Here is a 57,671-nt window from a genome sequence, read left to right as displayed (position 1 = left end):
TCATTCCTTTTCCTCGTTCCAGTAAGGAAATAGGGGTAGGCCTATTGTTGGCAGAGACAGAATATATTTGACCCTTATTTTGTTGGGAGGTTTTTCTTAGCCTCTCCTGTACACGTTCAGGATGTTGTATATCCAATACTTTTTCCAACATATCATTTAATTCCACCATTTCGGTATCAGGTTCTTCACTTGATTGTTGTGTCAATTTCATCAGGCCTTCTAATCTGTCTACTTCCGATTTATTTAATATGGATTGCTGATTAATGGTATTCTGCTTTGGCAATTGCTCTGAAGTCGTACTATTTTGGTTCAGTATGGCATTTAAAGAGCTTAGCCGCTCATATACTTTCGCTTCATTTGGGTCTTTGTACTGTGGACTTTGGTAAGCGTCCCGTACTTGTTCAAAACTGCCATTTGAACCAAGTAGCCGCTGATCATAGCTCCTATAAATATTAGCGGTATCCTTTTGGTAATAGGGATCGTTCCTTATCTGTTCTAATCGCTTCAGGCTGTCAATCCTTGCCTGATCGTAATAACTCATTTTGTCCATCTGCTTATCTTTGATATTCGCATTTGGCAATTCAATTTTAAGACCTCCAGTTTGCACATTATCCTTATTTAACTCGTTACCTTTCCCGCCCCCAAGAAACCAAAAGGCAAGGGTCACGAACGGCAAGACCAATATTGGCACCATCAAAAGAAACCTCTGTTCTCTTTTTTCCTTACTCACATTTTTCATGTTATCAATTTTTATTTTTAAATACTAAGGCTTATAAAGCCCGTTACTTTGTATATATAATTCCAATTGCTCCATACTATCTATTAAACCCGGACGATTATCAATTAGCCATTGCCATTGTTCGGGCGCAAAGCGCATGAGGCTATCCCTTTTGTGGTAATAGTCTTTTACGGCGTGAACAATAATGCTATCCGTATTTTGACCTAAAGGCCTACTATCTTCCTGAAGTTTTGGGATCATTATGGTAGATGGAGCTGCCATAGTCCGTTTGCTTTTCTTATTCAGCCCACCAACTATAAGGTACATGCAGAAACTTCCAAAAAGGGCAATAATAAAGATCAACCATCTCTTTTGGGCTGCTATGCTTAGGTGATCTGTTTTTCTTTTCATAAATCCCGCCCATTTTCCCTGTACTTTCCTTATTGCCGAAGCAATATTTCCAGCAACCTTTTCGCTTGCCTTTGGCATATCTTTAATTCTCTTTTTCATATGCATTTCTTTTATTATGCTAGTAGGGGCAAGACCTTTAGGCAATCACCCTCAAATACTTTGTTCATGTATACACACGTTATTGCCTATTTCTCACACTTATGTCTCTGTTGTCCAAAATCCTCCACCTCTCTATCAGGAAACCGTGTGCATTGTTTTCACTTCTGCTCACATTGCGCAGATAACCCTCAGTTACCAGATTACGTATTACGATACTTGATGGTCGGGTAAGCTCCTGCTTTGCAAAACATCTGAAGTAAAAAGGATACTGGTTAATATTTAACTGGATACTATCAATAGCGATGGTTTGGTTTACATTACCGCTAATGATGTTGGAATAATAATTCCCTTCTTTTAGATTGTCATACTGGAGCTTTGCCGTTCCATCGGCCAGATAAAGAGCTTTGGTCAGGTTTACTTGGATGGCCTTGTCATCAGGAGAAAGCGAAAAGAAAAATTGGTGGAAAGATTTGATATGATCTTTCGCTTCAATAGGAATATTGTCTTTTCGGTCAGTTGCGTAAGCTTCTAAGGCTTTGCCATTAACAAGAACATATATCCTGTCCTGTGTAGCACGCGCTAGCTTAAAACTATTATAACTGATGAAAGCACTGGCAAACAAACTGCCTAATATAACTATTACACTAACTAGACGTACATATTGGAATGCAGTCTCTATATTTCGCATTTTCTTAAACATATCTCACTATTTCGATCTCACTAATACTTATCAAGAATTGCCTTTTCCACTTAATTTATCTTTCATATAGCCGGTACCATATCCTAGGCCTCTTCCTAAAGTACCAGCAACACCATTACCCGAAGCCTGACCAGACCGGCCCTCATTATAGTTTTTGCCCATGTTGGCAATATTGTTCGCTCCACTAGCCATTCGATTGGAAGTAGCTTGCACAACACCGGGAGTTGCGGCTGTTAAACTGGTAATTTTTTGTAACATGGCTCCGCCACCGCCCGAATTGACTATGAAACTCGCAACAGAGGGTACAGTGAAATAACCTACAATACCTATAATCATGAAGATGAGGTAGCCGGTATCTGCGGCGCTAAAAAAGGTATCACCTGTATCTCTGATCTGAGCAAGATCAAGCTTGATCATATTCTCTTGTATCTTACCGATGATGGCACCAAAAATATTAGCTACGGGCAACCATAAGAAAACATTAAGGTATCTGGCCAGCCAAGAAGAAAGGGTATGCTGTAGCCCGTCAAAAACAGCCAGGCCAAAGACCAATGGTCCAAGGATGGATAGCACTACCAATTGAAATGTCCGAAGGGTATTGATGCATAAGGCAGCGGCCTGGAATAAGACTTTTAAAACTTCACTCATCCATTCCTTTACTGAATTTCTAAAGTTATAGCTCATCTTTGCCAAGGCAAAACGAACGTTATTGCCAATGGTTTGATACCATCTTTCCTTCTCGGGATCTTCACCTCCATGCGTATACTTATACCAGGCGTCCCGGTTTCCTTCTTGTGTTTCACCAACGTACATCTGCCATATCGGACTGTCCTTAATGGCTTCCTGTTTTTGTTTGAGCAATACTTCAATAGCCTTGTCGCTATCTTTTACCATAGCTGCCGTTCCGGTTACCGTAGGTTTCATCGTCGCGTTGATCAGTCCCAAAACGGAAGGGAATATTCCAACACAAAAACCAAGTACGAAAGGTCGGAACAAAGGGTAGAAATCTATAGGTTCCGCTAAAGAAAGGTGCCGCCATACTCTTGAAGCGATGTACCATAAAGCGGCAAAACCCGCAAGCCCACGACCAACATCTGTAAGCTTTGAACATAGGGGCATCATTTCATCATATAGTTCTTCCAGCACAGAGTGCATACTGCTGATGTTCTCTGCCACGCCTTGGGCCATTCCAGTTATAGGCAAAATCATTGCCACCACCACCAAATAGGTGATCCTTTCCCATATTCGCCTCATTGCTTATTTTTTTTTGTCGTAAAGAGATTTAACCCCGTTAATATCCGTCTGTTCTTTTGCTCGTTGTAATGCCATTATATTGCCCTGGGAATTAAAATGACGTAGGAAGTTCAGCTTGTCTTCCATGTCTGCAAAAATTTTGTCTATGGCATCCAAGCGTTCATCATCACTCATTCGCAACTTATTGGCCGTGATCACCGTAGCCAGTTCATCTAAGTTTTTAAGACTGCTTTTAAATAGATTGTCATAAACCCGTTCCATGTATGTGATTTCGTCGGGATTGAACCAGTTCATTCCCTTAAATCGCTTAAAGGCTGCCTTATACTCTTTTACTAACATGACCTGGTAATTAATAATTGCCGAGACTTTGTGGTACTTTTTTACCGCAGGGCTAACCTCCATCAAACCATCTAAAAAAACCTGATGTATCTTGAAATTCCCTTCGCTAATATCTTTAACGGTATTATATCCGGTGAAGATGATGTCGTAACCCTTTTTAAGATTACTGAGGATACTTTTTAGCTGGGCCAGCTTTTCAATGTTAAGTCCAAGTTGTATGGCTTCATTGCTTTGACTAAAGGCTTTGGGTACGGTCAGACTGCTCAATAAAAGCCAGACCCATATGATTTTCATTTTCATGGTTCTAATCTTCAATAATTCCAAAATAGTTTCTCATGCGTTTTATCTCCAGTGTTTCCCTGTATCGTGAATTGGCAAGTTGTTTGGCTTCGCTGGTAAAACCGGTCAAGAATAAGTGTAGTTTTCGGGTTTCTTCGTTGAGATTGTCAATCCTTTCTATCCTTTCGTCATCCTTTAATGAAACCTGTCCATCACCAATAAGCATGGCCAATTCATCCAACAGAATGGCCGCATGGTCAATCACCCGATCAAATACCCGCTTAAGATATAACAGCTCCTCTTCCTTCATCATTCCAGACTGCCTGAGTGTCCTCATAGCATCATGGCTAAGCTTGACCAATTCAATTTGTCTGGAAATTGTTTCGGCAATTTTTGAATACTTTTTAATTTGAGGGCTTACCGTAACCAGGTCATTAAAATACTTTTTGTGGAGATTGAACTCACCGCCTTTAAGATCACCAATCAGATCAAGGCCGCCATTCACAATCTTATAGCCAGCCTTTACATAATCCCCGTATACTTTTAATGCAGCAATCTGTTCGATCAAATATTTTTTTTGTGTTTTGTTCTGCCTGAACCACTCGTCAAAGTTTTGGGCATAGCTTCCCAATCCCAGCAGGATTAAAAAGCAAATGGTAATTGTCTTCTTCATAGTCCTTTTCTCTTGTTTTTAGTTTTATTGATATTTAGTATTTTGCTCAATAGCTGTTCTTTACTTGGAAACTTTTGACCTCCAGCTATGGAAATTGACTTGAAGGTTTGTTTGCCTTTAACCATTAGCCCCTCCACTTCTGCATCCCTTATCTTAAGACCATCATCAGTATGGTCTACTCGAAGCTTTACTACAGGCATGTTTTCAAACCTTTTATCTGATAAGACCGTTTGAAGGATTAAGGGAAAAGGATAATACTCTTGCTCATGCGCCTGCATCACTGTTACCTGCATCGCAGGCAGTAATTCACCACTATTGGTAAGGTTGACTAGAAAGTGGCCCTTATATCCTTTGTCTTCCAGCATTTTGCAAAATGCCTCCATGTCCTTGTCTAAATACTTGTCCATATTTTAATTTTTTATGCCGTACAGGTCTTTCACCATTTTGATCTCACTTTCAGATTTTGCCCGGTTAAGACTTAACAGAGCATTTTCTGTATTGAACTTGCGCAGGTCCTTAAGGTTCAAATCCACTTGATTATCAACGTTGGAAATTATTTCCATTCGTTTGGCGTCGCTCATCTGTGTTGCAAAGGAATTGATCACAATGGCCAACTGGTCAATGTTCTGCACAGTTTCATTTAATATCCCCTCATATACTCGCCCCATGTAGGTGACCTCATCAGCAGTAAAATTTTTATCTTTCTTTACCATCTGCCATGCCCTTTTATATTCTTCGACCAATTGGACCTGCTTGCCCGTTATGTTCCTGATCTGCTGGTAATAGGTAATAAGCGTTTTCACTTTGTGCAGTTCGTCAAAATAATCCTTGTAGATATTCTTCTGTCGCTCTACCCAATCCCCAATTTCTTCAAGTTTTAGTTTGGACATAATGTTCTCAATAGTTTTTTGCGCATTCTGCAGCCAAATCACTTTGTTCTGCTCCCGCTGTATCTTCAGGTCGATGGCCCTTAGTACCTTTTTTACCGTTGCGGTAATGACTTCTGCTTGCGCCCTGCAAGACAAGCTTGATCCTATAATAAGCCCACATGCCAAAAACATAATGCACACATACCTTTTCATATCACCTCCTTTTTGTTATAAGCCATTACCTTGTCTTATCTCTTCAGCCAATACTGCAATGCCTTTCTGTATACTGCCAAACCTTTCTGCATACTCCATCACCTTTACCTTTTCTGTTTGTTCGGTGGTGTAGGCCAGATATTCTTCTAAGCTTACTTCAGTGCGGTAAACTTTGCTATAGGTTCCACCTAGGCTGATGAAAACTTCTTTGTATTTTTTTGAAGGATCATTGGCCTTATTGACCGACAGCACCAATGCCTTCTCTTTCTCGGTAAGACCAAGTAATTCCTGTATCGCATCAAACTTGTTCTGATATTTGCTTTGATCCAACAGAATTTTACAATCTGAGTTATTGATGATGGCCTGCTTTACAATAGGCGATGAAATAATATCTTCTACCTCTTGGGTGACCACCATTGCCTCACCAAAAAATTTCCTCACTGTTTTGAATAGATACTTGATGTACTCCGCAAAACCTTCTTTCATTAGCGCTTTCCACGCTTCCTCAATCAGTATCATCTTACGAATGCCTTTAAGCTTTCGCATCTTATTGATGAAAACCTCCATAATTATGATGGTACAAACTGGAAATAAAATTGGATGTTCCTTTATCGCATCCAATTCAAAGATGACCAGGGGCTGCTGCAACAGGTCTAAATTCTTTGTGGCATTGAGTAGGTAATCAAATTCTCCACCTTTGTAGTACGGACGAAGTACATAAAGGAGGTTGTTCATGTCGAAATCCTTTTCCTTTACATTTTCAAGTTTGAGCGCCTCTACAAAATCTTCCTTTAAAAATTCATAAAAGGTATTGAAAGAGGGAAACAGATCCTGGTACCTGTCCAATTTTTCAAAATAGAGCTGTATGGCGTTGGAAAGAGCTACATATTCAGAACGTTTATAGGTTTCATCGTCCTTTTTCCAAAGGGCCAAAATCAACGTTTTGATGCTCTCTTTTTTTTCAGTGTCCAAACTATCACCTTCACCAATAAAAAATGGATTAAAGCGTATCGGGTTTTCTTCCGAGTAGGTGAAGTAGTAGCCGTTCACCATATCACATAATCCCTTATAGCTATGACCTACATCAACAATAACAATGTGGCATCCTTGTTCGTAATAGCTACGACATAGGTGGTTAGTGAAAAAAGATTTTCCAGATCCACTAGGTCCTAATAGGAAGCGATTTCTATTGGTAATGAAACCTAGTTTTACCGGCTCATCACTAATGTCAACATGCAATGGCTTACCTGTCATTCTATCACCCAATCTTAAACCAATAGGGCTGATGGACGTACGATACCCTGTTTCCAAGTTTAGGAAGCAGGTGGCCTGCTCTGCAAAAGTGTCGAACGTATCATTGATCGGGAAATCTGCGCCATTTCCGGGAATACCCGCCCAAAAGAGCTGCGGGGCACCTGCTGTTTCTTCCTTAGCTACAGCATCCATTTGAGCAAAGGCTGAGCTGATGATATTTTTCAGCTCTTTCAACTGGTTCTTGTCTTCGTTCCATATCGTAACATTGAAATGTGCCTTGATCGGCAACCGCTGTTCACCAATTGCTTCGTTCAGAAAGTCATTTGTGGCATCGCGGGCAATCAGGTTTTCTCTGCTATAGCCGGAAAGAGATTGCAGGCGTAATCGCTTACTTTCCAATTTTTGAATGGTTTTGGCCGCATCTTCTATAATGATATACTGGTTGTAGATATGACTACAGGGAAGTAACTGCCCCATTACCGAGGCAAAGCCAACGCTGAACTTGGTACGGTCGGAACTATATTTGTCGTAATTGATCCGTGAACCACAAAGTGAAGGAAGATCTGCGGCATCAGCCAAGGTGTAAACCTGTACATGATTATTGCCTACTTCTATGCCATCATCAAACTTAATATCCTTTAATACAGGGATATGGTCACTTTCAGCAAGGCTGCAGTATTTTTCGATCAATCCGACCTTGCGGCCTTTACTATACAGATCATCAGCCTTAAGGCGCTTCATCTTTACATAACCACTATCTACCAGTATGCGGCTGAATTGTGAAGTTTTATCTAAAAAATCTTGCAAAAGTTGTGGTTTAATAGTCTGTTCGGGAACAAGTGTTGGCCTGATCAGGCTGCAGAACATACTACTGGCAGTTTTTCTTCCTTGAGGTTTTTTGGTCAGCATAAGATAGCAGGAGTGGTCCAGGTAGGGGCGTTCGTTAAAGAAGCGATCACTGCTCCTGGTTAAAAAACTTTCTTCCTCGGAAGATTGTCCCTGACCGGCCTGATATTTTTTATCAATGAACCAATCTTGCTTATGGAGCACACAATATTTCGGCAAAACTTTGATAGCTTTTACCCAGGTCTGGTGAAAGGCCTCGTAATCCTGATTGCTAAGGGTAAAAATCTCGGGCAAATCAACTTTATATACAACAGTTATATCCCCTTGCTTACTTAGTATACAATCATTTTCAATTCCCATTAAAGGGAGTAAGTCTTCCATTCGCTTTTCCATACACACTATTCTATCTTCACGCTTTGCGTCTGTTATCAATTCAGGCTGCTTATTTATAGGCCTTTACTTCTTCTTTTTTTGGGCACCTGTTTTTTATTTTCACCCTGCTTAACAGTTTGAACTTTTCCCAATCGTTGATTATTCTCTTTGATTATGTTTGGCAATCCCGTTTCACTCCACGGCACTACCCTTGCTTTCATATTGGCCACAATAGGGTTTTTCATAAGAAACTCATTTACATCAAGTTCATAAATCTGTGCAATACGAACAGGATCAAGTTTACTCTCTACCGGCACTTCAACCACCACAATATCTTTAGGTAATTCGGTTATGGATTGGTGATCTATCGTTTCTGCAGCATGTGTTTTGGGGTTGTAGTAAAACCAATAATGCTCTGGCATAAGGAAAGGCACAGTCTGCATTTCCGAAAACTTTATACCCATTGTTGTGAAATCATCTTTTGGACGTAATGTTCCTAGTGTCAAATCCGTATAGAAAGTATGATCAAGTATTTCTATCGTGGGCAGGTGGCCAGCCATTCGTTTGGCATATAATTCCTGATCTACGATCACTTCAAAATCACTCTTTCCTGTTACCTGTTCAATAGGCTTATTGTACTTCAGTGCCATTCCTTCAGGGTCCAGAATGGTAAATGGTGGAATTGTTATCGTTTTGATATCAGGATGTCCGTATCTGTCGCTACCAGGTACATTCTTGACAATGGGATCATATAACAACGAATACCCCGTATCGTTATATTGGAGCATTTCAAATGAAATCACATTAGCCTTGTTTGATAGATCCCGAAACTCTTCTTTCATCACATCAATCAAAAATGCATTACCCTCCATCATTATTCCCGGAAGCTTCCGCTCCATTTCCTTATTTTCCATTGTTTCCTCTTTTTGTTTTCTGTCTCCATTTTGTTCTTGTTCTTGGGAATATAAGTCACCATAAATGTGCTCCCACAACAAGGTTTTTTCTAAGGGAATGGTTTGGGCATGGTGCATCTCTTTTATGGGAACATGTACATAAGGGGAGGTATTATAATCCAAACCTAATAGTTCGGCACAACCTACAGGATCAATATTAGCCAAAGAAGGCATCATAATTCCGATCACGTCCATTCCCTTTGGCAGCTCAGTTAGGCTTTCAGGAATATCAATAACATTCTTCGATACCTGATCATAGTAGGCTGCGAGTTGATTTTTATCTGCATATTGTACTTCAAGAGAAGAAAAGTCGATCACTTTCACGTATAGGGGGGCATTCAAGGGTATCATTTTTCTTGCTTTAATATCTACTTCATATACTGTCCCCAATATTTCCAACCTCGGTAATCTCCTTTCCATAAAATAATACTTTAGATCATTTCAGTGAACCTACCTCATCAACACAATGGTAGACTTTGTCTTTGTGATTGTGTATACCGGCAATTTGCTTTGCGTACCTGTTATTTCTTAGTATGTTTCTTAATTTTTGAATTAGGATAATAGAGGTTACGGCCACTGCTCTTGATTATTTTCGGTATACCTCGTTTGGCCATCTCCTTCATCATGCCGTGTTCGCCATATTTATTGCTCAATGCATAAACTTTCATCACTACCACAACACCAGCCACCAAAATAATGGCTACACATACAATGGAATTGATACCGCTGATGTACATGATGGCAAACAAGATGAGCAGGCCAACTACACCGGCACCCAGGTACCATATATACTGTGCTTTTAGCCCTTTGAACTCAATACTTTTGTTGATCCCTTTATTGATCTGATAGACACTGTTCTCCATAACTCAAATGCTTTTTCGTTTTTTTCTTTCCTTCTGATCCGTTGTATTCACCATATTGGCACTAGATATTTTTGTCCTATGCTCTTTAATTATATCGGCAAGCGCCTGGCCACTTGGAAGTTTTACGAATGCGATGTGGTCAGAACCCGATGTTTTTAACCCTTCCACCTCGTGAGGAAATGCCGCATTTTTTACTACGCTATCAAAGTATATCCCATATTCCTCACCTTGCTTGATCACTTCCTTGAAATTGATCAGGTTCCACTTGTTGGCTACCTCACGGTAACTGTTCCTTAAATCATCTACATAAAAATCAAAACCGCCTATTTTAATAACCGGTAGATCGGCATTATCACCTAATCTGACGCTGTTGTTGTCTTTATAAAATAGGTCCATACCTTCCGGGTCAGTTGCCCATAATGGTCTTATCCAAATATATCTAGCCTCATCTGGCAGGGGTTCCATCCATTTTCCATCGTAAATACGCCTGCTGCTAATATCAAGGATAAACTCAAAATGATCCTCAAACCGCATCATCTCCAATGCATAGATCTTGTTGATCTCATTTTCCTTTTCGATTAGCATCGAATGATAGGCATCTACATAGAACTCGATATTCTCTATCACTATCACGGGCAGTTTCCTTGTAAATATTTCTGAACTTATATTCTGTTTCTTTGTCATAAACTATATTCTAATTCGCCTTTGCTTTTTTACCTTGTTCCCACTTTCCATTTCAGTGACTATGGATATGGTCTTGCTATCCTGTGGCGTATCCAGTTTAACTATCTTGGTTTCTTTTTCATCCTGTAGTTCGCCCTCCAGTTTCATTTGGTTCTTTTGTATGTTAATATTGATCTCCCTTTCCAGGCTTACAGCTTTCTTTTTCAGACGAGATAGCATCTGTTCTTTTTCAAAAGGTTTATCTATAACTTTTCTCATCATCTTAATATCCTTTTCCAAGCCGACCATCTCTTTGCTGTGCCTTTCCAAAAGTTGGCCTACCTGATCAATGGCATTGAGAAAATACCTTGCTGCAAGTTTGGGGTTATCTATATTAGGATAGCCATTGTTATAGGTGTAATGGATACCGTCTTTTCCTCTTGTGGCATAGAAGGCGTTTGGTACTGTGCCTATAAACATTGTGGTCAAAGCGTGCTGAAAAAGTTCAAACCCATATAAACTCCCAATTTTAACAAGCTTAAGGCTAGGCATGGGCTGTCGATGCAGTTTAATAATATGATGGCCAATAGCCTCTGCATCGGCAGTATTCAACCCATCTAACTTTATTGGGTTTATCTTCACGCCATCTTTTCCAAGTTTCAAGTGTTTATGGTAGTGTTTGGCATCTGCCTTAAGGCATACAACTTGTCGGCTAATCTTTTCGATGCGCTGCTCCATTTCCTCCAATTTCAGCCTGTCGGAAAATTGAGCTTTGAAATGGGCCTTTCTTAGATTTTCTAACGCCGCAATTTGTTTGTCCAATTTTGCCTTTTCTAATAAAGTGGTGTCCCCAGAAAGGATGGCGATATATTCCGAAAAGCTCATACCACTCTTTTCATCCATAGCCCCTTCGTCAATACTCCGAATATGGAGTTCATTGTTTTTCATTTGGCTAATGAATTGTTGCTTGTTTTTCAGTAGGTTGAACTTATAGTTGTCAAGTGATTGTTCAGTAGCATAAATGTATTTGGTAACCCTATTGTTCATGTACTTTTTGGCTACCCAATTGCCTTGCCTTGCGCCTCTGCCGTTCCGTTGATCTAAGTCAGAAGGTCTCCAGGGTATGTCAAGATCATGTTGTGAAACAACCATGTTCTGTACATTGGCTCCTGTGCCCAACATTTCTGTACTTCCTGCCAAAATCCTGATTTTGCCGGAATTGATCTGCTTAAAAAGATCTGTTTTCTTTAAGCCCTGCCAATCATGAATAAACGCGATCTCATTATCTGGTATACCAAAATCGCTTACCAATTTGTCTTTTAAAGCCTGGTAAACATTGAAGCCGGATGTATTCGGTGTACCTATATCGCAGAATACCAATTGTGTGCCCTTAAAGGCTTGGGTATCCTTATATATTTTTGACACATTCCTAGCGCATACATTGATCTTGTTGTTCGGATGATCTTCAAAACTTTCATCTATCAAGCGCATATCTACGGCCATTTTTTTTGCATAGTTGGTGGCGATCAGCATTTTGGCATGCTCTTCATCCTTGCTCAATTGTGGCCTACCGATTAAAGTAGCATCACCGGTCTTGGCAAATTCCATAAGTTTCTTTGTGAACTCTTGCTGTGATGGCGTAGGGGGTATGTTTACCAATTGCTCATCTATTGAAGGTTTATCAAGCTTAATGTGCTGTGCCGTCTTATAGTCGGTAATCTCGTTATAGAAAAGCGCTAGTTCAGGCACCTTGATAAAGTGCCTGAAACGTTCCTTGGCAATAATCTCATTGGTCACCGAAAACTCAAAGTCAGTTGTCTTTTTAGCAAATACGGCTGCCCAACCGTCAAAGTTGGAAATGCCCTGCCGTTCCATTTCTTTTGGACGCAGGTACTTGAAAATTAAATATAGTTCGGTAAGGCTGTTGCTTATTGGTGTGCCTGACAAAAAGGTAGCACACAGATCACTATCAAACTTTTGCTGAAGCGTTCGTACAGCAAATAACAGGTTCAGCGCTTTTTGGCTGCCTTCTATATTACCAAGACCAGCCACTCTGCTATGCCGGGTCGTAAAGGTCAGGTTCTTAAACTTATGGCTCTCGTCAACAAAGAGATGGTCAATGCCCATGCTTACAAAATCAATACCCTCATCTTTTTTTTCTTCAATCAGTCTTTCAACATATTTTAATTTACCGACAAGGTTTTTCTTACGGATTTCCAGCCCCTTTAGCATTTGTTTGGAGGTCTCACCAGTCAGTTCCTTGGCCGTGTCCATATCGAGTTCCACATTTTCCAGCTCAATACTAAATATCCTTTGCTGTACCTCTGGGGCCTGCGGGATCTTACCGAACTGATCATGGGTGAGGATAACACAATCAAAATTGTTGTTCTTGATCTCATGGAACAAGCGTAATCTTTTTTCAGGTGTATAGTCTTTTTCATTGGGTGCTAAGATGCGGGCATTGGGATAGGCCAACCTGTAGGTGTCCCTGATCTGCGTAACATTGCCCTTTAATGCAATGATAACGGGCTTTTGACAGATACACAATCGTTTTAGTTCCTGTGATGCCAAGATCATGGTGAGCGTTTTACCCAGACCCACTTCATGGTCTATGAGTGCCCCACGGTTCTGCACAATGCGCCAAACGGCATTATATTGTGAAGTATATAGGTCTTCAATGCCCACATTTTTCCTGCTGAAGCCCGGAAACTTCTGATGACTGCCATTGTATTCTCTTAAGCGATAGCAATTGAAAGTATCGTTGTATAAATTTTCTAACGAGGTCTTATCACTTATGGGCAAATTTTGAAGCCATTCCTCAAAACCCTGGCGGAGACTTTCTATTTTCTGGTGGGCAAGTTGGGTAGCATCCGCATCGGGATAACGTTTGGTCACGCCATCAGCCTTTACCTCATAGGTAAAAAATGGGGCAGTATTCTCCAATGCATGTTCCATCAAACTTTCGCCATACATATTTTTGCCACTCTTTGGACGTATGGCATACTCTTGTTTGATCTTTACGTTACTGACCTGCGTATCAACCTTAAACTTATCAAGGGTAGAAAAGTAAACAACCTTTGTATCCACTTCAAACACTGCACTGGCATAGCGTGAATAATATTCGGAAGGTATCCAGCGTTCGCCGAAATTGAAATCCAGTAGGGCAAAGGGTATACGTTCCGGCTGAACACTTTTAATGGCTTCCAGGCTTTCCTGTAGATAAGGATTGTCATTGGAATTACTGGCCATGCGTTTGGCCATATGCAGCTTTTCCACCACATTTCCGCTTAAATAATGATCTGCCGTAATCCAATTGCCCGTTGTCGGCTCCAGATAGATGTGGCCCTTCAATGCATTCACTACCTGATCTTCGTTCTTTTCAAGAAAAGTGGCCATTGTCTTGATAGATACCTTCCCCATATCGTTAAGGCTACGTGCAAGCGCTTCCAGGGGATCATCTGTTCGGAATTGTTGTGCCTTTTGCTTCAAATTTTCCAACAGCACATCTGCTTTTACAAAGGCATTATTGCTCCTGCGTTCCATAGAACCTAACATCAATATCCCATAGGCCATATCCTTACGTATCAATGAGGTATTCTGTGGCGTATTCAGTTGGCCATAGGAAGTAACAAAATGATCATAGCTATTATTTAACTGTAGCCTAAGCACTTCTTGATCTGTAGGTGAAGCCTCCAACATCAGATATTGATCTCGTAGGGCAATATAATCCTGATAGAAATTAGACCGACCCTGACGAGGCAACTCCTGAAAAATAGCACGGTCAGCATCTGTTTCCAGACTGTCGAGCAGGCCAATTTTTCCATTTACCTGAAACAGCATTCCCGCTTTATAATAAGCCTTTATTCCATAGACGAACACTTGTGCATTCCTGTCCAGGTCAAACATCTTCTTAAAGTCGCCATCACCTGTATAAATGTACTGGTGGTCAAATTCCTTCAAAGAAGTAGAAAGATGTTTCAGTTCTTTGTCCAACTGATCGGCATTGAGCCATATGGCAGGAAATTCAATATCATTTACATTCGCATGGAGTTTATACAGGTAACGGTTCTTTTGGTGAGACCTGGCGGTAAGCAGTACAATACTCTCATGCAGGGGCCTATCCGTGGTGCTTATGGTGCTGATCATCCTTGCACTGTTGCGCTGGACCATCTTGGCATCCATTTCGGAAATATAGTCCAGTGCACGACTTACACTTTCCGCAGGCATGGCATCGAATAGTCCCAATTGCAGGTTAGCATGATCTTTTGCCTGGCTTTGTGGCATAGGCAAGTATTCAAACTGCTTTTTCGCTTCCCTGATTATATCATCACTAAACTTTAGTTGTTTAAAGGCCCTAACATTCAGGTATTCATCAAAATCGGTTTGCAGATTGCGCTGAAAATTCGTAGCAATGTCAGCTATTGGTCCATGCTGCCAATATTCTCTTGCAGGTTTGCCGTATTGGTCCTTACCGTCCTTAATGGAATTGCCTACGCTAATTCGGTTTTCAAGTGCGTCTACATATTTGTTGATGCAGTAGCTTCCTATTTCGTTATGCTTTTCCTCTGTTTCCACAAGCAGGTACTCATCTTTGCTGATCCCTTTTTTGTTCACATTTTTTTGGACAATGAGCAGGTGTGTTGCTGCCTGCGTGTTTCCCGTATCGCTCATCAGGTTATCGGGCATTACCGTTAACGATACAAAATCTGCCTGTTTGAAAAGATGTTCCCGCGCTTCTTCATTGGACGGGCTGTTGAGAAATGCAGAAGTGGTCAAATAGGCCATCAAACCTCCATCTGCAAGCTTATCAAGCCCTTTGGCAAAGAAGTAATTGTGTATTCTGCCAGATATTTTTTTATCCGGGTAGGTGGGATCGTAGACCGAAAAATTGCCAAAAGGAATATTACTTACCACCAGGTCATAATTGCCGTTTTCGTTATGACTGGTCTCTTCAAGTCCTTTTCCTAATACCTCAGTTGGTACCTCGGTTTCACCTAAAATCGTGGCAAGTATCCGACTGGTCAACAAGTCTTTTTCCACTGCCTTTATTTCCTTCAGTTCGGAAAAAGTTTTCACTGCCTCGGTAATGAAAATACCAGCACCAGCAGAAGGTTCATATAGGCGTTTGGGTTGTATGCCATGTTCTGAAAGTACCTGGTATAAAGTTTCTGGAACAACTTGTGGCGTGTAAAAGGAACTCAATACACTTTCCTTGATCGATGCTACTACTTCCTTGTATTCTTGTTGGTTAAAATGATACTTTAAAAGTTCATGTAGGCTTAGTATTTCCTTATGTAATTTCAGGTCGCCTTGAGCCGCCCCTTGCTTGATCCATTCCTCCTTTGGCGCATCGGGATACAATATGGCTTTAATTCCCCCAAAACCGGCATAGCCCATTAACGCCTCACGATCAGCCTGGCTCAATTGTGATCCCTTTTCATGCGTTAGGGCTATGCCGATGGCTTTGAGGTTGCCCCTTAGTTTATGTAATGCTGAATATCCCATCTCACTTATTTTCCTACTGCACTTATTCACTTACTCAACGTAAGAGGTAATCATGTACTTCCGCAATAATCATGTATCTTAAAAAACGATTGTCTTCTGTATTTTCATTAAACTCATAGGTCTCAAAAATGCTGGCGCATGCCTCTACCAAATTCACTGTTTCATAGGTGAGTACGCCCGCTTCCTTAAACTTTTGGTATTGGTCTTTAAATTCAACTTCCAATATTTCTTGCAGGTAATTGAATTTTGAAGGGCGTAGATCTTCCGTCAGTGTATTAAGACACAACTCTTCAATCACATAGCCCGGCTTACCTTCTTCCAGTAGTTGTAAAACCATTGGCATAACCATGCTTACCTTGTCTTCAATAAATTTGGTAATACTGGTGTCGCCCTGAAGTTTCAGCAGTAGGTCGGGATTGTTGTTGACCAAATAGGCGCGTAGTTTTTCTGTCAGTACTTTTTGCATGGCTTTAAGACTAAATGCCAAAGAATGATTTGATGATAGTGGTAACAACCACCAAAAAAATACAACTGCCAAACCATGCGGCAGCTACCTTTGAAGTATCCTGGTCGCCAGAGTTCCATTTTTGGTACACCTTTACTGCACCTATAAGGCCAACCACCGCACCAATGGCATACATCAGATCGGTACCTGCAGAAAAATAACTCCTTACCTGCCTATTGGCCTCGTTAATACCGGCATCACCACTGGCAGTCTGCGCTTTGGCCAGCGCAGCAGCTATCATCATCATCAGGAATAATCCAGCTCTTTTACAGGTCTTGCCTGTCTTCCATACACACATTTTCATACACACGATTATTTATCAATTACACTTTTAAAAACTTTCCCAGGCCTCCCCGTTGGGAGAGGCGGGAAAGTGTCCACGTTTCACGCCATCCTTATGACTTCTATAGCTCTACAGCACGGGCGGTACGTGGTAATTCGTTTGTTTGTTTTTTGGACAGTCTGCTGGTGGCCCCCTTCCTGCAATCCAATGCAGGAAGGGACCAGCAGGCGCTCTGCACGCCACCTCACCATAACCCATCTACCTCATGCTCACTCATCGTTACCACACCTCTCTTCTCCAGCTCTGTCTGTATGCGGTTATTGATACCTGCCCGGAAAGCGGGCGTATTCAATTCGGGATACTCGCCAAGGTTGCCGCTCAAAAGGGCGCAGAGCTGCTCTTTATTGTCCTCTATCTCAATACTCACCGTCAGTTTTTGTATGAGCTCATCTGCCTTTTCAAACAATTCATCTGTAATGATCGCATCAACTTCTTCCATGCTTGGATCATACTCTTCAATACCATTTTGTTCGTTAAAATCTTTTCTTTGCGACTTTTTTGCAAAGCGATAGAACAAATACAGATAGTAGCACAGACATAATCCGCTTATGGTAAAAACATACTGGGTCCAGGTAATTTCTCTGATCATAATTCCACTTTTTTCTGTTTGACCTAATGGCCCTTTTTATAGGGGCCGATAATAAATTATAGGACAAAAGAACCATGATTGGGAAGCGATTAAAAGGACAAGATTAGTTGTACCTTTTTTGTACCCTTTGTAGAGGATTGATAATTAGCAGGATAACAATTGAAGAAAAAAAATAGGCTTTTACTTTTGGAGTATGCGGGTAGGGGTAGGGCAAAAAAAAACCAGACTTATTTTAGCCTGGCTCTTTAGATTAAATTTTGAGAAGATCAAAATAACTTTATTACATCCACATTGTTCTTTCCACCTCCGCCTCTAACCTGTTCAATTTTGATGCGCAACTGTTCTACTTCTTCTTCAGAAGCATTTTCATCAGTTATACCTAGGGCTATTATTTTTGTTAGTGCCTTTTTATAGTCATTGACAATATAGTCGCAAATCTCTAGAATGTCACCCTCCACCGCCTGCATTGTTATTGCGTTTTGGGCTGCAATATAAATTCGGTGAACAAGATGATATTTCTCATTTTCTACAGCCGCATCAAAAACATCCTGAATATATTTTGGCAATATCAGCAGATTATCATAAATAGCTTGGGTTATCGGCTCTAAAATGCCAATATTACCCTTTAAAAATGAACCCAATCTACCAATGTTGATACTTTCTATGCCATCATGAAAAAATGTCCTATCTGCTTTTCTCAGTAAAAAAGGCTTGTCTGCAATGTCATAGATAAGTTGAAACCTTATATAATAAGGATCTTCATCTTCACCCATAAAATTGGTATTCAACAAATGGCTCAGAACGAGGTAGGGAAATAGATTTGAATAAAAAGTGTTTTCTATATCTTCTTCATTTTGTACCCTTACTATACCAACTTTGTTAATAAATAAATTTACGTCCATTGGCCCACTATGTGTTTTGATTATTGGAGCATCTTTAAGTAGCTCATTAAATAGAAGGTTGTACATTTCTATATCTATTGACCCTAATCGTTTAATGAAATCACCAACTACAAGTTCTCCGTAGGGCAAATATTCACAGTCTGAAAGCAGCTTTTTATATCCTTCAGCAAAATTTAAATTCAACAAAGGCAAATAATTCTTCAATAGGTAACTGGTTGCAAATGCTGCCAGAAGTTCGGGCTGTTTAACCACTAGAACCCATTTAAAATCAGTTACTATCCGACGTTCTAAGTAACCGGCTAAGATCAACTTGTCGATTTTTTTTTCATTGATACGCTGCAGGGCTTTTTCTTCAGCTATAATTCCCAAGTTATGGGCAATCAACTTTAAAGAATGGCTTTCAATTTCAGCTACAGTATCAAAGAATGCCCCAACAAGCAATAGGAAATCAGATACTGGCTGTTCGGCCAATTGATAATTCTTTCTGAAAACGTCCAAAAACTCAATGGAAGGAACTGCCTTGAATATACCATAATGATTATCGGGCATGGCCTTAGCTTCATTTCCCAAAAGCATACGCCAAATGTGCGGTAACCGATATATGTCAGAATATACTGCTCCCCAGGCAAATGTTATGTTATAATTCTTTATGCTGATATTATTTGCCCTATGGAACTCTTCTGTGGAAAATGCACCAAGTTCAATCTCTTTAAAGGTATTTCCAAAGAAAGTATTCATTTTCCGGTCTTCATTGCCCTTTAGAAGTACATAGTTAGCTTTGTCGGCAGAAATGATGATATTATTCCCATCCATTCTAAAAATGTCTACCAGTTCTGATATATCGGCCATAATTACTGGATCAATATTATACCTCAAATGATCAAAGATGATGGTAACCTTTTTCTCCTTGCTTTGGTCAAAATTCAATAATAACCATTCCTTAAGTTTAATCTCGTCAATTGGGAATTTTAATTCACTATGAATACTGTTGGTTAACTTTCTGAATATAGAATAGTTAAAATCAAGACAATTTACGTAAAGAACTGCTTCTTCATTTTTTAAGGCTTCGAGATAGTATTGATATAAGAGATTGGTTTTACCAATGTATGCATCACCACTCAACACCACAAATTGGTGATCTCTAACTAATTTTCTTAATATTGGCAATATTTCTCTTTCTATGCAGAAATCATTTATGATAGGTTTCCTCATATTATCGGCCTTACCGATCATGTCATTAAATGCCGTATCAGTTATTTTGTTGAACAACTTGAAAAGTATGCGCTGGTCATTCTCTATGAGTGTAATTACAGATTGCTTAAACTCATTTTTGGCCAGGCTTGCAGCCTGTTGAAGTCGTTTGCTAAAGAAATTACCATCCAAATACTGTTCCTTGATCTCATCCTTGGTATAGGTGTCATAAATCCTGAAATCCACTCCATTGGTAATTATAGTTACCGGGGTAATATCATCGGTCAATCTAGCATAGGAAATACCCTGATCACGATCCTCGTCCGATAATACTGAACCTGGCTTTTTTAGCTCGAGCATTACCAGAGGCCTTCCATCAATACACAAGAGCAGGTCATAAATGCCTTGTCTCGTCTTGTTATTTTTACCACCTGCTTCAATTGTCTCCCTGTTCCTTCCAAATTTAACGGTAAAAGATTGCTGGGTTTTAATTTGGGAGGGTTGAAGTGTAGGCATTATAGTCCTTAATGCATGGCTAAGGTGCTGTTCAAATTCATTTTCGTTCATTTTGCGCGCTTTAGATACTTATCTATAAGTATAACCTATTTTGGCAAATTTTTAAACGTTTTTTGTACAAAAGTTAAAAAAAAGAAAATGCAAACTCTAAATTTTCCTAAAAAAGAATGAACAGATCTTGATTTAAATAACTGTTTAAAGTCTGGTTGGTAGGCTAATTATGCTGAAATAATTTCTTATGCGCCTTCCTTTTGCATTTCTAAGTAGTTCTTTAGTTCCACTAAGCGGTCATACAATGGGCGGGTAAGGTGGTTTATTGGCTGGCCTTTTAGCCCTGCGAAATGACTGTCCAAAAACAATTGTAAATCTGAAATGATATGTGAGGGGTTTAATTGTATCGGTTGTTTCGGTAGTTCAACCGTTCTAAAATAATCTTCAAGTTCTTCTATGCTCATCGTATCTCTAAAGTATTAAATTTATTTATTTTCCGTCAGGTAATAACACGTTAAGGACCAAGTTAATTATAGCTGGTCTCCATATGAACAAAAGCATACCTGTTAAAAAATAGAATAAAACAAATTCTTATTCGCATTTCCCTAAACCCATTTTTTAAGTCAGATATATGAAAACTGTCATGCAGATGCTTTTCTTTCACTTGGTCGTGTCAAAATATGTTAGCTTATCCATGTGAGAGTAGGTAATTGAGCCAATTATTTTTTAGCGAGGTCAATTTTTGCTAAAAAAAACTTTGGATATTGAAATTCATTTAAATTTATATAGCGTTTATTCGCTTTCTAATTTAGAGTTAACTCGAATTTTCTCCAGAAATTAAAAATAGACTAAAATAAATCGAACTCGCTCAACTCATCCAAGTATGGCAATTACAGAAATAGGCAAACTCAAAGAACTAGACTTTAATAAACAATTGGCGTTTGCTTATCTAACCTGTGAGCGGCTTTACCCAAACTATAATTACTTCTCAAAGAATTATGACTTTGGTGATCCTATTGTATTAAGAACGGCAATAGACTACATCTCCGGCAATTTTTTCAATCAAAAAATTGATAAAGCGAAAAATGATTTCTTAATAGAAAAAATAGATACGTGCATACCTGAGCCCGCAGACTATGAGACAATACTGGCTTCTTCTGCTTTAGATGCTTGCACTGTAATAACTGAAACGCTAGGCTTTCTGAACGACAAAAAAAAATCAAGGCTTGAAGATATTTCAACAATGGCTACCGATTCTGTTGATATGTATATTCAGGAAATAGAGGATCTTGATTTTAACAGGGACAAAGATTTTCAAAAAAAAATAGACTCTCATCCATTAATGAAAAAGGAAATTTCTATACAAAAAGGTATAGTCGATTTTTTGATTGCCAGTATGAGTTTTGATCTCGATGATATTCGAGTCTTGCTCAATCTTCAAGAAAACAATAACAAAGGCAGCCTAAATCTATAAGTCCCCTTTGTTTATAAAATTATTGCTTTTTTTTCATCCAAACTGTATCAACAATCCGGCTTGCTGCAATACTGTCTATTTCACCTCTAAAAATGTAATAATCTTTTGTAACACGTAATATTTCGACATTGGTTTTGTGAGCCTTCAAGTAAAGAAAGGTCTTCCTTTGGAATCACTTGACTACTTTTTAAAAAGCTAAGCGTCAGCATACAAGGACTTAACCACTTTATTTTCCAAAAAGTAGTATCGCCAGTTTGAAGGTTAATCTCCTTTTGGATCAAATCATTTCTAAATATTACGAAAGATTTGGAATAAATTCGGAAAGCTGCCACTCCAGTTGCCGAACCGGATGATTTAGTCTACTGTAAAAAATTGTCCACTTTACCATCCCTATTTACTGATGCAGTAATTTATAGTGGGTCCATCTAGTTCCTTTCCATTTGTTTAATAGTCATTAAGATATGTTCTAATGTACTTTGCTCATCATCGCTAATTTTTACTACCCCCAATTTTGGATGATTGTCTAACTGCGGTTCTTTAATTAATGCTAATTCTAATGCTTTTTGAGCATATTCCTTTGCTGCTTCATTCTTATTTAGTTTTATAGATATTTTTGCCAAAACAGAATAATATCTAAATATGTCATCATTAAGGGATAATGACCCACCATTTTCTTTAAACTCATCTACAAGAAGACTATACATCTCCGAGAACTTACTAGATTGTTCTGTTTTTACAATAGTTTCCGCCAGCTTTATATCACCAATGCCGCTTGACCCACCTCTCCCGTTTTTTCGATAAAAAGAAACACTTTGACGGTAATTTAATTCCGACTCAATGTATTTTTTTTCAGTAAAATAGTAATCTCCTAATTGTTCATAGGCAAACATTACGTGAGAGATTTCATTGGGGTATTCGCTAATTACCCGTCCCATTAATTTACATCCTTCAATTTGCTTATCTTGATCTTTAGAATCAAGAAGGTAACTTGCTTTTATTCTAAGGTACTGCGCTTTGTTATAAGGGTCTCTTGACCTCTTTAACTTGCTCTCAAATAACATTTGGGTTTCGACATCCCAGTCGTCACCTCTAAACCATTCTTTTTCTCTCATATTTTTTATTTTTGTGGACCTATGTAATCTTTTCTTTGAACATCCATCTTCTGCACTACAGTTTTTGATACTACTGTTTTTGTCCCAGTTATCACTACTGCCTTTTGCCCATTTTGTTGTGACACTTCATTTTGAGCCCTGAGTTGTTTAGAATCGGATAGTTTTTTTGTATCTTTTACTTCAACAGTTGCCCCATTTTCTATTATTGCATCAGGTATTGTGGTAACCTGTTTGCCAGTTTTAGGATCAGTGACAGTTATAGGAGTAGTATTCTTTTTTAGTCCTTCTTCGGTCAAAACTTTCTTTTCAGATAGGCCCCCTTTTTCAGCATTCAATTTTAACTGTTCTGCCTTTGATAGCGCAACTCCCGCGCCTTTAACTTTAACCGGCACAGGAGCCATTGATTGTTTAAGAGTTTCCAGCCTCGGTTTATCTTCTTTTAAATCACTACTCATGCTTTTACCAGACACGAACTCAACAATAGGAGTTAATGGGTTCAAATTGTTATTAATCCATCTTACCCCATCCATAAATGACTCCTTGTCAAAGGTAAACCAACAACATGCCTGTCCTTCATTTCCTAACTTATCGCTATAAGTAATCGGATTATTATACATTGAAGCGTAAGGAGAAATACTTTCATAGCCATCTGTTACTGGATCGATCTGCCACCATCTACCAACTTGACCATCCAATTCTCTAAACTGAGCATCATAAATTTCGATCTGGAGATCATTTTCCTTCTCAATACCATTATACTTGAGTTTATTTTCTGGATTTCCGATTGCTAGCGCCTTAGAAGATATCCCCACCATCGTCAGCCCAAACGGATAATAATGCGTTTCCTCCAAAATAGCACCTCTCACATGGGTCACCTGCAAATTATCAAAGAACACATCGATATTCGGTGTCTCATTACTGACGTAAATATACAGATATCCATTCTTATCCACAGGCATACCAGTTTTTGTATGCGTGGTATAGCTGTCATCGCTTCCCACGATCTGTGAACCTGAACTGGATGATACCAGCTTAAATTGCTCATCAAATAGTACCCAATTCACAAATGCTTTTGGCTTGCCCGATACTGGTGTTTGTGAACCCAGGAACGAACTGGTTCCCGCATTTAATATACTTCCGCCTTGCAGCGCTCCGGCAGTAGCACCGTGCCCTCCAGCCAGCGAACCTACGCTGGTAGTTAGCGCCGTCAATAGATCGGCAAGGGGATCTACGGGCGTTCCCGGGCTGGCACCATTCTTTTTATACCAGCTATTCACGGTCAAACTGAACTGATCGCCTGCCATTACTTTCAGCACTATTGCCGGTCCTATTTTATTGCCGGAACCATTGACTTTGGCTACGGCGGCATTGCCGGCTGGCGTATTTGCTGGATAATCTACGGGCAGTGTAGTAATGCGGGTAGCAGGAAGATTGCTGTAGAATGCTTCTTCCGTGGTTGCAGTGGCCGTTTCCATGGTTGCCGCCGGGTACATATCTGTTTGTTCTTCTTCGGTTAATACCATCCTTACATTGCCAAGATGGTCTTTTTCAAAGTAATCATACTGGAACGTATTGTCTGATGCACGGTACCTTATACGGCCTTCTTCCTGTGTAATGAACTGTAAGGTGTCGTTTTGATAGACCGAAGCACCTACATAAAGGGTTGTTGTTGTCCTGACCGGGCTTACGGTACTGTCTTCTGTTATTTTCTTTAATTTATTGCCCCAGGCATCATAAGTATAGCGGATATTTCCCTTACCCAAGACATGAATAACCGCCGTTAGGTTCAAATGATTGTAAGTAATACTGCTGATCGCTTTATTATTATCGAGTGACAGGTTACCATTATCGTCATAGCCATAGTCAACGGTCGTATTGTTATTAATTTCTTTAAAGTCTCCCAGTTGAGTATTAGCATCATTGGCCTTGTCTGTCACATAACTCAGTTTATTACTACTGGACTCATATCCATATACCAGGCTATCAAGAATGGCTGAAGAGGCCAGTTTGAGACCATGTTGCGTCATGTTCAGGATATTGCCGTTTCTATCATAACTCATGCTGCTTACACTAAAATCCACCAGCGCAGTTTTATTAAAAGAAGCAGAGGTGTATTGATTGAAGTCGGCCTTCAGCAACCGGTTGACCGCATCATAACTAAAATCATATTTACGTTTCTCTCCGTCTCCTTTGCTTTTCCAGACCATGCCTGCAATATTCCCGTTGTATTGCGCATTGGAATAGGACTGGTTACCAACAATACCATTATTGGTTTTATCATAACCAAGGTCAAAGCCAAAATAATTATTACTATGCTCATCCTTAGCATATCTCCTGTTCATTCCCAGCATCCAGCCACGAATATTATAATCATAGGAAAGACTGTCAAGCCCTGCGCCACTGTTATACGCAGGAGCCAGTTTTTTCTTCTTTAACTGACCGAGCGCATCATACTCATTTAACAATAACTGCTTCTCCACACCGCCTTTCCAGGAGCCATCAAAATAACTATACGGTTTCTTTTTTACTGTAGATAATCTCCCAAGGTCATCATATTCCATTGCCGTCCTCACAAAATCAATCCGGTCAACAGTCAGGTCTTTAATACTGGACACTGTTTGCAATAATACCTTACCGGAAAAATCGTACTGCGTGGTGGTCATGTCTTTTGCGCCGGTAATATTATCACTGATTGTTTGAATGACCCTTTGCCGGTCATCATAATAGGTGATCCCGTAGAGATATGTGCCAGTCCCAAGTACTTTTGTCTTTGTACCTGTTATCATTCCCACCGTTGCAAAACTTTGTGTGACAGCCTGTGCATAGGGATAACTGTTTGATGGTGTTAATAAATGATCTCCGTAATCATTACTTTTTGAAGCAGAAAACGGATTGCCATTAACCGATAACCAATCATAATCATCATAAAATGTCCTCGTCAACTCCTCTGTGGTATAAGAACCCAGGTTTGGATATGCTGTGCTTGAAGCGGCTGCCGAGGCATGATAGGCAAGGTTATTATAATTTGTATTATCTGTTATCAGTCCTGTAACCACAGGCCTATTCAATTCATCATATTGCATATACATCCATTGATGAGCAGCGCGCATATTGGCATCCTGGCTCATCACCAGCCGGTCTCTTGCATCGTAGACCATCCATGTTTCACCGGCACCGGGCACTTTTTTACGGATCATCTTATTATGCAAATCATATTCATACCGGAAGCATTGCTCATTCAAAATGGCATTGCTCAATGCAGTCATAGACCAGCTATTTTCCAACAATAACTGGACACCTTGCGGCTGTACGACAGCCCTTAATCTCGCTATATCATCATACAGGTAATAAGTACATAACCATCCCTGGTACCCAGCACCTGTGCCTGCATCGGCAGTTGCGGTCAATTGAACTTTTTTTAAAATAAGACTGCCATTCTTGTCTTTAAACTCAACCACCTGTTTACCATGTTCGTCAACAATCACACTCTTATTCAATTTGCCAGGAGAATAAAAACCTGGACTTGAATAGGCTCCAAAGTCATTAACCACATCGGTAACATTCCATATCCGAATGCTATCGGTAGTCGTGTTCAGCCAATAATTTGTGTGTACACCACGGGATGTCCCTACCCAATTATTACCCGGGCTCATTTCCTTTACAGACCGGTTCAAAGGAGATCCATCAAATTCCGTTTTTCCGTAATAATAAGTTTCACCAGGATACTGCGCTTTACTAAAAACCGAATCCTGTTGAAAAGGATTTAGTTTAAACAGCCCGTCAGTGATTGAAGTATTACCTCCTGTATTGTTAGCGCCAAAAGGTAAATATTTATACTGTTCCCTATCAAATTGATCATACAAGTTTGGCGATACCAGATCAGTAGCTGCGCCTCCGGTTATCAGGGAACCCTGCCTGATGACTGTTTGAATAGGTCTGCCCAGTCCATCCAGGTATTGCGTGGTTTGTCTTACATCCTGCATGCCTTTTAGCAGTAATTGATTGGGATCTGTCATTGGTGCCAACGCATCGTAGGTGCGGACATAGTTGATGGGTGCCGTGCCACTATAGGCTGCAGGCATAGGTTGCTGTGCCAGCAAGGGTTGAACACCGGGTACCGACCCAACAATGATACAGTATAAACAAAATTTGAAAAAGGATCTTTTCATAGCAGATTGTTTTTAGTTGCCCGTCAGCAACGCTACTTTTTTTCTTTTATACAATAGGAATTTGTCTATGCCCAATACTGGCAAGTATAGTGGATCACGGGTATATTCGATCCGCTGCAACCGCGGTTGCAAAGAATCCGGTTGGCCTTGGGCACGCACGGCAGAGCTAAGTTCATTCAAATGCACATTGATTGCATAGATGCTATCTCTTTGCCCATTTCTCAACTGCAGGGTATCACGCATACGTTGGGTGAGCGCTTGTGCCGCAGCATCAGGACTACCCGTCTGCGCAATTGCGTGGTAGCTACAGCTGATACAAATCACTAACATGAAAAAAAACTGTTTCATAATATTTTACGCTTTACATTTCAATAGGACATCCAAAGGGATTACGTTCAGTCCAGGTATAGGTTGAATAGGTATTGTTGCTAAACTTATATGCATATACATGCACATATTTTTGTGTTGCCGGATCAAAATAACAATCGATCTCCACCTCAACACCTGTTTCACAAACGCCTCCCACACATTTTTTGTTATTGCCTGAACAGTTGCCACTATTGCACACAGAAGGGAGTGGGCATGCCGTAGTGTTATACCCATTGCTCACCCAACGGAGCTCATTATAAGTGCTACTACAGGTTTCCAGGTCACGTTCTTCTTTTTCCTGGTAACCGGTGTTTTCACTGCTTCCATTCACTACGCAGCGCAGGTTACCAGTAGCTGTCCAGCTAGCAGGCTTGGGGCAAACGCTACAGTTTTGATCCACAACAACCCAACGAAGTTCGTTGTAGGTAGAGCTACAGGGATTAAGGTCTTTTTGTTCCCTTTCTCTATCCCCGGTATTTACTCCGCTTACTGCTTTACAACGGATCGCAGTAACCGTGTTCTGCCAATCAGCAGGAGCAGGACAACTGCCACTTACCCCATCCGATACCCATCGGGTTGTGTTGTAGGTGGCGCTATATGGATTATTGTCCCTCTCCTGGTGTTCCTGTATATTGGAAAAGTAAGCTTCGTCTGCGGGGCAGGTTTGACAGCGGGTGGAACCGGTGGATTGCCAAAGAACAGTTGTATTGACTACACAATCCTCCGGTTGACCTGCATAATTATAACAGATCCGCTTAATAACATTTCTGTCAGCGTCTTTTATTAGGTTCAACCGACCGGCGCCATCGTACTGGTAATAGGCAATTTGGTTATTCATATCGCACTGGCTTGTCATGCCCACCAATGGATCATAGGTAAAAGTAACGGCCTGTGCATTTTTAGGATAAAGCCGGAGCTCATCAATAGATCCAGTACCCGAAATAGTTACAGAACTGGAACCGGTTATCTCATGCGTATAAAGCGTCCAACCTCCCTTGTTGGTCGATGCCGTACCGCTACCGCTATTAACAGTAGATGTTCCGCTTGCATTTTTTTTCCAATAGGAAACGATATAAATACTTCCGGTTGACAGACCCGATAACGTAATATTACCATTCGGGAGACTATAGTATTTATTTCCGGTGGGGCTTAAATTATCGTTGGATGCTGTTCCAGTAAAATTCCAGCGGCCTTTTGCATCTGCTTCAAAGGACGTATATGCTACAGCTCCGGTATCTGCATTGATGAATTTGGCGATAGCATAATTGTGATTATAATCCCATAAAAAACACAACGAATCGCCAGCAGAGGTTTTGTAGGCAATAATGTTACCAAGTGTATCATAAGCCTTATAGATAAGTTCTGCTCGTAGAGAATTACCAAACACCGAAGTAAATACCTGCGCAGGTTGTATGGTAAGGTTGTTCCATTTTTTATAGGTCACCTGTTTTTTGGATAATTCCGCATTACTATTGGTCACATTAATACTCTTTTCTTCTAGCACAGGTGTAACCATATTGGCCGTAACCATTTCATTGTAGACATTGGGTGGATTACCTGATGCAGCGGCCAGATCGAACGAGTATTTATTCTCTTTTCTTTCCAGTTGATTTTTACTGTTTAGAGTTTCCGTGGTTGTTGGATAAGCATAAGAAGGATTGTTATAATAAAAGTTTGAAGAAACAATACTCGAATCTGTGCCAGCAGGGTTAAAATTAATTTCTTCTGTTTTAGACAAATAAGTTATTGCTGAAATAGTAAAATATTGCTTTATGGAGAAAACACCGGGATAGGTCTTATCCTCTCCCACAGTAAAATGTAATAATGTCTCGGGCTTTGTCATACTGATCTGCATATTGGGGATCACCGTTTGGTTACTCGCGCAACTATCCCCATCAAGAAAACACCATTGTCCAAAAGGAGTAGTATAATAATTTTTAGTTTTGTGGACATTGATGTAGCTGGTAGTTCCCATATCATATTTCTGATCTGCCTGTTCGAGCAATTGTCCCTGGAAACTTCCCGCATTGCCTACAACCCCTACACTTATCCCTACATCTCCGGCCCCTCCAGAATATTTATAAATCGTCCTTCCATTTGATTTATCGGTGCTACTGGTTTCAACTACCTGCCGATAACCAATTGCATTGTCCAGGCCATTTCCAAAAGGTGGCGTAGAGGAAGAAGAAAATACATTATAACCACATTCCTCCACTCCATTTAATTCATTTACGGTATAAGTCTGGTATAAACTATAGTACTCTTTCTCAAAGTCCTGTAGTATAATTGAACTTTTAGCCGTATCATTTATCCAGTTGTAAGAGTAATATTTCGAAAAGGCCAACTCACCGGGAGCTATATAACTTTTTATTGATTTTAATCTTAATCCCCCGATAAGTATTTTATTTGAAGTAACAGAAGTGATCACCGGCTTTTTCCAATGAATATTGATATAACCATGATCGGTAGAGACTGGCCGGTTTATTTTTAATTTGTAATAAGTAGCCCGGGGCAGTTGGTTTAAAAAACTGAATGAGCCACTGCTGGTGTTTATATTAAAAAATGATTGATCATCTGCATCGTTCATAATATAGCCTGTAATGTCCTCATCCACATTGGTGTTGTAGAACTGCCAGTCCGTACTTATATCTGCTGCTCCTGAATCAAGATAGAATCTTGTGTATGCAATGTTTGCACCTATTGAAGCTTCTAATGCCACGCTGGTATCTTTGTTTTGATAAGTGACTACATCTTCTGTTCTCCAGTCTGCATGTGGCTCATATTCGAATGCTGAACTTCCGCCGGTCGGATAGACGATCTTATTAAGTGTTCCTGATTGCATATAGGCGAAATCAGGATTCCGGTCGGCTCCGTAGGTTTTACCGAACAAAGGAATGGGTGGGATCAATCCGGTATTAGCGGTTTTCCCATTATAGTAACCCCAGTGATCCTGTGCAAACGAGAAAGTCGCTGGTAAGTTATAGGTTTCATTGTAATAAAACTGATGTGGGGGCAGGCTATCTTCTCTAACACTGAGTAATTTAAGACGTGGTGCCGATGGATAAGAAAAATAATTATAGGATAATTGCCAGGTCCTTTTTAATGTCGATCCAAAATATTCTTTTACATATTCCAGCGCATTACCGGCATCCATACCCAAATGTTTTAGATCAAGCCTTGGAGAAGATGAATAAGTAAACTCAATTTTAATGTTATTGTTAGATGTGATCCGTTTTATGCGCACTCCTATAATCCTTTCAAAGCGGGTACATTTACGATCAAGATAACCCAAGTCAGTACAGGCATTGGCAAGTTGTTTTTTATATTCCGTCTCCGAATAATTTTTGGCAATCTCATACGTGTAATTTTCGTATTCATAAACGATACTTCTATTATCTACACCCTCTACCTTCGAGAGATACCAGGCCGTTGTGACACAAACATCATTTTCACGGGGACTTTCTACGCCTGCCGAGCAGGTTGTATAAATACTATCACATCCTTCCAGTACGGTGAAATAATACTTGCTTCCTTTATCATCGGTAATCCTGAACCCGGTTCCTCCATATTGTTCAATTTTAAAATTCGGGTTGGCCGGTATCAGGCGGGGAACGCCGGTTCTATCATAAACAAATTTCCCTGAATAGCCAGCAAACTTATAGTAATAAATATCTTTTTCCAGGTCACGGTTATTATTAACCAGATCCTTGGCAAATAAATAATCGGCAGTGGTTCCCGACTCCAACGGCAGTGTAAGAGTTGGGTTAAAAGTATTTGATGGAAAATAGGGAGGATTATTCAATTCGTCGGGTAACCCGAGTACCGACCTTGTAATTGCCCCACCAGCAGATAGGGACCAACCCAGCCCCACATTCGTAGCCACCTGATCCACCCGTACTCCACTCGCATCATAATCGAGGGAAATACTACTGCTGATACTTCCATTATTTAATGCGGATAAGGGAACCGAGATCTGTGGTAGACCAGAAAAAAGAGCTGTTGGCACGTTTCCGTATTTTCCTATCGCCGTTGCTTCTGGCGAAGGAGGAATAATCTTCGGGTAGTCAACGGGGCTATTGGTTTGACTAAAAGAAACGGTTGCCTGCAAAAATGCAAGTAGCAATAATGTAAAGAGTTTTCTCATATTTTGGTCTATGATGGCTTGTGAAAAAAATCTAAAACTGATATCCTATCCTGAAAACAATTGGCTGTGTCCGTGGTACTTGGTCGTAACTCAGCATGTCCCAAAGCAATTGCAGCTTTGTTTTCTTAAACAACTTTGTCTTCAATGAAATTACCTTGCTCACACCGATCAGTCCACTCTGCTGCCAGGCGCTATGCTGCTGCAATTGTGCGATGCTGTTGAAGGCTGCTTTATAGTTCTGCTCATAACCGCCACTTAACCAAAAACTGCCTTTTATCTTCCAGTCGATGAACGAGCGCAAACCGAGGCCTTGATGTGATACGCGCAGGTGGTTCCAGCCTGAACCCAGCCCAAGTTTATAGCTGGCCCCGATGCCAATGATGGAGCGGTCGTTAAGTTTATACCCAAGCGATAGCCCGAGATCTGTGGTTACGGGGAAAAAGTTAGTTGCCTTTTGCGATTGCATATTGGTTCCATATTCCAGCCGTTGCAGAAAGCTTTTCTTTTTCTGATCGTTGGGCCTAAATCCTTCGGGTAGTATATCGTCGCTACTATTACCGCCCATTTTACTGAGTTTGTTCTTCAACTGGCTGAGCTGCGATTGGGCGGATTGCATGTTTTGCTGAAACTGTGCCTGTGCATTGGAACCACCAGCGGCGATCTGTTGCTGGATCAGTCCGTTTACCTGGGCACGGGTTTGTAGTCCGGCAAGGCTGGCGGCCGAGGGAGGGTTATCTGGATCGGGCAAGCGGAATAAACTTGCCAGTTCGCTATGCTTGCGCATGAATTTCTGGAAGAGATTTGTTTTACTTAAAAGCTCGATCGCTTTTTTCTCCGCTTTTTTATGATCCTTTAATAAGGCTTTGAATTCATTCAATTGCTCACTGTAGTAATAGACCTGTTTGTTGATCTTTTTTAGTTCCTTGGCAAAGCCAAATTGAGTGAGCTGATCTTTGAGGTATTGCCTGCGCTCTTTTAAGTATTTCTTGATGGCTTCGGCTTGTTGGAATTTGTCTTTAAGGCCATCCATTTTTTCGGTGGCCTGCTTGAGTTTTTCCTTAGCATTTTTCGCAGCTGATAACAATTGAGGGTTCTGCTCCAAAAATTTCAGTGAGGAAGCAAGCGTATCCAAAGAGGGGATATACTGTTTTGCACCAGTAAGATTTTTGTTCAGCTTCTCTTTGGCCGGTCCAAATATTTCGTTGGCCTTGAGGGTATCTATCTTTTGCAGCTTCCGCCTCATGCGGTCTTCCTGCTTTTGTAATTGTTGTAATGCTTTTGTTGTTTGTTTGTCCAGTTTCTTTTCTAACCTGTCGGCAGTGGAACTGAGCTGGTCAACATATTGGAGGGATACCCTGGTTGTACTGCTATCCTGACTAAAGGCGATAAAGCTTGCAGCAATAAATGCGAGGCATAATAAAGCATGGCGGCTCCTCATGTACAGTAAGCGTTGGTGGTGATGTTCGTTTGGTAAATAAAACTGCTCTATTTATTTGACACGACAAATAAATTATTCCACAATTTTTATCTGTTTTACATTTATTAAGTGCAAACTCTTAAATAATGCACTTAAAATGCGTAAACGCCAATTTGACACCCGTGTTTACACGGGTGAAGCATCAAAAGAAGCAGTCTTTTAGCGTGGACGATTTGGAGATGCTCATGCCGATTTTTTATTGCAAATTTCCAATAGATGATTAATTTTTCTACATTGGTTTTAACGTTTCTCGAAAAGTACAAGTGATTTATAGATTTTAGGTTGCCTATCCCATAGGCCATGCTATGTTCTTTGTTATGCGTATTCATTTTTAAGGAATGGTATCATACGTTTAACTTAAACTCTATAATAATGAAATTACAACAAGAACTCTATTCGCCCAGTCTCCTGGACGACAACCTTCCAACTGGCAAAACACTCATTTACTCACCTAAATATGGATTACAGGAAGTAGAATTCACCATAATTGATGGGCTGGCCATATTGGAAGGTGATATCGTTTTGGGAACGCTCGAAGAAATCGAAAAACGGAATGATGTAGTTAGCCAACTTAGCACTGACAAAAGACGGAACATAAGGGCAATACGTGCCATGGGATTTGCTAATAGATTATGGCCGGGTGGAATTGTCTACTACAAGATAGATCCGGCACTGCCCAATCCTTCACGTGTCAATGAAGCAATAGGACATTGGAAAGGGAAAACGGCACTTATTTTTATTGATATGGAAAAAGACCCCAGCAGGGCTGCCAAGAATTTTATCTTGTTCAAGGTTGCCGTAGGCTGCCATTCAATGATAGGCATGGTTGGTGGACGACAAATTATTGGCCTGGACGAAGGCTGTGGTATTGGACAGGTTATCCATGAAATTGGCCACGCCGTTGGGCTTTGGCACGAGCAATCTAGGCACGACCGCGATGATTACGTTGACTACTTTCCCCAAAATGTAATAGATGGAATGCAGCGCAATTTCCTGAAAGCCGACCTTACGGGCTTTGATCTGGGGCCTTATGATTATTATTCGATTATGCACTATGGAGAGCTGTTTTTTTCTAAAGATGACATATTGAAAACGTTGCAGCCCAAGCAAAAAGGAGTAGAAATAGGTCAACGCATTGAGCTGAGCAGATTAGACGTACTGGCAATTAATTCCATGTACCCAGAACCTTTAACCGATCTGTGTATTATAAGGGGCGATAACAATGGCATAAAACCCCCTGAAGATTTTACCAGGATAGAGGTTGATCTGAGAAGGGGAAGCGGGGGGGATTATGTTTACCTATGCTTTGCCAAAAGGGATAGTGATGCTAATGCCATTACCGATATCAGGGTAGTATCAGACAAAGAAGCAAAAGACTTGGCGAATAAGGGTTATGCCAAGCATGAAGTAAAATACGATTTATTTATCTGCTATAAGAAAGCCCCAAAAACGCAAAGGATCGTAAAGATAATGAACGTCGATGTGCTGATTGGCAAAGCTTCTGAACCCAATTATCAAAAGGGCTTTATTAAGGTTGATAAAAATTTGAACGAGGGGAATGGCGGTAATTATATATATCTTTCCTATCAATTGGACGTTAAGGTACCTATTACCGATATCAAATTGGTAGAAGGAGTTATTCCAGAGGGCTACCATAAACTTCATATCAATCTCCATCCAGTTAGTGAGAAAACACGATACCTCTGCTTTAAAAAGGATTTTGACGCCAAACCAATCTTTAGCTTGGTCAAATATTTCCAGTTGGACCCGAATGATGGTCTACCACCTAGTGTAAACGGACATTCTAATAGGTGCGAAACCATGTTCAGGGAGGAACCCGATTATGCAAGAAGCTATTTGTATTTTAGTGTTGACAGATTAGAAAAAGGTACTGATTGCATTTATGATATTTATGTTTCCAATGACAGTCAACGTGAACCCGGACAATTTTTTGAGCCGGTTAAAGATATAAATGCCAAAACAAGATCAATGTTCCTTTATTGCAAGAAAGAAATGTTCGTTTAAAATAATTGCTTAACGGGCTACCATTTGGTAGCCTGTACTATTATGTTCATCAGAATTAAACATTTGCTTTTGCATACTTTTTTTGTTGTTAGGAATTTCTGATATTGTCGATCTATGACTGTTGATAATATAGAAGACCTAAGTTCCCAGTATGCCGATTTCGATTTCAATAAGGCATCTTTGTTTGAAACACCTATTGGAAAAGAAACCTTACAGCACCAATTGAACTTTCTTCTCAAGAAAGTAGATGGTTCTACCGCTTCTGCCAAATATATTATGGAGGTTCACAAAGCCATTGAAAACCTTGCCAGTAGCTTTTTCGATATAGACATGACCATCAAGCTCATTGAGTTCGCCCATCCAAAGATCAAGTCCTTCAAAATGACGAGGGTTGATCGGGGCGAATATCTCCAATACCATTTTGAAAACTATTATTTCAGGTTGCCAAAGATCAAGGATCAGGCCCTACAGTTGCTTAACGTGGTCTTCAGGATGGGGCACAAACAATCACCTACCCTTGAAAAGCATGTGTTAAAGAATGAGAAGGTGATACAGGGAAATTTTACAGCTTTCATACTATACTTAGAGGACGCTTTTAAAAGCATAATTGATCTTAGGCATACCATAGCACATAGGGCCAATGTATCAGGCTCTGATATTGCCATGATCACTTCGTATCAGTTTACAGCATATGATAAGGAAATATACGAACTCAATGTAAAATCGCTGGTTTCAAAAACAATTAAGTTGAAGTTTAACCAGGGACGCATCAAGCAATGTATTATTGCCTTACTGTTGATGTTGGAAGCCGATTATAATCAGGTCAAGGCATCGTTAGGCTAACTCCTTACAATTTTACCCTATTTAGTTCGACTGCTTTCTGAAGGCTATTACGGTTTGTACCAATAAAAAGGAGATGCACAAACGCAGCAATAGACTGACCAGGTGGCTACCAAAATTGAGGTGTACGTTCGGGTATTGCCTGTAATCGAATATGTTACTTAACGAGTGGGCAGGGTTAAACAGTTGGGGAATGGCAAAGGCAAATTTTCCAAGATTATCAACGTAGCCATTTAGCGTACCGCCGTTAAGGTGGAATAGGTGCAGGGAAAAACTGGCCACAATAAACAGATAGCCCACAAGTGTAATGGCAACTGCCAAATAAATAGGGCGGAACCAATCGGTACCGAATTTGTTGGAAAGGTTAAAGGTAAGCAGCAGGCGCTCCTGATGATAGAAAGGTTTGGTTGCCTGCAATTCTTTTAACTGGTACTTATGCTCCAATGCCCTGAAATGTGCGGTAAGGCCTTTATCGCTCGATTTTTCTGCCGCCTTGCGCATTTGCTTGAAAATATCGTGGAGCTGGTTGTTTCTTGTGTTGGTCAGGATAGTGTTTCGGGCATATTCTGCTTCAAGTATGTTAAGGTTGCGTTCGTCGAACCACTTTACCGCAGAGAATTTCAGATCACTTATGTTGCTGTGCACAATGTCTACGCTGGTGTGCCTGTTCAGGTCAGAAATAGAAAGATCTGCTGCGCCAAGGTTACTGTTTGTTACCTTGAATTTCGCCGGAAATATTGGCTTATAGTTTGAAAAAATGATATTGCCATAGTTGATCAGCCTATCAATTTCCACATTGATTATACCGGTAAAATCTATATTTAGGGTACCCCCTTGCAAAGTTCCCATGAGTTTCAAATTATGTGCTTTCGATCCATTAATATTCAGCATACCCTTGTTGACCGGTGAAAGAATTATGCTCAGCAGTTCTAACTTTGTGTTGATTTCAATATTAAGACTGTATTCTATAATATTATTATCGAAAAAAACCTTTGGAAAAAAATTGGGTGTTCCATTTCCCTTTTGCAAGATCTTGTCTGTTGAAGTAGGTGATATACCGGCTATAAGCCCCTCTTTTTTAAAGATATTATTAGAAATGATGTAATGTCCGTTAAATAACTGACTGATTTTAATGTTGCAGCTATCTATAACATTTGAGTGGATCTCTATTCTTCCATCTGGTTCTTCGAAATTCACCTTTTCAGAAAGTTGAAAATCAGTGATGGTGTTGCCTGATATTAAAATCTCTCCGCAATCAATCTCCTTCACATCTAAAAGATCAATTGTATTGTGTGAAATCAATGTGTTTTTTAAAACCTTTGCTTCACGGATGGTCAGTGTGTTTATTTTGCATTTAACGATGCGTAGAAAGTCTGTTTGACGTAAGACCATGCCCAATACGTCTATTTCGCTCTCCTCAATCCAGACCGATCCCTTTACCTCTCCAGCAATTCCCAATAGACCTTTTATTTTACATCTGCTAAAATACAAGCTCGGGACAATATGGGTGATGTCAAATTTATGTTGCTCGTCTCTAATATCTATATTCAGAGATGTTAGATCTTTTTCGAAAACACAATCTATAAAAGATAACTTGTTGGCAACAAAGACGGGCTTAAGAATAACACTGTTCCTGAACAGACAATTTATAAAAATCAGATTTGAAAACTCTGCCCCCTCCATGTTAAAGAAACTGGTGTCGTCAAATATACGGTCAGCAAATTCCAGCGTTCCATTTGCTTCAAAGTACTTTGACTTGGTTTGTTCAGGCGTAATTAATGTCCGGTTACTTTCCATATGTTTTTTAGGCGGCCCTTACTGAAGTCTTTTGGGCTTGGTGGTTAATTTGTGTTGTTTGGTGGTTCTGTTTACCTGTTAGCTAAATCTACAAAAAAGAACCTTATTATGATAAAACCGTACTTAATTAGATTGCTTCCTAAAGGCAATAACGGCCTGGACTAACAAGTAGGCAATAGCAAAACGCTGCAGTATATCGATAAAGTGAATAACGAAACTGAAACGGATCTGGCTGTATTGAACAGGATCGAATATCGCCCCCAAAATATGCGTGGGATTAAATAGTTGTGGCAGCACAAAAATATAGTTTGCCAAGTTCTTTATTAATGTCAAAAGGGAATTCCCAAAGCCCCGTCCAGCAGGAAAAGAAAAACTGGCAATGATCAGTATGTAGCTTATGAGTGTTGCTGCAATGGCCAGCAGAATTGGTTTGGTCCAGTTTGCACCAAAGTCATTTGTCCTGTTTAGGCTTAGCAGCATTCGCTCCCTGTTAAATGCGGAAACAGTTTCTTTAAGTATACGGTATCTTAACCGGTTCTCCATACTCCTGAAATGCACTGTCATTTCTTTTTCTTCGCTCTTTTGCGCTGCATTTTTTAGCTGTTTGTATACTTCGTGGTCGTAATTTATTTTTTTGTCATTTTTATAAAAACCTGGGTATCTTTCTATATTTTCTCTAAAGGGTGTATAATCAGAATGACTGTTAAGTAATTTTTCACTAAACCATGTTACCGATGAAAATTGAATTTCACTCAGATTGCTGTGTCTTATTTCCATTTCAGTACCCCTGCTGAAATCACACAAAGAAAAATGGGTTTTTCCTAAATTACTGTATAAAATAGAAAAAGTTGATTTTTCCAATGGAGCATAATTTGAAAATTTTATATTCCCATAATTCAATAGCTCTTTAATGATCACATTCTTGGACAACAACAAATCTACAATTAACGTTCCACCTTGGTGAACGCCAGATATAGTAAGCCGTTCACATGACAATTGGGGAATGGTAATGGCCCCCTTACTAGAAGGCGCAATTTTTAAAGAGAAGCGCTCAAATGGCAACGGTGAGCTTATATCAAGAGTGGTTTCAACTACATTGTCTTCAAAAAAGAATTTTGGCCGGAAGATTTCTTTGTAATGTGCCTGGTATAAATTTTCTCTTTCCCTTTTAGAAACCGAATGCCTGAAAAACATTTTATAGCAATTAATTTCTGATTTGCCTTTGACTGTGTTGTTCTTCAGGAAATAATACCCTTTATAATATGGACTAATCGAAAAATAAAAATGTTGTACGGTATTGGCTCCGATATAATATCTGCCGGTATCACTTTTACCAACTTCTAATCCTGAAGTATAAAAGTATTTTATGTCATTTCTTGACATATTGACCAAATTGCAGATGAGACCCTCTATATCAAACATATCTACCTTATTTTCATTAATATTTAGGTAAAGGCCTATCTCACTGCGTTGTATAAATAATTCTGAAATGTTGCATTGTAATATAAAAACCGATTTTTCAGTCTTTAGCCGTTCTATGGAGAGTGTGTTTATTTGGGTGCCCATTATTTCAATATTTGAAACCATTTTTCCACCTATCTGCAGTTCATCTGCTATGGTGCATTTATTGAAATGTATATTTGGGCTGGTCGTTCTGAAAAACGGATAACTATCGGTAAAATTCAACTCTCTAAGTCTTACACTCTGCTTGAAAGTGCAACCTATAAATACAATACCCTGGCTAAATTCGCGTCTTTCCAGTAAAAAGTCTTTTTCGAAGACGCAGTTTTTAAACACTAGATAAGTATATGCATGTTCACTTTCACTGAAAACGGTGCTTTCTTGAAAAGTAAAACCGACAAACTGAGGAACAAACACCTGCGAATTGGCCAAGGCCTCTTCCACATTCTCCCGCAAATCAATTTTTTTTTCCATTTTATTCATATCATTTATCCCATGCCTTTATAGTAAATAAACTATTAGCGTAACAAATTCCATTTCTTGTTCATTATCTTGATCGGTGGTTAAATCAGTATAGTAGTTTAATGGGTTAATACTAAATTCTTGCTTTAAGCTAAATCTACAAAAAAATAAATCCATTGCAAATGGGGGGTAAGCCCCCTTCAATAGTCCCTTATCTTCTTTATCATCTCTTCCAGTGCGGCAATGGCAATTTCCTTGTCGCGGGTTTCGGTGTCGTAGCTCTTGGTGCGTACGCTCTGCCAGCTTATGTCTTTTTTCTTTTGGGTAGACAGGTAGGGGACAATGGCCTTGAACACCGCATTGAGCGAACGGGCCACCACTACCTTGGCCTCGTCTGCGGCACGCAGTACCACGGCTATCTGATCGGCACTGAGCGAACATACCACCTTGAAGTTGTGCAGCTCCGTCTGTTTTTCGTTCAACGGTTTTATCCCTTCCATCTTCTGTTCCAGGTACTGCATTTCATTCTCCATGTATTCGCACAGGTATTCCTTTAGCCCTGGGTAGTGCGGATCGTAGATCATCTTCCTGCTTACCCTTTTCTGCTGCATGTCCTTGTACTCCAAACGCAGCCAGCCCAGCTTTTCTTCTTTCGTAGCCAAATGCTCCAGCACCATATCTACCTGTTTGGTAAAGTAGGCTATGCTGGCCTTGTTGTTCAGGTTGCGGAATATGAGCATTTCCCGCATCAGAGCTTCGGAGGCATGGTGGGTAGGCAGGTCATCTACCAGTTTCCTGTGGTACTGCGCCTCACGTATGGTCATGTCCTGCTGTTTGTCTATGCGCTCAATAAAAAGGATGAGCGCACCATGTACCACATTGAGCAGGCTGTTATGGCTGGTGTTGAACATTTCCTGTTGCAGTGCTTCCCATTTTTCCATAATCTGCCTCTTGATCTTGATGAGCCGTACCTGTGGTACCCGAAGCTCACGGTTTAGGTAGCTGGCAAAATGCTGCTCGAAGAAAAGCAGCAGGCCTTCCAGTTTGTTCAGCATAAAAACCAGCAGGTCGTTAAGGCCTGTTGCCTCTATATGGGGGTGGCTGCGGTTCTGGTGTACCCTGTTCATCATCACTATGAGCATATCGTGGTACTTGTTCACCAACAGCGCAAGCTTGCTGCTCTTGCGTTCGGCAAAGAACAATTCCTTGAGCTGGTTCTCTACCCGTTCTATTTCCTGGGTAATAAGGGCCGACATGACTTCCGTCTCTTGCCTGCTAATTGCACCCGGATATACCAGTGCCGGGTTAAGGTCATAGGCACATAGCTTGTCCAGCCAGTCGTAAACGTAGATTTTCTCCATAGGGGTACAGTTCTAATTGGTTCATCTATGGCATTGGCCCCACATATACCCCAATGACAAAAAAAGCGCAGCAAGATAAATTGCCTGCTGTTGTATAGGATAAGATAAAGGGAGGTAGAAGGACAAGAAGCCTTTACGCCCCATAAGTTCGTTCGCAGTTAATTTAGTTGTTGCCGCCGGGATGCCCCTTTCGTTCATCTGTAGGTTGTATGATCCCAAACCACAATTAAATATATAAAACCGTTACCTGCAATGCAAAACATATACAGCCCAATAGCAACGCTTGGCATCATCTTTAACATTTTTATTTTTTTTTCTTAAAGATGAAATATGCAAATCTGACAGTTGAAGCACATATCGTACAAGTTTATACGGGTAGATACACTTTATACCTGCGGGTGTAAACACCCTATATTTTTTTTATAGCGAGATACATAAATAGCGGACAACCTACCAACATCAGTTCAATGCTATATGATCATCATTGTTTTGTCTTTGAACGGGTGAAAGAGAAATAAGGGTTTACCCGCTATCTTTTTGTATGGCTTCATTCTGTCAGGTTTACGTTCACATTTCCTTTCACTACGTTAGCATTAACTACAGTGTTGTCTGCATAAGGTTGTTTGATTTTAACAAACATCATCTTAACTTGTATCAGATAAACGGAGCAAGATTTATACTTCAGATTTGTGACCAGTAGATAGGAGAAGATATAAGCATCATACGCTTTTATGATAGGCTGCACCACCAACAGCAGTAGGACGAACCCAACTATAAACCAAAAAGTTTGCTATGCGGATAAGGAACATCTTCATCGGTGTAATCTCCATTCTATTTATTGTACTCTGGGTATATGCGGGACTGAGCAAGCTCACCGACTACGGTACCTTTAAATTCCAGTTGGGGCGTTCTCCCTACCTGCAGAACCTTGCCGGGCCTATTGCCATAACGTTGCCCATTGCAGAACTGGCAACGGCCGTCTTGTTGATCTTTGACAGGACAAGGCTATTAGGTCTTTACCTGTCTTTCTTTGCCATGCTCATGTTTACCGGATATATCTATGCCATGTTGTACCACAGCTATTTTGTACCCTGTAGTTGTGGCGGCATATTGAGCCAGCTCAGTTGGCAGCAGCACCTGGTGTTTAATATTGTATTTACCTTATTGGCCCTGTTTGGTATAGTACTCTATATACTTAACGGAAGGCTAAATAGGGGCAGGCCACTACTCCACCAGACGGCAGCCCACATGGCACGACAGTAGCATTTGAAAATGATTATTTATAAACCTTGGTCCAGCACATGAAAAAGCATCTGTTACTTATCGTTGTTCTCATACTTTTGGCCGCAGGTATATTGTATGCCCTTAATAAAACCAATGGGGCGCCCAACAGGGAGAAGAACGGATTTGTACGCCAGTTTAATGGCACAACGGCCACCTTGCTTAAAGAGGTAAATTTTGGTTGGAGCTTTAGGGAGCTTTGTGGGCAGCAGGGCGATAGTCTTTTCCTGATGGGGCCAGATCCCGCAAAGGTATTTATGACCACTACCCGACTGGACAGGCTCGATACCATCTTCCTTGACATACCGATCATTACTCGTCTTGGCCCGGCATTTAATGCTACAGTAAGATATCCCTATCTCTATCTTATTTCAAGTAATGCTCGAAGGCTGATCAAGGCAGATCTACGCACCGGAAAAACGGAGATAACGGTATTGCCATTTAAGGGTGTTTTCCACAACAATGTTATGTTGGACAGCAACCGCTGGGTTATCCGTTATATTGATGACCAGACACGGAATGCCTCATTTAAATTGATGGATGCCAAAGGAAATATTCTGACAACAGAAAACAATATATCTAAGCCATTGGCCGATGCAGGCTTTTTATATGGAGGCAGGCTAAATTATGACGGTAAAAGTGGTCAATTGATTTTTGCCCATTATTACACCAGTCTATTGACAAGTTTTGATACGGCAATAAAACTGAAGTATGAAGGGCATACCATTGATACCAACCATACTGTAAAAACGGAGGTCACAGATACCAAAACGGGTGTGACCCTAAAGAAGCCACCCGTTTCCTTAATTGGTCATACCATTATTCATGATGGTGTTTTATATGTGCGTTCTACTTTAATGGCTGATAATGAGGAAAACCAAAAGTTTGAAAAAAATACCGTAATTGATAAATATGACGTAAAGGATGGTCGGTATTTGGGCAGCTTTTATATGGCTTCTCTAAAGGGAAAAGATGTACTGCAATATTATTTTATTGCACCCGACAAAATATTGGGACTGAGTAATGATAAAGTTGGCCTATTCAATTACCAGCCCTAAGCTTCTTTGCAAAGCTATGTACAGGTGAAACCGCAACCTGTATATAGTAGTTGATGCGGCAATTTGCTCTAAATCAAAAATTATCTATCATGAAAAGAATGAAATTAAGTCTGTTGGCCATAGCTGCCTTCATGTTTACTGCAGGTATTACCCTTGCCCAACAGGGAAGTAAAACTATTGACGACTGTTGGTCAAATCCGCTTGCAATTGGAGTAACTCCTCCGAATGTTGATCAACAGTCTGAATGTCCTGGTAACACTCAGGAATGTTGCTATAAACTGGAACCTTCCGAACAAAATCCAAATGAGAATGAATTGGTGACATACTATAGGATTTTTACTGGAAGATAGTATAACCAGACAAAAAAGGATTGTTGTAGAAATCACCTCAACAATCCTTTTCTTTATTTTTGTTTTTTTCGAATGACTATCATATCTATTTCACGATCTTCAAGTTTAAAAATCAAGCCTACCTTTGCAAGTTCTTTTTTTACTATTTCAAAATCGCTTTGATCAACTTTTAAATCCAAATCAACGGGCAAATGGTAGTTCGTTTCATTAATTATTGGATACTTAACAGAATGACCTATTGAATAAGTCAACCACCAAAACATAAATTCATCTATTGAACTATTAACCACTTTAATACCTATTTTATTTTTATCTATATCTATGTACGGTTTTAACCCAGTTGTTTTAAAAAGAATATCATTCCCATTAGAAGTCAAGGTCCAACATTTTACTTTCCTTTTCTCTCTTATACCTTCAATCCCATATTTTAGGATAAAATACCTATTAACATCATCTAACATATATTTTTTGAAAGTAAATCGGTCAGTTTTGGGTAATATAAGTTCGTAAGAAAAAGATATTGTTCTATTTTGACCTTCTTTCTTGCAGTCAGAATTAAGGATGCAATTATCTTCCTCCCAATAAATTCTCGAAAAATCGTATTTTAAATAAAAATCATTGTTGAAATTATTGGATGTTGGAGGCCAAAAATCCAATAACGCTACCTGGTATAAGCGTACTACAGGTGCATTGATTATTTTTATGAATATATTTTCACTGCCGCTTATTTTAGAAGGATGCCAATAAACAGGTCCAGAAACCCCATCCAATTGATTTGTCATAAATGAGCTGGCTTCAATATTTTCAGGTTTAAATTCATAACCTTGATAAGCGCCGAATAATAAAGGTTTCTTAAGATCAACATTTATAATATCTTTTTTAATTTTTAAGTTTTTTATCGTACTGCTTAAAGCTTCATTAATATGATCAACAGTTATCCCTTCAGTATTAGTAGTTGCTAAGAATTTCCCATTTCTGTCAATCCAAACTTCATGAGGTAAAAGTCTGTAAGGAAAGATTTTATTTAGTGATGTAAGAGTAATAAAAGGCAATTGCATAGGACGAAGCGATGGATTGCTTTTCAGTACCGATTGGATCAGTTCTTTTTTTTCGTAGGTAATGGGCAGGATCACAATTTCATCTTTGAACTGTTTTTGCAGACTGTCCAATTTGGGCAAAGCACTAATACAGGGTACACACCAGGTCGCCCAAAAATCCAAGATCACCAGTTTACCCCTAAAGTCGCTCAGTTTGGCGCTGGTCTTGTTCCAGTTAATGATGTCCTTAAATTCAATATCGGGTACCTGATCACCAATTTTAAGGGCCTTGGTGGTATCGGGCCTGTTGGTTTGTGCACAAGCCAGTTTGCTGTAGCAGATACCTAGTATCATGAACAGCATGATGCTGACGACGGATTTCAATTTTTCATTTCCTTTCTATGGTTTGTGTTTAATAAATGCAGGGGCGGGTTGATGTTTCCCACCCGCTGCAACCTCTGATTAAATGATGAGCATGCGTTAACCAGGTCTTGATGGCTCCCTTTTAAACAGGGAACAAATTGCTTCTTTTGTTTTCACTGCGTAGGGGCAGGACCACTATTCCTTACCCCCTGTATGCAGTGAGGTTTACTACACGAGATAGTGCTACTAATGTGCCCTGTCATCCAACTTAGGGGGCATGCCGTATTTAGTAGTTTGTTTTTAGTTGTTACATTGGTAAGCTGCGTAGGGGCAGGGAACAAGCCCCCACCCTGTTGCAGTAACCTCCAAAATTTAACATTGAGAACGCTGTTTCTTTTTTTCTTTTCATCTGCTTATTTCTTCTTTTTCTAAGTATGGTTCTCCCGCATTTTACCCTGCGGTATGACGTGAACCATAATAGATTTCTCACTGCGTTCGAAATGACAGCATGGGGATTAGTGCCAATGCGCAGACCTGCCGAAAGCAGGTTCCACGCAGCTCATTCGGCACATTCCAAAACATCAACCTACTATTTATTCATAACCAGGGTTCTGCTTTAAATTGGGGTTGCGCTGTATATCGGTAAACAGAATGGGGTACAATGCCGCATAGCTCTGCCAGGTGGTAGGCTTTTCGGCCAGCATCACCGCCTCCAAACGTCCCGTACGTTTAAGGTCGAACCAACGGTGCATCCCTTCGGTAAACAGATCCACCTGTCTTTCCCTCATCACCACATCCATAGCTGCCGTTTGGTTGGCGGGAGCAGGTAGGGGTACGGTAAGGTTGCCATGTTTTAAGCGGATCAGGTTTACATCGTCAATGCAGCCCTGAAAATCGTTGCGCATGCTTTTACATTCCGCACGGATCAGGTACATTTCGGCCAAACGCATTACGGTGTACCACTCGGTACTGGTTACAGCGGTACTGGTAAACTTTAAAGGCGTAGAAACCAGAACGCCGCTAATGGTCTGTGTACGCAGCCAAGTGGTCTTTCTGGCATCGCCCGTTTCAAAAGCATTGGTAAGAAAACTGGTGGCTACATAGGTAGGTGTGGTGGTGTAGATAAAGTTGGCGGCAACGGTGTTGGCTTCTGTTGCATTATTGGCAAACTGCCAAATGGCCTCGTTATTGTTCTTTACAAAAATTCCAGTAGGACCATTTAATAGACTGTATTGCCCACTGGTAATAACGGCATTGGCCTGTATTTCGGCATTTGCATAATCCTTTTGGTAAAGGTAGGCCCTGGCTAATAGCGCCGTAGCTACCCATTTGTTAGCCCGGCTGCGCTCCCCACCCGTAAAGCTATAATCGTTACCCAATACCGCTTGGGCTTCTTTCAAGTCGGTAATGATCTGAGCATATACCATTGCAGCTGGTGTTCTGGCAATGCTGCTGTTCACCTGTACATTGGTATTTAACACCAAGGGTACGTCCCCATATAAATTCACCAAATAAAAATGGCAAAAGGCACGGATAAGTTTGGCTTCTCCTATATAATAACTTCTTACAGGCTCTGTAACACCAGTGCTATTGGATAAACCTTCAATCACATTATTTGCTGTATAAATAACAGTGTAAATAACAGCCCAAGGTAAAGTCGTATCAGAAGGCTGTAAAGTATTATTGGTATAATTATTTCCAATTCCAGCATACGGCTTGATCTCGTCACTTATAATTGGGTTATAAATGGTTATTGCATTGATTAATCCACCAGCTCGTGTTTGCCTATACATGCCCAAAGTTGCAGCATTTGCAGAAGCATTGTTATCGAACACTTGTGAACTCAATAACTGAGTTTTAATTTCATCAACCTCGATAAATTTCTTACAACCTCCTAAATACAAAATAAGAAATGCTGCAGCTATGCCTTTGTTGATGTATATATTATAATATTTTAACTTTTTCATTTTAAATAGAGATTAAAAATTATAAGGAAGCTTGCAAGCCGAATGAGAACATTTTTAGCGGCGGAACTTGGGCTCCCAAACCTGTAGTTTCTGGATCATAGCCAATATATTTGGTAATTGTCCATAAATTTTGTCCTTGAGCAACTATTCTAAAATTGCTTAAACCAGCTTTATTTATCCATTTATTTGGAAGCGAATAGCTTAATGCTAGGTTTTTTAATCGAAGAAATGAAGCATCAGAAAAAACCTCAGTGGAATTAACAAAGTTCACATAAGAAGAATTTGTACCAGCAAGAGGTTTTGGCAAAAAGCTTTGATCACCTGGCTGTTTCCAATAATCTAGATGTGTCTCCCAAACATTTAAAAGCGTGCCAAATGAATTAGCATTTTGGTTATTGTATAAATTATAATCTTTTTTATTAACATACTGGAAAAAGACATCCAGCTGCAAACCTTTAAACCTAATACTATTATTAATTCCTCCATACCATTTTGGATCTCTATTTCCAGCTAATACATAATCTCCACCTTGATTATTATAACTAGAGCGGGCTTGTAAACCTGTCACTCCATTAATATCTTCAATTTGGCTAAGACCAGTTGCAGGATCTACGCCTAAAAATTGATATCTTAATACTGAGTTTAAAGATTTACCAACAACATAGGTATTTGCATAGCTAGTCAGTTCAATATTAGGAAAACTGACTAATTTATTCTTTGGAATAGTTAAGTTAAAGGAGGTATTCCAGCCGAAGTCCTTTTTTTTGATATTTTGTGTATTCAGTTCAAACTCCCAACCACTATTCTGTACCTCAGCAGGCAAGTTTGCAGTATAGCCCGAAAAACCAGTAGTAGAAGGTAACGGATAAATAACAAGTTGATTGTTAGAACGATTTCTATACCATGCGCTGTTTAATAAAATACGATCTTTCAAGAACCCCAATTCAAGGGCAAACTCTAATTTCTTATTGACCTCCCATTGAAAAGCTGAATTGGCCAATTGTGAAGGAATAATTGTTTTGGATCCTCCATAATCACTACTACTATTATAAAGACTTAAATAACCATAGTCTCCAATACCGTCACTACCTGTGCTACCATAACTTCCTCGTAATTTACCAAAGGAAAACCAATCCAACTTATCTTTCAACAAGGCCTCATTCTTGAATAACCACGCTATACCTATACTACCAAAATTGCCATATTTTTTGCCAGTACCAAACCGACTACTACCATCTTTTCTAAAGGAAGCATTTACAATATATTTATCTAGCCAATTGTAATTAACACGACCAAAGATTGATATAAAATTGTATTGACTTTGGCTATATTCTATAGTGCCAACAGTACCACCAGCGGGACTTTCTAACAATAATTCATTAATATAACTAAATACTGGGATAGACATTCTCTTCTGGTTATTCGCTTGGATCGTATTACCTATTAATAATTCGAACTTTCCTTTTGAAATGGAAGTTGTAAAATTCAATTGAGGCTCTATATTAAATATGTCTTGATGACTTTCACCAAATGCACTAGATCCTAGAAGTGTAATGGCAGGATTTATACTTGAGGCAGGATTGGGCCTTATGATCTCATTATCTAATCTGTTATATCCAAAACTACTTTTAATCTCTAATCCAGGGATAATAAGATAAGCAATCTTTAAATTAGCATTCAGATTTTTGTTTTGACTTTTCCAATATGCGCTACCAACAGCTACTACATTGTTTAAGTTAGCTGTCCAATTGTAGTTTCCATTATTGTCGAAAATTGGGTAATTGGGTATGGATGTAGCAATCGCTGCTACTGTATTAGACAAACTATTTTTTAATCGGTTGTTGTCTTGAGAATAAAAACCAATAAAATCTATACTCAATTTTTCATTAATGGATTTATGGGAAATATTAAAATGAACGCCACCTCTTTTGTAACGGTCACTTTCTGAGAATACTGTACTTTCTTGGTGGTAGTTACCAGAGATTAAAAAGCGTGTTTTAGCACTTCCTCCACCTACGGAGCCATTGGCATCCCACTGTTGGGTGGTATTACCCATATACCATTCCTGTAGGTTGTTGTCAGTGTTTTGATCCCATACCAATAAATCGGGTGCTGTGGTTGCCGTAGGAAGAATACCGCTATTGGCAAAGGCATCCCGCCGTAGCTGCAGGTATTGTGAAGTACTTAAAGGTTTAGCCGTACGGGTTACCGATCCATACCCGTTGTTCAGGTTCACCTCAAACTTGGTCTTGCCTGCCTGTCCTTTTTTGGTGGTGATGAGTATGACCCCATTGGCGGCACGGCTTCCATAAATGGCGGTAGCATCGGCATCTTTTAGTACACTTATACTTTCAATATCACCTGGGTTTATACTATTCAATGGGCTAGAACTTGAAAAAGTAGTTAGAAGTCCAACCAAGGCATCAGAAGGAAATGGAACCCCATCCACAACATATAAAGGAACATTGCTTGCTGCAATGGAATTTCTACCTCTTATCTGTACACTCATTCCAGAACCTGGAAGACCATTGGATTGGTTTACAGTAACACCTGCAATACGACCAGCGAGAGCCTGCATTGGATTGGTGATGGGCTGATTACCTATAATTTGTGCCGATACTGTACCAACATTACCCGTGTTCAAACGTTGGGTGGTGGTACCATAGCCAATGATTTGTACCTTATCCAACAAACCCACGGCCTCTTTTAGCATGAGGTTTAGGTTGGTTTTATTGGCTACGGGTATTTCTATGGTTTCGTAACCTATAGAAGAAAAAATCAGGGTGCCGTTTTCGGGTACCCGTATGGTGTATCTGCCCTGTCCATCGGTTATGGTGGTGGTGCTGCTGTTCTTTACCATTACCGTTACGCCAGCTATGGGCTGTCCGTTGGCATCGGTTACCTGCCCGGTCATGATCAGCTCTTTTATAAAACTGCCAACACGGTCCAACAAAGTGGTTTCCTTGCGCTTAATGACAATGGTCTTATCTATAATTTGGTATGCGAGTGGTTGGCCCGCAAAACATTTGTTCAGTGCTTCGGTAATTTCGGCGTTCTTTAGCGTAAGGCTTACCTTTTGGGTAGGGGCAAGCACTTCATCGTCGTAAAAGAACTGGTAGCCGCTCTGTTTTTCGATCTGGCCCAGCACCTCTATAATGGGTGCCTGTTTAACGGTAAGTGTAATCTGCTGCGCATGTACATGGGCATTTACCTTTAGAAAGGTCAGTACAATTATGATCACCGTTAGCTTCATGAGTAGAAAGGCTTTGTACAGTGCCTGGCAATGCGCACGCAATAGATGCCGCAGGCATAAATAAATTTTCATACTTTTGTGGGGTTAGGTTAGTTTGCAATGATGTCAGTTGTTCGGACTTCCCCAACTTAGGCCAGCAGGTGTTCGCGCACCTCCTGGCTTTTTTCATGATGGGGAATTAATTATCAACTCGAAATTTTAAAAATTATGCTTGTGCTTTGCCATAGGCGGTTAAGATTAAGTTTATAGTTCAGGTTAATTATCTTATTGCGCTTTTACCAAAAGCGTTTTCCGTTTTCCATCGGTAACCAGCTCGAATTTTACGCCTGCCTGTTCCAATATTTGTAGGGCGCTCTGCAGGGTGGAGCTGCGGCTCATGCCTCCGCTAATGGTGCGGTTGCCCACATTGCCCTGGTACTTGATGTCTATGTCGTACCAGCGTCCCACCTGCCGCATAATGTCGGGCAGTTTGGCGCTCTTAAATTTCATCCATCCGTTTTTCCATGCGGTGGCCAGTTCGGTGTCGGCAGGTTGTACCATTAGGTTGCCCTTGCTGTTAACGGACTGTTGGCCGGGCTTGAGCCGTACTTCGTCACTTGTTAGGTTTCCCGTTGTTCCACTTGCTCGAAATGACGATGAAACGTGGACCGAGCCTTCCAATAAAGTTGTTATTGTTTTTTCTTCATCGGCGTAGCTGCTTACGTTAAAGTGCGTACCCAATACTTCAATTTCTTGTGTGGCTGTTTTTACAATGAAGGGCACTTTTTCTGCTTTTTGTTTTCCGCTTTGTTCCTTCAGTTTAGTTGCTACTTCAAAGTAGGCTTCGCCGCTCAACTTCACCACACGTTCTTTGGATATAGACAGGTTGGTGGCATAGGTAATTGCTGAAGCGGCGTTTAGCCATACTTTTGATCCATCAGGCAAACGCACCTGATATTGGCCTCCTTTGGGTGTTGTTATCGTGTTGAGCTGAACATTGGCACTGCTGCCTGCGGTATCGCTATCGAGCACGGTGTATTCCAATTGTCCATCTGCTGTTTTTCTGATGTTGATATTGGCTTGTGTGGCCACCACTCCATTGCCTACATCGGTAAGGGAGATCTGCTGTCCGTTGGCCAGGGTAAGCGTGGCACGGTCGCCACCGGGCAGTACCTGTTCCATGGAGGCCCGCTGTGGCAGTTGTTTTTTCTCGCTGTCCTTAAAGAAATATACGTACAACAGCAGGTAGGCCAAGATCAATGCGGCGGCAATGCCCGCATATTTGAGCCAGTTATGGTATACCAAAGGTTTGGTGACCTTGAGCCTATGCCAAACTTCTTCCGTATCGGCCTCTATCTGCTGATGGGTGTAGGGTACGTTGGCCTTTAGGTGATGGTTGTTGTACCAGTCTTCTACCCATGCCTTTTCCTGCTCGGTGCATCGGCTCTCCACATATCTTTCCAACAGGTCTTTTAATTCTTCCTTTTCCATATGCCGTTATACTTTATTATGGCGGTTTGGATAGTAAGACCGATGAGTGGGGGCAAGGGAGTAGATGAAAATGAAAAAAGTTCTATATTATATAATTATTGATTGTAGATTTATCAATAGACACCACCTTATCCAAATATGAATGCAACGCTTAATGGACCTGACGGCTACGATTACCAATATCTGGCCTCTGTTTTTGTCATACTCTACCACATTAAACATCCTACATTAGTAGAAGTCTATATAGATAAAGCCAAAGACGATGATCTTACCCTGGTATTTCTCGATGCCAGCAAAGGCATTACCCGAAAGATTTGTTTTGAATGCAAGAACAGGATAGACTATTTTGATCTTTCTTTCCTTTTAGATTGTATTAGCAAGTTTACCGCTTATAAAGATGATGAATTTGTGCTTTCAAGGTTACATAATAGACCATTGGATGAGTTCTTTATTTTTACCTCTTCTCGTGTGGAACAGGACATTGATGATTTAAAGCTTGTTGCCAATGTAAGCACTTTTATAAAACCTACCAAGCCTGCACTAAAAGGAAAAAACAAAGCCTTTTTGGAACTTCTGAAAAGCAGGTGCAGGAAAGGTGATAATAGGACAAAATTTATATTACAGTTTCTCAATAGTCTTTCAATAGCAGACTTTGAAGGTATCCTGTCCAGGATTTCTGTTTTGGATAGGCTGGATAGCACAACTTTGAAATTTAAAATAGACCAGCTCCTGACCGATCACCACATTCCGCAAACTGCACTTAACCAAGCACGAAACAAACTTGTTGAATTGGTCAAGGAACATAAAACAACAAGTGTAAACATTCATGAAAGGGTTTTAAAACTGTTGGCTTCATTTCGCATTTATCCACCTGCCCTGTCAACATCTTACCTAAAACGTGGCGACGAGGACGATCTCTATGCAATGCTAAAAAAAGATAAGAAAATTTTTCTGTATGGAACAACGCTCTGCGGTAAAACCCATACCTCGTATTTTTTAATTCGCCAGTTCTTGGATGAACATAGATCCTTCAACTATAAGGCTGTAATGGAAATTGAAGCGGCAAATAGTTTTTTATCAGAAAATGTAAACGAAGGCCGCATCTGTTACCTCGAAGACCCCCTTGGACAGTATAGCGGAGACTTTGATACAAACAAACTAAAAAAACTGGATAGCCTAATTACTAACCTGTCCATTACCACAGAACGTTACCTGGTGATTACCTCTACCCTTGAAGTAATCTCTGGCATTGAAAAGCCTCGCTATTTTAGAAATATCAATCTTGTTGATGTTACGGTTAAAGATAAACACTATCTGCTTGCATTATGGAGCAAGTTCAATAGCGAAAAAGAAATCAATCCCATTTTTTACAGGAGCGTTGAAGATTGTATTGAAACTTTTTCAGATCAAGATACCTTTCAGCCGGGGCAGCTCGCCCATCTTGCTACCCATATCGATCAAGGCAAAAAGTATACACGGGAAGAGATTAAGAATATGGCCAATTTCAAAGCTCCGGATATTAAGGAAATGCTGCTTAAAAAGGGACATGAAGTGCTTACCTATATGCAATTATTGGGCATTGGAGCCAATACCCAGTTTGGTCTTACACAAACAGACTTTAATTATATTTTGGACAATGACCCTATCTACCTACCCGGTCTAAATTTGGTCGAAGTCAAATCTACTGGCGGAAGCCTGTTTGGAGAGGAACAAGAATTTGATGATTATAAAATCAAGGAATACAGAGAAACAAAACCAGTCGATACCAGACCAGCATTAGAAAGCTTGATTGACTACAATTATATTACTGCTTCTTCTACGGAATTTTTCTTTCAGCACCCCATTTACCAGGAAGCAGGCAGGCTGTTGCTGGACAATGGAAACGTATTCAGATATGAAGACACCATTACTTTTATAAAAAAGATTATTGGAGGATTAAACCACAGATCAGCCCTACACGCCGTTAAAAATCTTTACTTGTTATTCAGCAATGCTAAAAACGCCCAGCATAGAATGGAATTGATTGAAATTGCACTGTCTGCTACCAAATCAACTTTTGTAACCGTTCGAGATGCAAGCTTAATATTCTTGGTCACTCATTACAATCTCATGACAGATGAAAATAAGAAACAAATGAGGGAACGATTTGAACGTAGTTTAGGTTTTGACAAAAGTAGCTATAGGTGGCAGAATGATATTGTCTTTATACCAGATGTGAAAAATATTTCTTTCAATGGGGAAGATTTTAGGGTTATCAGATCCAGTAGTGAGGTGTCAGAAGAATGGAGCACCTATTGTACAAATCGGAACCATTTATCCGCACTTGAGGCCTATCGTTTGCTAAAATCATTAATACGCATAACCCGAGGTAAAAAGGAGCATATCAGTTATGATATAAATGTATTAAAGGACTTTTTTAGATATGAGGAAAGTTTTATCAAGGAAATGACTGCTTTCCTTTTTGCAGCCAGTTTATCACAAGAAACATTTGATGAAATTAAACAGCTTAATATTGACGATAATCCTTTTGTGAAAAACCAGTTGGTAAAAGGCTTGTTCAGATCTTGGCCCAAGATAAAGGCCAAAGAGAGGAAAGCCGAAGTACTGGGTTTTATTAAAAACAAATTTGACGATTTGTTTGTGGTGTTAAACGCGACCTCACTTTTCACCCAGTTTGCTGCTGGATATACCCAACATTCGTTTGATTGGCAATACAATATACGAGATGAAGATCAAAAGGAAATGTGGTCCCTATGGGGAGAACTAATGCCTATTCTTTTTAAGCACCTACCTCTAGATACTTTTATTAATCATGGAAGATTTAGTGATACACTGCGCAATGAGCATATTGAAAATGGGGCAAAAGGAGAGATCACATTGGCCTTTTCAAATTGGATGCTCAAACAGTTGAACCAGTACCATGTTTTTACGAAGATGGCTGAGATTTTTCTGGGGTTTTTAGATAATGAACTAAAATGTATTTCAGATATAAAGAGAAAGGAAGTTATTAAGACGTGCTTTTCTATTTCTTTACCATTATTCCAGGCCAAATTTATTAGGATATTGATCATTAACTGGAAATACCTTGATGCTGACGAAAAGAGAACTATTCTTGAAAAATTACCTGATATGCCACAACTGGCCAAATTATTCGCCTTTACCACCATTGGAGTATCAAGTGAAATTCAATTGGCCGCAACCTCATATTCTACGGAAGGTTTAACTCCCGAAGAGATCATGGTAGCATTACCAGAAAAACTTTTAGTCCAATCGCTAATTGTAATGCATGGTCTAGCCAATACCTATGACCATTTTCACTCGGTACACAAAGAATGGAATACTATACTTGATGCGTATCTGAAAAAGCCCACGTCTCTAGGGTTTAAGGTTGCACTATCGGCTTATTTTGATGATATACTTACTAATAGAAAAGTTAGGGAAGAGTTTCCCAATAATCCGAGAGAGTTTTTGGATGATTTGGTAAAAGAAAAAAATGAAGCGGCGATCAATATGATTTCTGAACTATTTATTTTTCACTTGGCTACAAGTTCAAAAACATCTGTTAAGCCTTATTTCGAAAGAATTTTAAAAGGGGCATCAGAAGAATTGATTAATAAACTGTCGGAGAATATATGTCCATTAATAGAGGCGATTTCGCATAATGAAAACTTAAACTCTATCCCCCAAATCATACGCTTGAAGCTAGCTTATAAATGCTTGACAAGAGACTATTCTCTATATAATCTTATGAAAAGTAGAGAAGAGAATAATATAGAAGAAGCTGCTGAGCTTCCTATCGTTAATATGATCAGGGATTTAATAGAAGCAAAACAATTAAGAAGCGCTAATGTAGCTAGAAACGTAAAATACTGGGCTAATGAAAAAAAGGGTTTATTTACCGAAACAGAATTAGCAGCGATAGATAGCTACACTGATCTAATCTATGATAAAGCTCTTGATCAGGAAGCAAAACTTGAAAGAGAAAAAGAAAGTGAATTACGGAACTATTTGGAGCAGTAATGTTGTCGGTATCCAAATAAAAGATATATCACATTGGAAGAAAAAAATGGCTTTGCCGATTTAATACAGAAGGGACCATAGTATGATCTTTGGCAGCTGTTTCCTAGCTCATTACTAAATGCGAGGGTATAGAAGATATATTTTTTAATTTTTAGATTAAACCTTTTACCAATTTGCGTAATTTATGTCCTCTAAACGCTTAATGCCATCTATATGGAAATTGCCATTGCCGTAATTGGCCTGTTGATCGCCTGGTTTACCTATCAGAAAACCTTCCTTGCCAAACCAAAGGAAGAGATAGAAAACTTTATTGTCCATTTCAGGGCCACCCAAACCATGTCTAAACAAGTGCAGCAGAAACTCGCCGACTTTGCCAATGCAAACGAGGCTTGGGACATGGACATTTTTCCCAACATTACTTACCGCATGTACATAGAAGCCATGAAGCAAGCCTATGGGTACAACCTTTCTGACCAATTGCTGCAAAAAACATTGGAGGCCAAACCCACCAAGACCTTGATCACCTCCATGACCAAAAGTTTGGAAACGCAACTAGACGAACTGAGCAGACTGGACAGCCGAATTACAATGGCCGGCAAAAGGCCAGTTGGCAAATAGAAACTGAATAGATAACTTTAAACTCCTGTTGTCGATCAAAATAAATTTGACTAATCAGTACGGGCCTGCCGGTTTAATGTAGAAAGGTCAAGGGTCTTTATCAAGTTGATATCTGCGGCACTCATGCTCTCTTTTACCACGTCAATAGTTTTTCTGTTTATGCCATTGCCGCGGGTAAAATATAACCTGAATTTTGGTGTACTCAAATTCGCCACCGTGGGATTGGACAACATCAGGGTAAGCCATTGCATAAATTGTTCTGGCTGCTCATCGCTGAAGAGATCAAGTTCTTCGACCGTTCGCCATGCAATGTTCAAGAGGTATGTATCGCCCTGCCTATCGTTTATCTCCACCCTATACACTTCTTTACAGTATTTGAAAGGGTCGATGCGTACGGCCGTACCCGCAGTCTTGGCAATATAGTAGTAATGTACCTTATCATCATATTCCAGTGAATTTTCACCCGTTTGCTTCGGAATATTTTCTACCGATCTGATGACGCCCTCAAATTCAATGGGCAGTTCTATGGCCTTTAGTTTGTTGCACCTGATGTATTCGATCTGCCTCCTGCTAAAAGACAGATCGCTTGCCTTGTTGGGTGCATTCATATCATTAAACAGGCCCTTAAAGGTGTACACGTTTTTTATGGAAGTTAGATCGCCCCCGAATTTAAGCGTGACCGTGGCATAGGTATTCATCGAAACCTCACCATTGGGCCTGCCAGCCTGCGATATGACAATTTCATCCTGTGAAAAGGCAAAACCAGTTCTCATGGTTCTCAGCTTAACGGCAATGGCCTCCTTAATGCTTTCATTGTTGAGGTAGCCTACCTCGCCAGTGCCGCCAACAGAAGCACCGCTCTTAACACTGCTGGTGTTCGTATTGTTGTTCACCCGTATGATTTCACCCGTGTTGGTTATCTTGCCAACCACATTGCCCTTATCATCATATAGGTTTCCTTCGCTTCCGTTCTTCTGATTATTGTTGCCATTGCTGGTTGTGGTATTGGTATTCTCTACATTAGTGCCCAAATTTCCGGTCAGTGAAAGTTTTGCATTGATGCTGACCGATGCATTGCGTTCCAGACTGCCCAGATCAACATCGTCAAATTCATTTTCCAAACGGTCAATGCTGTAAAAGCTGACATTTGATTTGTCGGACATTTTCACATAGGTGTTCAGATAGTTTAGCCTGGTATTCTCGTGCATAAAGAGACTATCCACAAAATACCTTTTTAACGGTGCGAAGTTGAGCTTGATCTTATACATTGTATAATCGGTAGCAACAGGATCTTCCTTTTTTGGGTTGAGCATGGGAAGTGGCTTGGACATGATGGTATAGATCTCCTCGGCATCTTTTGCCTTGGTAGCAAGGGTCTTGACCAGTACGTGGGGCTGTCTCTTATACACATCTGACGCTGCCGACGATCGAGCCATAGTGTAGATCGCGGTGGTCGGCGTATGATTAAAAGAGGGGGGGGGGGGGGGGGGGGGGGGGGGGGGGGGGGGGGGGGGG

The 57,671-nt window shown here is 40.1% G+C and carries 39 protein-coding genes (1 of these 39 running past the window's edge); 8 read left to right on the top strand and 31 right to left on the bottom strand.

From position 1 onward, the window contains the following. The 18 genes from traM to JHD79_RS10800 all read right to left on the bottom strand — a co-directional run. On the bottom strand, positions 1–739 hold the 5' portion of the coding sequence (gene traM, locus JHD79_RS10885) for a conjugative transposon protein TraM (RefSeq protein ID WP_199119263.1). The gene continues 524 nt to the left of window position 1, outside the view; only the first 739 of its 1,263 coding nucleotides appear in the window; it begins with the start codon at positions 737–739; its stop codon lies beyond the left edge, outside the window. A gap of 24 nt (positions 740–763) precedes the next feature. Further along, on the bottom strand, positions 764–1,228 hold the full coding sequence (locus tag JHD79_RS10880) for a hypothetical protein (protein ID WP_199119262.1): 465 nt from the start codon (positions 1,226–1,228) through the stop codon (positions 764–766). 79 nt (positions 1,229–1,307) lie between these two features. Further along, the gene (gene traK / locus JHD79_RS10875; protein ID WP_370583321.1) at positions 1,308–1,916 is read right to left on the bottom strand and encodes a conjugative transposon protein TraK; all 609 of its coding nucleotides are present in this window, start codon (positions 1,914–1,916) and stop codon (positions 1,308–1,310) included. Positions 1,917–1,958: 42 nt separating this feature from the next. Then, positions 1,959–3,182: a conjugative transposon protein TraJ gene (gene traJ / locus JHD79_RS10870; protein ID WP_199119260.1), complete on the bottom strand. Its 1,224-nt coding sequence runs from the start codon at positions 3,180–3,182 to the stop codon at positions 1,959–1,961. A gap of 3 nt (positions 3,183–3,185) precedes the next feature. Next, entirely contained in the window at positions 3,186–3,815 is a 630-nt protein-coding gene (locus JHD79_RS10865) for a TerB family tellurite resistance protein (RefSeq protein ID WP_370583320.1), read from the bottom strand. Positions 3,816–3,825: 10 nt separating this feature from the next. Beyond that, positions 3,826–4,473 carry a hypothetical protein gene (locus tag JHD79_RS10860; protein ID WP_199119258.1) on the bottom strand — a complete coding sequence of 216 codons (648 nt, stop codon included), beginning with the start codon at positions 4,471–4,473 and terminating at the stop codon, positions 3,826–3,828. Continuing rightward, complete coding sequence (locus JHD79_RS10855) at positions 4,470–4,880, bottom strand: hypothetical protein (protein ID WP_199119257.1); 411 nt, start codon at positions 4,878–4,880, stop codon at positions 4,470–4,472. The genes JHD79_RS10860 and JHD79_RS10855 overlap by 4 nt, the downstream gene beginning before the upstream one ends. Before the next feature lie 3 nt (positions 4,881–4,883). Continuing rightward, positions 4,884–5,555, bottom strand: a complete 672-nt coding sequence (locus JHD79_RS10850) for a conjugal transfer protein TraI (RefSeq protein ID WP_199119256.1) — start codon at positions 5,553–5,555, stop codon at positions 4,884–4,886. 15 nt (positions 5,556–5,570) lie between these two features. Continuing rightward, complete coding sequence (locus tag JHD79_RS10845; protein ID WP_199119255.1) at positions 5,571–8,048, bottom strand: TraG family conjugative transposon ATPase; 2,478 nt, start codon at positions 8,046–8,048, stop codon at positions 5,571–5,573. Positions 8,049–8,101: 53 nt separating this feature from the next. Next, a complete protein-coding gene (locus tag JHD79_RS10840) occupies positions 8,102–9,400 on the bottom strand; it encodes a hypothetical protein (protein WP_199119254.1) in 1,299 nt (432 codons plus the stop codon). Between the two features lie 101 nt (positions 9,401–9,501). Beyond that, positions 9,502–9,843 carry a DUF4133 domain-containing protein gene (locus tag JHD79_RS10835; protein ID WP_199119253.1) on the bottom strand — a complete coding sequence of 114 codons (342 nt, stop codon included), beginning with the start codon at positions 9,841–9,843 and terminating at the stop codon, positions 9,502–9,504. A 3-nt stretch (positions 9,844–9,846) separates the two neighbouring features. After that, complete coding sequence (locus JHD79_RS10830; protein WP_199119252.1) at positions 9,847–10,527, bottom strand: hypothetical protein; 681 nt, start codon at positions 10,525–10,527, stop codon at positions 9,847–9,849. Between the two features lie 3 nt (positions 10,528–10,530). After that, entirely contained in the window at positions 10,531–16,011 is a 5,481-nt protein-coding gene (locus JHD79_RS10825) for a DNA methylase (protein ID WP_199119251.1), read from the bottom strand. 34 nt (positions 16,012–16,045) lie between these two features. Then, on the bottom strand, positions 16,046–16,477 hold the full coding sequence (locus JHD79_RS10820; protein WP_199119250.1) for a DUF1896 family protein: 432 nt from the start codon (positions 16,475–16,477) through the stop codon (positions 16,046–16,048). A 10-nt stretch (positions 16,478–16,487) separates the two neighbouring features. Next, entirely contained in the window at positions 16,488–16,814 is a 327-nt protein-coding gene (locus JHD79_RS10815) for a DUF4134 domain-containing protein (RefSeq protein WP_370583322.1), read from the bottom strand. A 229-nt stretch (positions 16,815–17,043) separates the two neighbouring features. Beyond that, on the bottom strand, positions 17,044–17,448 hold the full coding sequence (locus JHD79_RS10810) for a hypothetical protein (protein ID WP_199119249.1): 405 nt from the start codon (positions 17,446–17,448) through the stop codon (positions 17,044–17,046). A gap of 266 nt (positions 17,449–17,714) precedes the next feature. Next, a complete protein-coding gene (locus tag JHD79_RS10805) occupies positions 17,715–20,108 on the bottom strand; it encodes a type I restriction endonuclease (RefSeq protein WP_199119248.1) in 2,394 nt (797 codons plus the stop codon). Between the two features lie 185 nt (positions 20,109–20,293). After that, positions 20,294–20,512: a hypothetical protein gene (locus JHD79_RS10800; protein ID WP_199119247.1), complete on the bottom strand. Its 219-nt coding sequence runs from the start codon at positions 20,510–20,512 to the stop codon at positions 20,294–20,296. 419 nt (positions 20,513–20,931) lie between these two features. Here JHD79_RS10800 and JHD79_RS10795 point away from each other — a divergent pair, with 419 nt between their 5' ends. Further along, complete coding sequence (locus JHD79_RS10795; RefSeq protein ID WP_199119246.1) at positions 20,932–21,522, top strand: DUF416 family protein; 591 nt, start codon at positions 20,932–20,934, stop codon at positions 21,520–21,522. A 425-nt stretch (positions 21,523–21,947) separates the two neighbouring features. Here the strand turns inward: JHD79_RS10795 and JHD79_RS10790 are convergent, their stop codons facing one another. The 5 genes from JHD79_RS10790 to JHD79_RS10770 are packed head-to-tail and all read right to left on the bottom strand — an operon-like array spanning position 21,948 to position 32,754. Then, positions 21,948–22,634: a hypothetical protein gene (locus tag JHD79_RS10790; protein ID WP_199119245.1), complete on the bottom strand. Its 687-nt coding sequence runs from the start codon at positions 22,632–22,634 to the stop codon at positions 21,948–21,950. Between the two features lie 5 nt (positions 22,635–22,639). Beyond that, a complete protein-coding gene (locus tag JHD79_RS10785) occupies positions 22,640–26,803 on the bottom strand; it encodes a DUF6443 domain-containing protein (RefSeq protein ID WP_199119244.1) in 4,164 nt (1,387 codons plus the stop codon). A 12-nt stretch (positions 26,804–26,815) separates the two neighbouring features. Further along, positions 26,816–27,133, bottom strand: coding sequence for a hypothetical protein (locus JHD79_RS10780; protein ID WP_199119243.1), 318 nt, complete (start codon positions 27,131–27,133; stop codon positions 26,816–26,818). A gap of 31 nt (positions 27,134–27,164) precedes the next feature. Beyond that, positions 27,165–31,316: a hypothetical protein gene (locus JHD79_RS10775; protein ID WP_199119242.1), complete on the bottom strand. Its 4,152-nt coding sequence runs from the start codon at positions 31,314–31,316 to the stop codon at positions 27,165–27,167. 31 nt (positions 31,317–31,347) lie between these two features. Continuing rightward, entirely contained in the window at positions 31,348–32,754 is a 1,407-nt protein-coding gene (locus tag JHD79_RS10770; RefSeq protein WP_199119241.1) for a hypothetical protein, read from the bottom strand. A gap of 411 nt (positions 32,755–33,165) precedes the next feature. On the opposite strand from JHD79_RS10770, the gene JHD79_RS10765 reads away from it, so the two are divergent. Both JHD79_RS10765 and JHD79_RS10760 read left to right on the top strand, forming a co-directional pair. Continuing rightward, entirely contained in the window at positions 33,166–34,818 is a 1,653-nt protein-coding gene (locus tag JHD79_RS10765) for a M12 family metallopeptidase (protein WP_199119240.1), read from the top strand. 114 nt (positions 34,819–34,932) lie between these two features. Next, entirely contained in the window at positions 34,933–35,661 is a 729-nt protein-coding gene (locus JHD79_RS10760) for a Cthe_2314 family HEPN domain-containing protein (protein ID WP_199119239.1), read from the top strand. Positions 35,662–35,682: 21 nt separating this feature from the next. Here the strand turns inward: JHD79_RS10760 and JHD79_RS10755 are convergent, their stop codons facing one another. The 3 genes from JHD79_RS10755 to JHD79_RS10745 all read right to left on the bottom strand — a co-directional run bounded on the left by JHD79_RS10755 (position 35,683) and on the right by JHD79_RS10745 (position 40,739). Continuing rightward, a complete protein-coding gene (locus JHD79_RS10755) occupies positions 35,683–37,455 on the bottom strand; it encodes a hypothetical protein (protein WP_199119238.1) in 1,773 nt (590 codons plus the stop codon). 123 nt (positions 37,456–37,578) lie between these two features. Further along, positions 37,579–39,390: a hypothetical protein gene (locus JHD79_RS10750; RefSeq protein ID WP_199119237.1), complete on the bottom strand. Its 1,812-nt coding sequence runs from the start codon at positions 39,388–39,390 to the stop codon at positions 37,579–37,581. Positions 39,391–39,578: 188 nt separating this feature from the next. Beyond that, positions 39,579–40,739 carry a hypothetical protein gene (locus tag JHD79_RS10745; RefSeq protein WP_199119236.1) on the bottom strand — a complete coding sequence of 387 codons (1,161 nt, stop codon included), beginning with the start codon at positions 40,737–40,739 and terminating at the stop codon, positions 39,579–39,581. Between the two features lie 792 nt (positions 40,740–41,531). Between JHD79_RS10745 and JHD79_RS10740 the strand changes: the two genes are divergently transcribed. From JHD79_RS10740 to JHD79_RS10730, 3 genes are all read left to right on the top strand, one after another. Continuing rightward, positions 41,532–42,002, top strand: a complete 471-nt coding sequence (locus JHD79_RS10740; RefSeq protein ID WP_199119235.1) for a MauE/DoxX family redox-associated membrane protein — start codon at positions 41,532–41,534, stop codon at positions 42,000–42,002. A 38-nt stretch (positions 42,003–42,040) separates the two neighbouring features. Continuing rightward, complete coding sequence (locus JHD79_RS10735) at positions 42,041–43,078, top strand: hypothetical protein (protein WP_199119234.1); 1,038 nt, start codon at positions 42,041–42,043, stop codon at positions 43,076–43,078. Positions 43,079–43,167: 89 nt separating this feature from the next. After that, positions 43,168–43,428 (top strand): hypothetical protein, encoded by a 261-nt coding sequence (locus tag JHD79_RS10730; protein WP_199119233.1) that lies wholly within the window; start codon positions 43,168–43,170, stop codon positions 43,426–43,428. A 53-nt stretch (positions 43,429–43,481) separates the two neighbouring features. Here the strand turns inward: JHD79_RS10730 and JHD79_RS10725 are convergent, their stop codons facing one another. The 4 genes from JHD79_RS10725 to JHD79_RS10710 form a co-directional block, all read right to left on the bottom strand. After that, the gene (locus tag JHD79_RS10725) at positions 43,482–44,819 is read right to left on the bottom strand and encodes a thioredoxin family protein (RefSeq protein WP_233164646.1); all 1,338 of its coding nucleotides are present in this window, start codon (positions 44,817–44,819) and stop codon (positions 43,482–43,484) included. A 602-nt stretch (positions 44,820–45,421) separates the two neighbouring features. Further along, positions 45,422–46,795 (bottom strand): RagB/SusD family nutrient uptake outer membrane protein, encoded by a 1,374-nt coding sequence (locus JHD79_RS10720; RefSeq protein WP_199119231.1) that lies wholly within the window; start codon positions 46,793–46,795, stop codon positions 45,422–45,424. A 19-nt stretch (positions 46,796–46,814) separates the two neighbouring features. Then, positions 46,815–50,120 (bottom strand): TonB-dependent receptor, encoded by a 3,306-nt coding sequence (locus tag JHD79_RS10715; protein ID WP_199119230.1) that lies wholly within the window; start codon positions 50,118–50,120, stop codon positions 46,815–46,817. A 192-nt stretch (positions 50,121–50,312) separates the two neighbouring features. After that, positions 50,313–51,518 carry a FecR family protein gene (locus tag JHD79_RS10710; RefSeq protein WP_199119229.1) on the bottom strand — a complete coding sequence of 402 codons (1,206 nt, stop codon included), beginning with the start codon at positions 51,516–51,518 and terminating at the stop codon, positions 50,313–50,315. Between the two features lie 138 nt (positions 51,519–51,656). Between JHD79_RS10710 and JHD79_RS10705 the strand changes: the two genes are divergently transcribed. Together JHD79_RS10705 and JHD79_RS10700 are read left to right on the top strand one after the other, a co-directional pair. Further along, a complete protein-coding gene (locus tag JHD79_RS10705; protein WP_199119228.1) occupies positions 51,657–55,538 on the top strand; it encodes a hypothetical protein in 3,882 nt (1,293 codons plus the stop codon). 213 nt (positions 55,539–55,751) lie between these two features. Beyond that, positions 55,752–56,156, top strand: coding sequence for a hypothetical protein (locus JHD79_RS10700; protein WP_199119227.1), 405 nt, complete (start codon positions 55,752–55,754; stop codon positions 56,154–56,156). Positions 56,157–56,206: 50 nt separating this feature from the next. Here the strand turns inward: JHD79_RS10700 and JHD79_RS10695 are convergent. After that, the coding region (locus JHD79_RS10695; protein ID WP_199119226.1) for a hypothetical protein at positions 56,207–57,671 on the bottom strand (1,465 nt) is incomplete at its 5' end.

Source organism: Pedobacter sp. ASV28, from assembly GCF_016428855.1.
Taxonomy (GTDB): domain Bacteria; phylum Bacteroidota; class Bacteroidia; order Sphingobacteriales; family Sphingobacteriaceae; genus Pedobacter.
Note: the sequence above shows the minus strand (reverse complement) of the source record. Positions and strands in the feature narration are given on the sequence as shown.

Excerpts from the sequence above, each read along its gene's own strand:
- JHD79_RS10880 (WP_199119262.1), bottom strand. The coding sequence starts at position 1,228 with ATGAAAAAGAGAATTAAAGATATGCCAAAGGCAAGCGAAAAGGTTGCT.
- traK (WP_370583321.1), bottom strand. The coding sequence starts at position 1,916 with ATGCGAAATATAGAGACTGCATTCCAATATGTACGTCTAGTTAGTGTA.
- traJ (WP_199119260.1), bottom strand. The coding sequence starts at position 3,182 with ATGAGGCGAATATGGGAAAGGATCACCTATTTGGTGGTGGTGGCAATG.
- JHD79_RS10865 (WP_370583320.1), bottom strand. The coding sequence starts at position 3,815 with ATGAAAATCATATGGGTCTGGCTTTTATTGAGCAGTCTGACCGTACCC.
- JHD79_RS10860 (WP_199119258.1), bottom strand. The coding sequence starts at position 4,473 with ATGAAGAAGACAATTACCATTTGCTTTTTAATCCTGCTGGGATTGGGA.
- JHD79_RS10855 (WP_199119257.1), bottom strand. The coding sequence starts at position 4,880 with ATGGACAAGTATTTAGACAAGGACATGGAGGCATTTTGCAAAATGCTG.
- JHD79_RS10850 (WP_199119256.1), bottom strand. The coding sequence starts at position 5,555 with ATGAAAAGGTATGTGTGCATTATGTTTTTGGCATGTGGGCTTATTATA.
- JHD79_RS10845 (WP_199119255.1), bottom strand. The coding sequence starts at position 8,048 with ATGGAAAAGCGAATGGAAGACTTACTCCCTTTAATGGGAATTGAAAAT.
- JHD79_RS10840 (WP_199119254.1), bottom strand. The coding sequence starts at position 9,400 with ATGGAAAGGAGATTACCGAGGTTGGAAATATTGGGGACAGTATATGAA.
- JHD79_RS10835 (WP_199119253.1), bottom strand. The coding sequence starts at position 9,843 with ATGGAGAACAGTGTCTATCAGATCAATAAAGGGATCAACAAAAGTATT.
- JHD79_RS10830 (WP_199119252.1), bottom strand. The coding sequence starts at position 10,527 with ATGACAAAGAAACAGAATATAAGTTCAGAAATATTTACAAGGAAACTG.
- JHD79_RS10825 (WP_199119251.1), bottom strand. The coding sequence starts at position 16,011 with ATGGGATATTCAGCATTACATAAACTAAGGGGCAACCTCAAAGCCATC.
- JHD79_RS10820 (WP_199119250.1), bottom strand. The coding sequence starts at position 16,477 with ATGCAAAAAGTACTGACAGAAAAACTACGCGCCTATTTGGTCAACAAC.
- JHD79_RS10815 (WP_370583322.1), bottom strand. The coding sequence starts at position 16,814 with ATGTGTGTATGGAAGACAGGCAAGACCTGTAAAAGAGCTGGATTATTC.
- JHD79_RS10810 (WP_199119249.1), bottom strand. The coding sequence starts at position 17,448 with ATGATCAGAGAAATTACCTGGACCCAGTATGTTTTTACCATAAGCGGA.
- JHD79_RS10805 (WP_199119248.1), bottom strand. The coding sequence starts at position 20,108 with ATGAACGAAAATGAATTTGAACAGCACCTTAGCCATGCATTAAGGACT.
- JHD79_RS10800 (WP_199119247.1), bottom strand. The coding sequence starts at position 20,512 with ATGAGCATAGAAGAACTTGAAGATTATTTTAGAACGGTTGAACTACCG.
- JHD79_RS10795 (WP_199119246.1), top strand. The coding sequence starts at position 20,932 with ATGGCAATTACAGAAATAGGCAAACTCAAAGAACTAGACTTTAATAAA.
- JHD79_RS10790 (WP_199119245.1), bottom strand. The coding sequence starts at position 22,634 with ATGAGAGAAAAAGAATGGTTTAGAGGTGACGACTGGGATGTCGAAACC.
- JHD79_RS10785 (WP_199119244.1), bottom strand. The coding sequence starts at position 26,803 with ATGAAAAGATCCTTTTTCAAATTTTGTTTATACTGTATCATTGTTGGG.
- JHD79_RS10780 (WP_199119243.1), bottom strand. The coding sequence starts at position 27,133 with ATGTTAGTGATTTGTATCAGCTGTAGCTACCACGCAATTGCGCAGACG.
- JHD79_RS10775 (WP_199119242.1), bottom strand. The coding sequence starts at position 31,316 with ATGAGAAAACTCTTTACATTATTGCTACTTGCATTTTTGCAGGCAACC.
- JHD79_RS10770 (WP_199119241.1), bottom strand. The coding sequence starts at position 32,754 with ATGAGGAGCCGCCATGCTTTATTATGCCTCGCATTTATTGCTGCAAGC.
- JHD79_RS10765 (WP_199119240.1), top strand. The coding sequence starts at position 33,166 with ATGAAATTACAACAAGAACTCTATTCGCCCAGTCTCCTGGACGACAAC.
- JHD79_RS10760 (WP_199119239.1), top strand. The coding sequence starts at position 34,933 with ATGACTGTTGATAATATAGAAGACCTAAGTTCCCAGTATGCCGATTTC.
- JHD79_RS10755 (WP_199119238.1), bottom strand. The coding sequence starts at position 37,455 with ATGGAAAGTAACCGGACATTAATTACGCCTGAACAAACCAAGTCAAAG.
- JHD79_RS10750 (WP_199119237.1), bottom strand. The coding sequence starts at position 39,390 with ATGGAAAAAAAAATTGATTTGCGGGAGAATGTGGAAGAGGCCTTGGCC.
- JHD79_RS10745 (WP_199119236.1), bottom strand. The coding sequence starts at position 40,739 with ATGGAGAAAATCTACGTTTACGACTGGCTGGACAAGCTATGTGCCTAT.
- JHD79_RS10740 (WP_199119235.1), top strand. The coding sequence starts at position 41,532 with ATGCGGATAAGGAACATCTTCATCGGTGTAATCTCCATTCTATTTATT.
- JHD79_RS10735 (WP_199119234.1), top strand. The coding sequence starts at position 42,041 with ATGAAAAAGCATCTGTTACTTATCGTTGTTCTCATACTTTTGGCCGCA.
- JHD79_RS10730 (WP_199119233.1), top strand. The coding sequence starts at position 43,168 with ATGAAAAGAATGAAATTAAGTCTGTTGGCCATAGCTGCCTTCATGTTT.
- JHD79_RS10725 (WP_233164646.1), bottom strand. The coding sequence starts at position 44,819 with ATGATACTAGGTATCTGCTACAGCAAACTGGCTTGTGCACAAACCAAC.
- JHD79_RS10720 (WP_199119231.1), bottom strand. The coding sequence starts at position 46,795 with ATGAAAAAGTTAAAATATTATAATATATACATCAACAAAGGCATAGCT.
- JHD79_RS10715 (WP_199119230.1), bottom strand. The coding sequence starts at position 50,120 with ATGAAAATTTATTTATGCCTGCGGCATCTATTGCGTGCGCATTGCCAG.
- JHD79_RS10710 (WP_199119229.1), bottom strand. The coding sequence starts at position 51,518 with ATGGAAAAGGAAGAATTAAAAGACCTGTTGGAAAGATATGTGGAGAGC.
- JHD79_RS10705 (WP_199119228.1), top strand. The coding sequence starts at position 51,657 with ATGAATGCAACGCTTAATGGACCTGACGGCTACGATTACCAATATCTG.
- JHD79_RS10700 (WP_199119227.1), top strand. The coding sequence starts at position 55,752 with ATGGAAATTGCCATTGCCGTAATTGGCCTGTTGATCGCCTGGTTTACC.